39 protein-coding genes, 1 tRNA gene and 1 other RNA gene (1 of these 41 running past the window's edge) are annotated in these 44167 nt (G+C 71.7%); 36 read left to right on the forward strand and 5 right to left on the reverse strand.

The window, feature by feature from the left end:
* The 5 genes from mmuM to RN743_RS11365 form a co-directional block, all read left to right on the forward strand.
* Positions 1-855 carry the 3' portion of a homocysteine S-methyltransferase gene (mmuM, locus tag RN743_RS11345; protein ID WP_310779963.1) on the forward strand. The gene continues 141 nt to the left of window position 1, outside the view, so the window shows 855 of its 996 coding nt (coding positions 142-996); its start codon lies off the left edge, out of view; it ends in the stop codon at positions 853-855.
* A gap of 17 nt (positions 856-872) precedes the next feature.
* On the forward strand, positions 873-3155 hold the full coding sequence (locus tag RN743_RS11350; RefSeq protein ID WP_310779964.1) for a DUF5916 domain-containing protein: 2283 nt from the start codon (positions 873-875) through the stop codon (positions 3153-3155).
* A gap of 40 nt (positions 3156-3195) precedes the next feature.
* Positions 3196-4575 (forward strand): pyridoxal-phosphate dependent enzyme, encoded by a 1380-nt coding sequence (locus tag RN743_RS11355; protein ID WP_310779965.1) that lies wholly within the window; start codon positions 3196-3198, stop codon positions 4573-4575.
* Between the two features lie 83 nt (positions 4576-4658).
* The gene (locus RN743_RS11360; RefSeq protein ID WP_310779966.1) at positions 4659-4895 is read left to right on the forward strand and encodes a hypothetical protein; all 237 of its coding nucleotides are present in this window, start codon (positions 4659-4661) and stop codon (positions 4893-4895) included.
* Positions 4892-5347 carry a type II toxin-antitoxin system VapC family toxin gene (locus RN743_RS11365; protein ID WP_310779967.1) on the forward strand — a complete coding sequence of 152 codons (456 nt, stop codon included), beginning with the start codon at positions 4892-4894 and terminating at the stop codon, positions 5345-5347. Before RN743_RS11360 ends, RN743_RS11365 begins: the two co-directional genes overlap by 4 nt.
* Positions 5348-5357: 10 nt before the next feature.
* Here RN743_RS11365 and RN743_RS11370 read toward each other — a convergent pair whose 3' ends face one another.
* Together RN743_RS11370 and RN743_RS11375 are read right to left on the reverse strand one after the other, a co-directional pair.
* Positions 5358-5834, reverse strand: a complete 477-nt coding sequence (locus RN743_RS11370) for a YbaN family protein (RefSeq protein ID WP_310779968.1) — start codon at positions 5832-5834, stop codon at positions 5358-5360.
* A gap of 56 nt (positions 5835-5890) precedes the next feature.
* Positions 5891-5964: transfer RNA gene (locus tag RN743_RS11375), tRNA-Arg, on the reverse strand.
* Positions 5965-6155: 191 nt separating this feature from the next.
* On the opposite strand from RN743_RS11375, the gene RN743_RS11380 reads away from it, so the two are divergent.
* The 3 genes from RN743_RS11380 to RN743_RS11390 all read left to right on the forward strand — a co-directional run bounded on the left by RN743_RS11380 (position 6156) and on the right by RN743_RS11390 (position 13008).
* Positions 6156-6755 carry a hypothetical protein gene (locus RN743_RS11380; RefSeq protein ID WP_310779969.1) on the forward strand — a complete coding sequence of 200 codons (600 nt, stop codon included), beginning with the start codon at positions 6156-6158 and terminating at the stop codon, positions 6753-6755.
* Positions 6752-9298 carry a S9 family peptidase gene (locus RN743_RS11385; protein WP_310779970.1) on the forward strand — a complete coding sequence of 849 codons (2547 nt, stop codon included), beginning with the start codon at positions 6752-6754 and terminating at the stop codon, positions 9296-9298. Before RN743_RS11380 ends, RN743_RS11385 begins: the two co-directional genes overlap by 4 nt.
* A 98-nt stretch (positions 9299-9396) precedes the next feature.
* Positions 9397-13008, forward strand: a complete 3612-nt coding sequence (locus tag RN743_RS11390) for an FG-GAP-like repeat-containing protein (RefSeq protein WP_310779971.1) — start codon at positions 9397-9399, stop codon at positions 13006-13008.
* 18 nt (positions 13009-13026) lie between these two features.
* Here RN743_RS11390 and RN743_RS11395 read toward each other — a convergent pair whose 3' ends face one another.
* The 3 genes from RN743_RS11395 to RN743_RS11405 are packed head-to-tail and all read right to left on the reverse strand — an operon-like array spanning position 13027 to position 17680.
* Positions 13027-13686 (reverse strand): hypothetical protein, encoded by a 660-nt coding sequence (locus RN743_RS11395; RefSeq protein ID WP_310779972.1) that lies wholly within the window; start codon positions 13684-13686, stop codon positions 13027-13029.
* A complete protein-coding gene (locus tag RN743_RS11400; RefSeq protein WP_310779973.1) occupies positions 13683-16577 on the reverse strand; it encodes a hypothetical protein in 2895 nt (964 codons plus the stop codon). The genes RN743_RS11395 and RN743_RS11400 overlap by 4 nt, the downstream gene beginning before the upstream one ends.
* Positions 16574-17680 carry a YncE family protein gene (locus tag RN743_RS11405; RefSeq protein WP_310779974.1) on the reverse strand — a complete coding sequence of 369 codons (1107 nt, stop codon included), beginning with the start codon at positions 17678-17680 and terminating at the stop codon, positions 16574-16576. The genes RN743_RS11400 and RN743_RS11405 overlap by 4 nt, the downstream gene beginning before the upstream one ends.
* A 161-nt stretch (positions 17681-17841) precedes the next feature.
* Between RN743_RS11405 and rnpB the strand changes: the two genes are divergently transcribed.
* The 28 genes from rnpB to RN743_RS11545 all read left to right on the forward strand — a co-directional run bounded on the left by rnpB (position 17842) and on the right by RN743_RS11545 (position 44122).
* Positions 17842-18236, forward strand: an RNA gene (gene rnpB, locus RN743_RS11410) — RNase P RNA component class A.
* Between the two features lie 39 nt (positions 18237-18275).
* On the forward strand, positions 18276-19541 hold the full coding sequence (locus RN743_RS11415; RefSeq protein WP_310779975.1) for a pitrilysin family protein: 1266 nt from the start codon (positions 18276-18278) through the stop codon (positions 19539-19541).
* Positions 19538-20902, forward strand: coding sequence for a pitrilysin family protein (locus RN743_RS11420; RefSeq protein ID WP_310779976.1), 1365 nt, complete (start codon positions 19538-19540; stop codon positions 20900-20902). Before RN743_RS11415 ends, RN743_RS11420 begins: the two co-directional genes overlap by 4 nt.
* 7 nt (positions 20903-20909) lie before the next feature.
* On the forward strand, positions 20910-21542 hold the full coding sequence (locus RN743_RS11425; protein ID WP_310779977.1) for an NUDIX hydrolase: 633 nt from the start codon (positions 20910-20912) through the stop codon (positions 21540-21542).
* Positions 21543-21591: 49 nt separating this feature from the next.
* Positions 21592-22248 (forward strand): sigma-70 family RNA polymerase sigma factor, encoded by a 657-nt coding sequence (locus tag RN743_RS11430; RefSeq protein ID WP_310779978.1) that lies wholly within the window; start codon positions 21592-21594, stop codon positions 22246-22248.
* A 46-nt stretch (positions 22249-22294) separates the two neighbouring features.
* Positions 22295-22870, forward strand: a complete 576-nt coding sequence (locus tag RN743_RS11435; protein WP_310779979.1) for a zf-HC2 domain-containing protein — start codon at positions 22295-22297, stop codon at positions 22868-22870.
* 40 nt (positions 22871-22910) lie between these two features.
* Complete coding sequence (holA, locus tag RN743_RS11440) at positions 22911-23921, forward strand: DNA polymerase III subunit delta (protein WP_310779980.1); 1011 nt, start codon at positions 22911-22913, stop codon at positions 23919-23921.
* Positions 23918-24730 (forward strand): SPOR domain-containing protein, encoded by an 813-nt coding sequence (locus RN743_RS11445; RefSeq protein WP_310779981.1) that lies wholly within the window; start codon positions 23918-23920, stop codon positions 24728-24730. Before holA ends, RN743_RS11445 begins: the two co-directional genes overlap by 4 nt.
* A 4-nt stretch (positions 24731-24734) precedes the next feature.
* Positions 24735-27389 carry a DNA mismatch repair protein MutS gene (gene mutS / locus RN743_RS11450; protein WP_310779982.1) on the forward strand — a complete coding sequence of 885 codons (2655 nt, stop codon included), beginning with the start codon at positions 24735-24737 and terminating at the stop codon, positions 27387-27389.
* A complete protein-coding gene (locus RN743_RS11455; protein WP_310779983.1) occupies positions 27382-27816 on the forward strand; it encodes an energy transducer TonB in 435 nt (144 codons plus the stop codon). Before mutS ends, RN743_RS11455 begins: the two co-directional genes overlap by 8 nt.
* A complete protein-coding gene (ddlA, locus tag RN743_RS11460; protein WP_310779984.1) occupies positions 27809-29011 on the forward strand; it encodes a D-alanine--D-alanine ligase in 1203 nt (400 codons plus the stop codon). Before RN743_RS11455 ends, ddlA begins: the two co-directional genes overlap by 8 nt.
* Positions 29011-29892: a rhomboid family intramembrane serine protease gene (locus RN743_RS11465; RefSeq protein WP_310779985.1), complete on the forward strand. Its 882-nt coding sequence runs from the start codon at positions 29011-29013 to the stop codon at positions 29890-29892. Before ddlA ends, RN743_RS11465 begins: the two co-directional genes overlap by 1 nt.
* A gap of 220 nt (positions 29893-30112) precedes the next feature.
* Positions 30113-32200: an elongation factor G gene (gene fusA / locus RN743_RS11470; protein ID WP_310779986.1), complete on the forward strand. Its 2088-nt coding sequence runs from the start codon at positions 30113-30115 to the stop codon at positions 32198-32200.
* Positions 32201-32235: 35 nt separating this feature from the next.
* Positions 32236-32988 carry a YebC/PmpR family DNA-binding transcriptional regulator gene (locus tag RN743_RS11475; protein WP_310779987.1) on the forward strand — a complete coding sequence of 251 codons (753 nt, stop codon included), beginning with the start codon at positions 32236-32238 and terminating at the stop codon, positions 32986-32988.
* Positions 32985-33467 (forward strand): crossover junction endodeoxyribonuclease RuvC, encoded by a 483-nt coding sequence (ruvC, locus tag RN743_RS11480; RefSeq protein WP_310779988.1) that lies wholly within the window; start codon positions 32985-32987, stop codon positions 33465-33467. The genes RN743_RS11475 and ruvC overlap by 4 nt, the downstream gene beginning before the upstream one ends.
* The gene (ruvA, locus tag RN743_RS11485; RefSeq protein WP_310779989.1) at positions 33464-34063 is read left to right on the forward strand and encodes a Holliday junction branch migration protein RuvA; all 600 of its coding nucleotides are present in this window, start codon (positions 33464-33466) and stop codon (positions 34061-34063) included. The genes ruvC and ruvA overlap by 4 nt, the downstream gene beginning before the upstream one ends.
* On the forward strand, positions 34060-35202 hold the full coding sequence (gene ruvB, locus RN743_RS11490) for a Holliday junction branch migration DNA helicase RuvB (protein WP_310779990.1): 1143 nt from the start codon (positions 34060-34062) through the stop codon (positions 35200-35202). The genes ruvA and ruvB overlap by 4 nt, the downstream gene beginning before the upstream one ends.
* Entirely contained in the window at positions 35192-36316 is a 1125-nt protein-coding gene (gene queA, locus RN743_RS11495) for a tRNA preQ1(34) S-adenosylmethionine ribosyltransferase-isomerase QueA (protein ID WP_310779991.1), read from the forward strand. The genes ruvB and queA overlap by 11 nt, the downstream gene beginning before the upstream one ends.
* Positions 36317-36326: 10 nt before the next feature.
* Positions 36327-37538: a tRNA guanosine(34) transglycosylase Tgt gene (gene tgt / locus RN743_RS11500; RefSeq protein ID WP_310779992.1), complete on the forward strand. Its 1212-nt coding sequence runs from the start codon at positions 36327-36329 to the stop codon at positions 37536-37538.
* Positions 37532-37825, forward strand: a complete 294-nt coding sequence (gene yajC, locus RN743_RS11505; protein WP_310779993.1) for a preprotein translocase subunit YajC — start codon at positions 37532-37534, stop codon at positions 37823-37825. Before tgt ends, yajC begins: the two co-directional genes overlap by 7 nt.
* A 33-nt stretch (positions 37826-37858) precedes the next feature.
* Positions 37859-38353: a peptide deformylase gene (gene def, locus RN743_RS11510; protein WP_310779994.1), complete on the forward strand. Its 495-nt coding sequence runs from the start codon at positions 37859-37861 to the stop codon at positions 38351-38353.
* A gap of 33 nt (positions 38354-38386) precedes the next feature.
* Positions 38387-39379, forward strand: a complete 993-nt coding sequence (gene fmt / locus RN743_RS11515) for a methionyl-tRNA formyltransferase (protein ID WP_310779995.1) — start codon at positions 38387-38389, stop codon at positions 39377-39379.
* Positions 39354-40058 carry a thiamine phosphate synthase gene (locus RN743_RS11520; RefSeq protein ID WP_310779996.1) on the forward strand — a complete coding sequence of 235 codons (705 nt, stop codon included), beginning with the start codon at positions 39354-39356 and terminating at the stop codon, positions 40056-40058. The genes fmt and RN743_RS11520 overlap by 26 nt, the downstream gene beginning before the upstream one ends.
* A 58-nt stretch (positions 40059-40116) precedes the next feature.
* Positions 40117-40317: a sulfur carrier protein ThiS gene (gene thiS / locus RN743_RS11525; protein ID WP_343219025.1), complete on the forward strand. Its 201-nt coding sequence runs from the start codon at positions 40117-40119 to the stop codon at positions 40315-40317.
* A 1-nt stretch (position 40318) separates the two neighbouring features.
* Positions 40319-41095 (forward strand): thiazole synthase, encoded by a 777-nt coding sequence (locus RN743_RS11530; protein ID WP_310779998.1) that lies wholly within the window; start codon positions 40319-40321, stop codon positions 41093-41095.
* Positions 41092-42366: a transcription antitermination factor NusB gene (locus tag RN743_RS11535; protein WP_310779999.1), complete on the forward strand. Its 1275-nt coding sequence runs from the start codon at positions 41092-41094 to the stop codon at positions 42364-42366. Before RN743_RS11530 ends, RN743_RS11535 begins: the two co-directional genes overlap by 4 nt.
* A gap of 7 nt (positions 42367-42373) precedes the next feature.
* Positions 42374-43174 (forward strand): PASTA domain-containing protein, encoded by an 801-nt coding sequence (locus tag RN743_RS11540; protein WP_310780000.1) that lies wholly within the window; start codon positions 42374-42376, stop codon positions 43172-43174.
* Positions 43175-44122, forward strand: a complete 948-nt coding sequence (locus RN743_RS11545; protein ID WP_310780001.1) for a CdaR family protein — start codon at positions 43175-43177, stop codon at positions 44120-44122. It abuts the gene before it with no gap.
* The last annotated feature ends 45 nt before the right edge of the window (positions 44123-44167 follow it).

The raw sequence follows: 44167 nt of genomic DNA on the forward strand, positions 1-44167 counted from the left end.
GCGATCCGCGCCGCGCACCGCCGCTTCCTCGACGCGGGGGCCGACTGCATCGCCACCGCGACCTACCAGGCGACCTTCGAGGGTTTCGCGGCGCGCGGGCTCGACGCGGCGGCGACCGTGCGCGTCCTGCGCGAGTCCGTCGACGTCGCCCTCTCGGCCCGCGCGGACTTTCTCGGCGGCCGCGGTGCGCCCCCGCTCGACGGCCCGCCGTCCGCGCCCGGTGGGCCGGTGGCCGCGAGCGGCCCGCCCCCGCTCGTCGCGGCGAGCATCGGGCCGTACGGGGCCTACCTGGCCGATGGATCGGAGTACACGGGCGACTACGGGCTCTCCGCGGCCGAGTTGTACGACTTCCACGCCCCGCGCTGGCAGGTCCTCGCCGAGACGGAGGCCGACGTCCTCGCCTGCGAGACGACGCCCTCCGTGGAGGAGACGCGCGCCTACTGCCGGCTCGCCGCCGTGTCCCATCGCCCGACGTGGATCAGCTTCCAGTGCCGCGACGGCGCGCGCCTCGCGGACGGCACCCCGCTCGAGGCCGCCGTCGCCCTGTGCGACGCCGAACCCCACGTCGTCGCGGTCGGCGCGAATTGCACGGATCCGAGCCTCACGGTGTCTCTCATCGGGGCGGCTCGCCGCGCGACCGGGAAACCGATCCTCGTCTACCCGAACTCGGGCGAGACCTGGGACGCCGAGACGAAGTGCTGGACCGGCCCGGCGACCCCCATGGACTGGGCGGGGAGCGCCGCCGAGTGGCGCGCGGCGGGCGCCGACGGCATCGGCGGCTGCTGCCGCGTGGGGCCCGCCGAGGTCGCCGCCATCCGCGGCGGGACCGTGTCGTTTCAGCGGACCGTCACTTGAGAAGGGAACGGGGCTGCATGCGCGCGACTCGCGATCTCCTGGCCAGTATCGTCGGCACCATGCTTGTCGTGCTCCTCGCGCCTGCCCTGCTGCAAAGCCAGCAGGCGCCCCGGGCGCGGGCGTCGGAGATCGCGACGCCTCCGGTCATCGACGGTCGGCTCGACGACGAGGCCTGGTCGGGCCTCGCGCCGCTCGACGGCTTCACCCAGCGCGAGCCCACCGAGGGCCAGCCGGTGTCGCAGCCCACGGAGGTCCGCGTCGGCTACGACGGCGCGGCGCTGTACATCGGCGCGTGGCTCTTCGACGACGATCCGGCGGGCATTGTCACGGGCCAGACGCTGCGGGACGCTTCGCTCGACGATTCCGATGCCTTCGTCGTCGTGCTCGACACCTACCTGGACCGGCAGAACGCCCTCGTCTTCGGCACCACGCCGGCGGGGATCGAGTACGACGGACAGGTGACCGGCGAGGGAGTGGGCGGCGGTCGGGGCGGGGGCCGCCAGCAGCGCGGCTCGGCCGGCGGCTTCAACCTCAACTGGGACGCCTCGTGGGAGGTCGCCACGAGCAGGGACGATCGCGGCTGGTACGCCGAGATGCGGATCCCGTTCTCGACGCTGCGCTACGGCGCCGGGGGACCGCAGGACTGGGGCCTGAACGTCGAGCGCAAGATCCGCCGCAACAGCGAGCAGTCGATGTGGGCGCCCCTGCCCAGGCAGTTCGGCGTCTACCGCGTCTCGCTCGCCGGTATCCTCGCGCTCGAGGCCCCCGCCCGGCGCACGGTATCGATCAGCCCGTACGCGCTCATGGACGGCTTCAGGGACTATGGCGTGCCGTCGCCGGAGACGGAGTTCGGGCGACAGATCGGGGGCGACGCCAAGATCGGCCTCAACCAGAGCCTCACGCTCGACCTCACGGTGAACACCGACTTCGCGCAGGCGGAGGTCGACGACCAGCAGGTAAACCTCACGCGCTTCAGCCTCTTCTTCCCCGAGAAGCGCGCCTTCTTCCTGGAGAACGCGGGCACCTTCGCGGTCGGCGCGAGCCGTTCGGCCGAACTCTTCTTCAGCCGCCGCATCGGGCTTCAGGGCGGCCGGGAGGTGCCGATCACGGCGGGCGCCCGCATGACCGGAAAGGTCGGCGCCTTCCAGGTCGGCATGCTCAACATCCAGACCGAGGAGGCCTTCCACTTCGACGACGACGCGGGCGTCAGCGAGCGGATCGCGCCCGCCAACAACTTCGGCGTGCTGCGGGCGTACCGGGAGTTCGGCAACCGGTCGCAGCTCGGCGCCATCTTCGTGTCGCGCCTCAACACGGCCGACGCGGGAGACCACAACCTCACGTACGGGATCGACGGCCGGCTCGGCATCGGCGACGCCCTGACGTTCGACGGCTGGGCGAGCCTCACCGCCACGCCCGTCCCCGGCGGGGAGGACGCCGCGGGATCGGGGTTCAACGACGGCGAGTACGGCTTCGCCGGCGGCATGCGGTACGTGACGCGGGACTGGCAGGTCACGACCGGATACCGGCAGATCGGCGACGCCTTCAACCCGGAGGTCGGCTTCGTCAACCGGCGCGGCTACCGCCAGTTGAACTGGCGCTTCCTCCGCCACATGCGCACCGACGGCGTGTCATGGTTCCGGGAGTTCCGTCCCCACATTTCCGGGAACAGCTGGTGGACGCTGGGCGGCTTCAACGAGTCGTATCTCGTGCACTTCGACAACCACTTCCAGTTCGAGAACGGCGCCTTCTTCCAGCTTCCCGGCTTCAACTTCACGGGGGAGGGTCTCGAGGCCCCGTTCGCGATCCGGGAAAACATCGTCATCCCGGCCGGCACCTACCACAACATCGACTGGGAGTTCAGGGCGAACACGAACCGGGGCGCCCCCCTGTCGCTGTCCGTCGGCTGGGACCTGGGCGGGTTCTACAGCGGGACCCGCTTCGGCCCGAACGCGACGCTCGCGTACCGCTACGGGGACAGGCTCAGCGCGAGCCTCATCACGAACTATTTCGACGTCCGGCTCGACGAGGGCAGCTTCAAGACCGCCGTCGTGCGCTTCAACGCGTCATATTCGTTCACGCCGCGCGTTTATCTGCAGGCGAACGTCCAGTACAACGACGATACGAAGGACGTCGGGACCAATGTCCGCTTCGCGTGGCTCGATACGGCGGGTACGGGGTTGTACGTGGTGTGGAACGACACGAATCACACCGGCTCGCTCGAGCGTACGGGCATCATGGCCGGTCCGAAGCAGCGCCAGCTCGTCGTCAAGTACAGCCGGCTCTTCAACCTGACCGGGTAGCCCGGCAAGCGGGCGCCGGCGCCAGAGAGGGCAGATCTTCATGTGGCACGAGGACATCCTGGGCACGATCGGCGGCACGCCGCTGGTGCGCGTAAACCGCCTCGCGGCGCACCTGCCCGGCACCGTCCTCGCGAAGCTCGAGTACTTCAACCCCGGCGGCTCCGTCAAGGACCGCATCGGCGTCTCGATGCTCGACGACGCCGAGGCGCGGGGCGAGATCCAGCCTGGCGGAACGATCGTCGAGGGCACGAGCGGCAACACCGGCGTCGGGCTGGCCCTCGCCGCGATCGCCCGCGGCTACAAGTGCATCTTCGCGACCACCGACAAGCAGAGCCCCGAGAAGATCGCCATCCTGCGCGCGCTCGGAGCGGAAGTCATCGTCTGTCCGACGGCGGTGGACCCGGAGGATCCGCGCTCCTACTACCAGGTCTCGCGCCGGCTCGCGGAGGAGACCCCCAACTCCTTCTACATGAACCAGTACGACAACCCCGCCAACACGCTCGCCCACCTGCGGACGACCGGCCCGGAACTGTGGGAGGGGACGGAGGGGAGGATCACGCACCTCTTCGTCGGCTCCGGCACCGGCGGCACGATCTCGGGCTCCGCCGCCTACCTCAAGGAACGGAACCCCGACGTGCGGATCATCGGCGTGGACCCTTACGGCTCCGTCTACTGGAAGTACTTCCACACCGGCGAGTTCGACGAGGACGAGATCCATCCCTACGTCACCGAGGGGGTGGGGGAGGACATCCTCGCGGGCAACATGAACTTCGACATCGTGGACGACTACGTGCGCGTCACGGACCGGGAATCGATGCTCATGACCCGCCGTCTCGCGCGCGAGGAGGGGATGTTCCTCGGCGGCTCGTGCGGCATGGCGATGGCCGGCGCCCTCGGGTGGATGGAGGTGAACCGCGACGCGGTCTCCGACGAGGATGTGCTCGTCGTGATCATGCCGGACGGCGGCTATCGCGCGCTCGGAAAGGTCTACAACGACGTCTGGATGCAGGAGCACGGCTTCCTCGATGAGGGCGAGACCCTCACCGCGGGTGTGCTCGTCACGCGCCGTTCGACCGACCGGCCGCTGGTGTCGGCCCCCGTCGACATGTCGCTCGAGGATGCGATCGCGTCGATGCGGGAACACGCGATCTCCCAGCTTCCAGTGACGGAGGCAGGAGAGGTCGTCGGGAGCCTCATCGAGCAGAACATCCTGCGCTTCCTCATGGGAGACCCCGACGCGCGGGGGCGCCTCGTGCGCGACGTCATGGGCCCGCCCTTCCCGACGGTGGAGGCCTCGAACCCCGTCCACGCCTTCGCCAACGCCCTCAGCGGAGACCAGCCCGCCGTGCTCGTGCGGCAGGAAGGCGGCACGCTCGGCATCCTCACCCGCTCCGACCTCATCTCCGCCCTCGGCGCGTAGATCCGGATCGGCCGTGCCCGGGAGACGTTCCCGCGGGAACGTGGTTGCTTGCGAAACGCTGCTTATGACGTCAAAATGATGTCATGAGCGTTCAAATCACCATTCGAGACGTCCCCGAGGAAGTGCGTGACCGGCTGAAGGCCCGCGCGGCCTCCCGCGGCCAGTCGATGCAGCGGTACCTGCGCGGCGAACTCGAGCGGCTGGTGGCGAAACCCACCGTTGAGGAGTGGATCGAGAAGGTCCGGGCCGACAAGCGGTTGTCGAGCAATCGCGTGACCACGGAGAGCATCCTGCAGGCTATAGATGCCGACCGGAAGTGACGGTTATCGTTGATGCCTCGGTCCTCGCGGCGGCGGTCGCCCACCTCGGGCCTCACGGCATGTGGTCCGAGGCCGCCGTGGTGGACGCTACTCGCGAGGGCCGTTCGCTGGCCGGTCCGCAACTGGTCCTCGCCGAGGCGACCAACGTCCTCCGCCGACTTGAGCTTGCCGAACGGATCGAGAGTTCCGCAGCCAATCTCGCTCGTCGCAGGCTGCTGACGCTCAAGATTCAACTTTTCCCGTTCGAACCCCTCGCCGACCGTGCGTGGGAACTTCGTCACAACCTCACGATCTACGACGGTTGGTACGTGGCCCTCGCCGAGGCGCTCTCGCGCCCACTCCTGACGCTCGATCGCCGGCTCGCGCGCGCTCCCGGGCCCACCTGCCGAATCATCACTCCGCCCGCCTCGCAAGTCGTCCACGAGCGGGCCGTCACGCGCCCCGCGGGGTAGCGTCGCGCGGCTAGCCTTCTCCCGGGAGAGAGTAGAGGTGGGCGGTGACGAGGGCGGCGATGAGCAGGAGGAGGGCGACGAGCCAGAGTTGGCCGGCGGCGAACACGGCGGAGACGAGGATCGCGCTCCACAGGAAGATCGTCGCGCCGCGCCGGACGCGGGTGGAGATCACGCCGCGCTCGCGGTAGGCGGCGAGGTAGCGGCCGAAAAGGCGGTTCTCGTACAGCCAGCGCTCGGCGCGGGGGGAACTGCGCGCGAAGCACCACGCGGCCAGCAGGAGGAAGCAGGTCGTGGGCCAGAGCGGCACCACGATGCCGATGATGCCGGCGCTCACGCTGAGGCTCCCCACGCCCAGGAAGACGGCCCGTCGCACCGGGCCGGGCAGCGCGCGCGCGGCGCGCTCGGCCGCCGCGTGATCGATGGGACACTGGGCGGCCGGCGAAGGGGTCGCGGGCCGGCTGTGTCGCGTGTCTGGACTCGGTTTCATGTCTGCGGAGTCACCGGAGTCGAATGAAGTCGCTGACGTCTTCGGCCGGGGGATCATGCGCCCGGGAGGACTCGAACCCCCAGCCTTCTGATCCGAAGTCAGACGCTCTGTCCAATTGAGCTACGGGCGCGGGTGGCGCAAGCCGAAAACGGTAGAACCGGCCCGCGTCCGATGCAACCGAGCGCTGCGTGCGACGCCGTTTGCCGGCCTCGGTCGCCGGACCGCACCGGGCGCCGGGTCCGGATGCTCGAATGGCCGTGGTATTTCCGGGACACGACGCTAGATTCGGGGACGCCCAACCCCCTCACCCGGAGCTGACCGATGCGACGATTGCGCACACTCTTCCTCCTCGGCGCGCTGGCCGCCGGACCCCTGGCGCTCGCGGCGCCCGCACCCTCCCTCGCCCAGGGCCGCGCGAGCGTGGCCATGGCGGAGAGTTGGCCCGACGCCGATCCCGGCGACGTGGAGTCGGTCGACAGCATCCTGACCGCGCTCTACGACGTGATCTCGGGCCCGGCCGGGCAGGCGCGCGACTGGGACCGCTTCCGCTCGCTGTTCATTCCCGAGGCCCGCCTCATTCCCACGGGCCGGTCCCCGGAGGGCGAGCACGGCTACCAGGTGTGGAGCCCGGGCGAATACGCCGAGCAGGCGGGCGGTTTCCTCGAACAGAACGGGTTCTTCGAGCGGGAGATCGCCCGCAGCGAGGAGCGCTTCGGCCCCGTGGTGCACGCGTTCTCCACCTACGACTCGAAGCGCACCGCGGACGACCCCGAGCCGTTCGCGCGCGGCATCAACTCCATCCAGCTCATGCACGACGGCGGCCGCTGGTACGTCGTCACGATCTACTGGGCCGCGGAACGGCCGGATCTGCCGATCCCGGGACAGTATCTGCCCTCCAGGAACGGAGGAGGTGCCCCGTGAAGTTCTCCCCGAACCTCCGCCCCCCCGCCGCGCGGCCCTCAGTCTCGCGGCGCGTCGCTTCGTGGATCGCCGCGGCCGTGCTCGCGCTCACGGCCGCTCCGGCCCTTCAGGCGCAGGGTCTCGCCAGTTTCGAGCCGGCCCCCGCGCGCGACAACGCCTTCGCGCTCACGCTCGAATCCATCATGCGCGGCCCCGAGCACGTCGGGCAGGCGCCGGTCGGCGTGAGCTGGTCCGACGACGGCGAGTGGATCTACTTCCGCTGGCTGCCGGGCGGCGCCGAGTGGCACGAGCAGCGCGCCCTATACCGCGTCCGTTCGACCGGCGGCACGCCGGAGCGGATCGACGACGAGGACGAACTTCGCCTCGGTCCCATCCTGGCAGCGGGCGATGTCTCCGCGGATGGCCGCTGGCGCGTGACGTCGTCCGACGGAGACCTCTATCTCATCGAGCGGGAGGGCGCCGCGACCCGGCGGCTCACCCACACCCAGGACGCCGAGATGGGTCCCGTCTTCTCCGGCGACGGCGCCTCCATCTTCTTCCGCCGCGGGAACAACCTCTTCGCCTTCGACATCGACGATGGCGAAATCCGGCAGCTCACCGCGGTGGGCGGGCCGGAGCAGCCCGAAGACCCCGAGGCCGAGGGGCACAAGGCCTTCCTCGAGGAACAGCAGCGGGAGCTGTTCGAGCACATCCGCGTGCAGGACATCCGGGAGGAGCGCGCCGAGGAGCGCCGGGAGCTCAGGGAGACCGGCCAGCGCGAGACCCTGCACCTCGCGCAGGGCGAGCGCGCGCAGTCGCTTGTCGCCGATCCCACCGGCACGTGGATCGCGGTCACCGCGACCCGCGGCAGTTTCAACGATGGGGGCCGGCGCACCGATATCCCCCTCTGGATCACGGAGTCCGGCTACACGGAGAACACCGAGATGCGTCCCAAGGTCGGCGACGAACAGGGCGAGTCCAGACTCGCCGTGGTCCATGCCGAAACGGGCGAAGCCACTTGGCTCGACCTCTCGGGGGACGGCTCGGATCCGGAATCCGGGGAGTCCGAAGCCGGGTTGGACGACGGGGACGGAGCTGCCGCGGACGGGCCTGAATCCGACGACCGCCTCGCCGTGGCGAGCTTCGCGGGCTGGAACGACGCGGGCTCCCACGGGCTCGTGTTCGCGGTGGACTACGACTACAAGACGTGGCGCCTCTACGCCTACGAAGCGGCGAGCGGCGAACTCACGCTGCTCGATTCGCACGATGACGAGGCGTGGGTCGGCGGCCCCTGCTTCGGCGCCCAGGGCGCGGGCTGCATCGGCTGGCTCCCGGCGGAGGCGGCGGGCGAGATGCCGCGCGCCTGGTACGTGAGCGAGGAGACGGGCTACTCCCACCTGTACGCGATCGACGCCGATGGCGGCGACAAGGAGGCGCTCACGGCCGGCGAGTGGGAGGTGCTCGGCGCGACGATCCCGGACGGATGGGACGCCTTCCTCCTCCAGACGAGCGAACTCTCCCCCTTCGACCAGCACCCGTGGCGCATGGACTTCGACGGCTCCGGCCGCGTCCAGCTCCTCGAGGGAGAGGGCTCGTTCACCGTCACGCCGTCGCCCGACGGGCGTCGCTTCGCCGTCCTCCATTCGCGCGCGAACCGGCCGCCCGAACTGTACGTCGCCGACGCCGCTCCGGGCGCCGCGATGACACAGGTCACGACCTCCCCCACCGGGACGTGGCTCGGCTTCCCCTGGCTCCGGCCCGAGATCGTGCACTTCGAGGCCCGCGACGGGATGCCGGTGCCCGCGCGCATCTACCGGCCCGCCGACTTCGGCGTCGAACCCAACGGGGCCGGCGTCATCTTCGTCCACGGGGCGGGATACCTGCACAACGTCCACAACTGGTGGTCGAACTACTACCGCGAGTACATGTTCCACCACTTCCTGGCGGCCCAGGGCTACACGGTGCTCGACATCGACTACCGGGGCTCCGCCGGCTACGGGCGCGACTGGCGCACGGCGATCTACCGGCACATGGGCGGCTGGGACCTCTCCGACCAGGTGGACGGCGCCGCCTACCTCGTCCGCGAGGAGGGCGTCGACCCCGACCGCATGGGGATCTACGGCGGGTCCTACGGCGGCTTCATCACGCTGATGGCGCTCTTCACCGCGCCGGAGTCCTTCCAGGCGGGCGGCGCGCTCCGCTCGGTGACCGACTGGGCGCACTACAACCACTGGTACACGAGCCGCATCCTCAACCTCCCCCACGAGGACGAGGAGGCGTACCGCCAGTCCTCCCCCATCTACTTCGCCGAGGGCCTCGAGGGACACCTCCTCATGGCGCACGGGATGTACGACACGAACGTGCATTTCTCCGACGTCGTGCGCCTCGCCCAGCGCCTCATTGAACTGGGGAAGGAGAACTGGGAGATGGCGGTGTACCCGGTGGAGAACCACGGTTTTGCGGAGCCCTCGTCGTGGACCGATGAATACCGGCGCATCTACGAGTTGTTCGAGCGCGTGATCGGCGGCGGCCGCGGGGCGTCGGCGAACGGGGAGGGTGGCTGAACACAAGGACGCTCCTCGCGGCGGTCCTCCTCGTCTCGGCGTGCGGGGCGCCGGACCCGGGACCCTGGGTCGAGGCGGACGGATACCGCTGGCGGGAGTTGCACCTGCGGGGCTCGGGCGGCTTCCGGCCGCTCGACGGCTCCGACCTCGGCGTGTCTTTCCTGTACGACGTCGACGAGGAGACGCGCCTGCGCAACCGGGTGCGCGCGGAAGGGCACGGCGTCGCGATCGGGGATGTCGACGGGGACGGCCTGGCGGATCTCTTCTTCGCCGGCTTCGGGTGCCCGAGCGCGCTCTACCGCAACCTCGGCGGCTGGCGCTTCGAGGAGATCACGCCGCCCGCCATCGCGCTCGAGGACGTGCTCGCGAGAGGCGCCGCGCTCGTCGACGTCGATGGAGACGATGACCTCGATCTCCTGATCGCGGTCCATGGAGGCCGGAACCGGATCTTCCTCGGCGACGGCGCGGGCGGCTTCGCGGAACTCGAGGACGCGGGCCTCGCCGGGGCGTGGGGGAGCACGACGCTCACCCTGGCCGACACCGATGGCGACGGCGACCTCGATCTCTACGTCGCCAACTACAAGACGCGGCAGGTCGACGACCTCTACCCGCCGGACGTTCTCGACATCAACCACCTGCGGCGCGGCGAGGACGGGAATCTCGACACCCTTCCGGAACTGCGGGACCTCTACGACGAGCACTACCGCGTGGAGTTCGACGGCCGCTTCGTGCGCCGCTTCGAGCTTGGCGAGCCGGACGAGTATTACACCGGGCTCGGGGACGGACGGTTCGCGCCCGCGGCTCCCGGAGCGCCCCTCGCGCGTTCCCGCGGGAACGTCTCGACGCCGACCCGCGACTGGGGACTCGCGGCGAGGTTCAGCGACTGGGACGAGGACGGCGACCCGGATCTCTACGTGGCGAACGACTTCAACAGCGAGGACGGCATCTGGATCAACCGCGGCGACGGGACGTTCGCGCCCGCCCCGGCCGTCGCCGTCCGCACGACGAGCCTCTCCTCGATGGCCGTCGATGTGGGCGATCTCGACCGCGACGGGGACCTCGATCTCCTCACCACCGACATGCTCGCCCGCGACGCGGCGGAGCGCCTCGCCCAGACCCCGAGCTACGAGGCCGTTCCTGAACGACCCGGCCTCACGGACACGAGAATCCAGGTGAACCGGAACGCGGTCCAGCTCAACCGGGGGGACGGAACCTTCGCCGAGGCGGCGTGGGAACTCGGGCTCGCCGCCTCCGACTGGACGTGGGGCGCGCTCATCGTGGACGCGGACCTCGACGGCTGGAACGACATCCTCGTCACGACGGGACACGCGTGGGACCAGTTGGACGGCGACGCCAACGCCCGCGTGGCGGCGATTCCCGGGCTGCCGGCGGATCAGGCCCTGCGCATGTTCCCGCCGCTCGCGCAGCCGAACGTCGCCTTCCGCGGCGGGGCGGAGGGCTTTACGGACGTGAGCGAGGGCTGGCGCTGGGGACACGAGGCCGACATCTCGCACGGTCTCGCGGCGGGAGATCTCGACCGCGACGGAGACCTCGACGTCGTCGTGACCCGGCTCGGGGCGGCCCCCCTCCTGTACCGTAACGACGCCCCGGCGCCCCGGATCCTCGTGCGTCTGCGGGGGCCGGGCCCGAACACGCGCGGGATCGGGGCCCGGATCCGCCTCGAGAGTTCCGGAGGGATGCCCGCTCAGGTGCGTGAGATCACCGCGGGCGGCGCCTATCTCTCCTCGTCCGAACCCGCCGCCAGCTTCGCCGCGGAGGCGGACGGCGAGATGGTCCTCACCGTCGACTGGCCGGACCGTCGCCGCACGCGGCTGGAAGGGGTCGTCGCGAACCGCGAATACGAGATCGAAGCCGCCACCGCGGAGTTGGTGGCGCCCGACCCCGACGGCCCCGCCACGGCGGCGACAGCCGAGGCCGGGACGCACTTCGTCGACATTTCGGATCGGCTCGGCCACAGGCATGTCGAGTCGCCCTTCGACGACCGGCTCCGGCAGCCGCTCCTGCCCCATTCGCTCGACCGGCCCGGCCCGGGCGTGTCGTGGATCGACGTGGAAGACGACGGCGACGCGGATCTCATCGTCGGGAGCGGCCGGGGGGGCAGCCCGGTCCTGATTCGCAACGATGGGGACGGCTTCGCCGCCCCGCGGGCTCTCGTGCCCGCGCTGGCGTGGGACGCGACCGCCGCGCTGCCGCACCGCGCGGCCGACGGTCGCGTCGCGCTGCTCATCGGCACGAGCGCGTACGAGGCGGGCTCGCCCGCGGAAGCCGCGGCCGTTCCCGCAGTCATCGCGGCGCCGCTCGGCGCGTCCGCGCCGGCGCCCCCGCTCATCGAAGCGCCCGGCCCCCCGCCCGGTCAGCTCCCCGCGACGACCGGCCCGCTCGCCCAGGCCGACATCGACGGCGACGGCGACCTCGACCTCTTCGTGGGCGGCCGCGTCGCCCCCGGCGCCTACCCCCTCGCGGTCGACTCCCGCCTGCTGATCCACGACGGCGACGCCCTGCGCGTCGATGCCGAGCGTTCCCTCCCCTTCGCGCGCCTGGGGCTCGTCTCCGCCGCCCTCTTCACGGACTACGACCTCGACGGCGACCCCGACCTCGCGCTCGCCCTCGAATGGGGCAGCGTCCGCCTCTTCCGCAACGACGAGGGCCGTTTCACCGATGTGAGCGACGCGCTGGGGCTCACCCGTCTCACGGGGCGCTGGAACGGCCTCGCCGCCGCGGACTTCGACGAGGACGGACGGCCCGACCTCGTCGCGACCGGCTGGGGCGCGAATCTCGACGTACCGTCCGCCTATTCCCTCATCTACGGCGACATGAATCGCGACGGCGTCGTCGATCTCGTCGAGGCCCGGATGGAATCCGGCGCGTGGCGCCCCCTACGGGGCAGGGACGCGCTCGCCGTCCCCGGCGGACTCCCGGCCCTCCTGCGCGTGACGTACGAGCGCTTCGCGCGCGCGCCGCTGACCGACCTCATCGGCGGCATGGACCCCGAGCTCCGGCTGGACGCGAACGAACTCCGCCACACCGTGTGGCTCAACCGCCCTTCCGGCTTCGAGAGCGCCCCGCTGCCCGCGGCGGCCCAGCGCGCGCCCGCGTTCGGCGTCGCCGGCGGCGACCTCGACGGAGACGGCCACGAAGACCTCGTCCTCGCGCAGAACTTCTACGCCGGCCGGGCGGGGGCGCCGCGCTACGACGCGGGGCGAGGGCTCTGGCTGAGAGGGGACGGCCAAGGGGAGTTCGAGCCCGTTACGGCTCCCCCGTCCGGGATCGCCGTCTACGGAGATGCCCGGGCCGTCTCGCTCGCGGACCACGACCGCGACGGGCGGGTGGACGTGGCCTTCGGCGTCAACGGCGGCGAGACCCGGCTCTACCGCAACGTCGGCGCGGCGCCCGGCCTCCGGGTCACGCTCGTGGGCCCGCCCGCGAACCCCCGGGCCATCGGCGCCCGCCTCCGCCTCGAATACGCGGACGGCACGTTCGGCCCGGTGCGGGAGGTCCGGTCGGGGGAGGGTTACCTGGCCCGCCACGAGCCGACGCAGACGCTCGGCCTCGCCGGCGACGCGCCCGCCGGCCCCGCAACGCTGCACGTCGTGTGGCCGAACGGCGGGGAGACGTCCGTGTCGATCTCGCCCGGGACCCTGGAAGTGCGCGTCCCGCCCGCCGGAACGGCAGGTTCGTCCGGCTCCTGACGGAACGCGGAGGCGGCTTTAGCGGGCGCGGTAGCCGAAGCCGATCGTGATGCCGACGTCGTTCTGCAGCTTCGACGCGTCCGTTTGGGCGGAGATGTAGTAGGACGCCATGTCCCGGAGTTCGCCCCGAAACCAGAGCGATGACAGGAGATGGACCCGGACCCCGACCGCCGCCGTCGCCATCGGATCCGTCGCGCTGAGCTTCGGCACCTCGGCGCCGTAGAACTTCAACTGCCGGAGCCCCCCGCCCACCGTGAAGTAGGGTTCGAGCGCGCCGGCCGAGCCGGACGACCGCAGGCGGAACGTCAGGTTCACCGTGCCCGCCAGGTACTCCATTTCGCCGAGCGTTCCGAGACCCCGTCCCGGTCCGCCGCCGACGCCTTCGAGCGTCGCCGGGGAATAGAGCCCCATGACGCCGATTCCCACCGCCCGCGAAGCCCAATAGGTCGCTTCGCCCCCCATCATCACGTCCGGCGGCATCACGATGCCGTACGCGCCGGTGTTGTCCGTGAGGTTGTTGAGGGGTTGGATGACGCCGGCGAGTCCGAAGAATTCCGGGCCGGTATCGTTGCCGAACGGTGCGGAGGGGGTCATCTGGGCCGTCAGCTGCGACGCTCCGGGAGCGAGCCCCCACAGAGAGAGAAAGAGAAAGAGAAGAACGCCGGACGGGCGTCTCATTTAATCCTCACGATCGTGATTAGCGGTTCCGCGGTCTCACCCGCCGGGGTTCCTCCCGCCGTTTCCAGCGACAGCGAAAGGCCCGGCGCGCCGGGAACCGAGGCGAGTGAGAAGTACCGTACGCTCGACGGCCCTACGTCGAGGCTCAGCACCCGGGTTTCAAACCCCAGCGGTTCGGTCCGGAGCGCGATCGCGGTCGGAAGACCCGATCGGGTGTCCGTATCTTGATTCAAGGATCGGAACACATCGGTGGCGTCCCACGTTGCCGCGGCGAGCGGCGGCTCCGCGTCCGGCCCCGCCGCCGGCGCTTCGACGTCCTCTCCCGGGGCATCCTCCGGCTCCTCGTCCAGCGTCCCCGCGCCCAGCGCCAGCGCGACCGACACGTCCGCCAGGATGTTCGCCCACTCCCTTCCGGTGACCCGTTCCAGATTCGCGATCCCGCGCCCGTAGTTCCGTCCGCCCCCGACGACGGACCGGAAGAAGGCCCGTTCGTCGCCCCCCGCCTGGTCCGCGAGCCGTCGCAGCAGGAACCAGCCGAAGCCCCGCATCTGCAACCCGCCGACGCCGTCGAGATCGTCCGTCGAGACGGTGGGGGCCCCGGGGAGTCCGAGCATGTACAGGCCGAGGTTGCGGAAGTTGCCCAGCATGTAGGCATTGAAGGTCTCGAGTTCCTCCGGCGTTCCGGACACGCGGTCGAAGGTCAGGCGCTCGCCCAGGGGGAGTCCGAGCGCGGCGAGCCCCGCCACTTCCTCGGCCAGGCTCGAAAGCGCCTCATCCAGCCATACCTCCTCGGCGGCTCCGAAACCCGCCGAAGAAGCGGGCACGCGGCCCCCCGCGCTCACGATGTGCTGGACTTCGTGCGCCACGAGGGCCTGCGTCTCCCGCAGCAAATCCTCCGTCGCGACGGCGCGGCCGAGCGTCCCGTCGGGGTCCGCGCTCACGCTGTAGATGATCTCGGCCTCGTTGCTCGCCGGGCAGATCCCGCCGTCCGGGTCCGACAGTTCGCCGTCGCCGCGTCCCGAAGCGGCAAGATCCTGGGGGAGGGAGAAGCCGCCGACCCCCGCCTCGCCGTCGCCGAGCCGGTTCACGCCGGGCGTGAACAGGACGACGACGCGTCCGTTCCGGTCGATGTCCTCGGGAAGGCCGAAGTAGGACGTCACGGCCGGAAGCACCGTCCCGTCCAATTCCCCGGCAAGCGCCAGCCACTCCTCCTCCGTCGGCCCGCCCGCGGGCGCGGCGAGATCTTCCACGAGCACCACCCCATCGCCCACGGCCCGCACCGTCCCCCGTACCGTCCTCGTCGGGTCGACGCAGGTCGCCGCCAGTTCCGGACCGACGGCGAAGAAGTACTCGAGCGTGTCTCCCGGGGCCGGCGCGGAAACCGCAGTCGACCCGTCGGGCCGCAGGGGCGAGATGCGGTCCTGAACGAGTCGGGCGAGCGTGCGTGCGCGAATCCCGATGTCCCTGCGCGTACCGGCGAGCGCGGCCTCCGCGACCCGCGCATCGACCCTCCCGATGCCGACCGCCACCGCCGGGCCATCCCCCGACATGTCGGCGGGCGTCCGCGTGGTGAACCGGAGCGGAAGCCGGCTCGAGGCGCCGCGGCCCGTGTTGCCGATCACGATCCGGTACTCCCGCGTCGCCGCTTCGATGTCTTCCGGCGCTCCGGGTTCTCCCGCCTCTCCCGCTTCCACGGGCGCCCCCGGCCGGAACTGCACGCATTCGACCTCGACGGGCCCGCGCAGCGTAAGGGACTCGCCGACATCGAGACTCACGCGCTGGTTGGCCGGTTCGATCGGAACCAGGAGGCCGTTGCTGGCCTCGGAGCCCACGAGCACCCGCACGCCGACCTCGCGCTCGGGCAGGCACGTACGGACGAAGGCCGGCACTTCCACCGTGAGTTCGGTCTCCGTGGCGCTCACCACCGTCGCCGCCGTGCCTTCGATCCAGACCTCGTTGTCGGCCGCGACCGGGCGGAAGCCGCCTCCGTGGAGCAGCGCCCGCGTGCCCGCGGCGAGTCTTCCGTTCCCGACCGAGTCGAGTTGCACGGCGCCGCTCGGCGAGGCGAGCGCCGTGGCCGAGAAGGAGAGCGTGTCCGAGTAAACGCCGTCCGTGGCGAAGACGTGGATCCGGTAGTCGCCCGGCCGCGAGCCCAGCGTGAACACCGCCCCGCCGCGTCCGTCCGCGTCCGTCATCACGACGTCGTGCGTGAGGGCTCCCGCGCTTTCCGGCAATTCCTCCGCCGGCGCGGTCGGCTCCGGCGGTTCCGCCACGGCCGCCGTGTCCCCCGCCTGTGGCAGCTCCGGCGTTACCCCCGCTTCCAGGGCGGCCGAGGCTTCTTCCGGCACCGTCCAGTCGAAGGCGATGCGGACGCCGCCGGCCGGAGCGCCGCTCGTCGTCTCCGCCCGGATGGAGAACGCGAGCGGCAGCTGGCTCCCCGCCTCCGCCCGCTGGCCGTCTCCCTCCACGATGCTGAGACGAACCGTGTCCGCGGACTCCGCGAAGACGAGGAAGCGAAGGGCCGGGACGTTCGCGGCGCTCGGGATGTCCGCCTGGATCTCCGCCTCACCCGGGGTGGGCCCCGCGCGGTAGACCGATTCCGCGACGCCGTTCTGCCCCGCGACCGCGACCCCCGGCGAAAGCTCGCCCTCGCCCCGCACGATGACGAAGCGGACCGGCGCCCCTTCGACCGCGTTCCCGAGCGCATCCTCGACCCGGACCGAGATCGGGGGGTCGGTGGCCTCGCCCGTCACGATCGTGTCCACGACCACGGAAACGGGGACGAGCGTCGTCGGCGGAGAGCCGAGTTCCGTGCTCCCACCGTCTCCGCACGCCGCCGCGAGCACCCCGGCGAGCACCCCTGCGGTCACGGCCAGCCCGCCGCGCCTCACCGCGGCTCCGCCTTCCAGAAGGCGATGCCGCCCGCCTGCTTCCCCACGTCGACGCTGGCCGCCCGGACCCCAGCCTGGAGGTCGATCACGTCCACCGTTCCCGGCTCTCCGCCCACGCCTTCCACGCTCACGAAGGCGTATCGGGAATCCGGGGAGATCGCGATCCCGTGCGGAAGCGTCCGCGTGTTCGGAACCCGGGCCACCTCCGTCCCGTCGGCGAGATCCCAGACGCCGGTCGCCTGCCCGCCCTTGTACGTCACCACGAGGTGGGCGCCGTCCGGAGTCACATCGAGGTTGTACGGACCCTCGCCCGTCTCGAACCGTCGCGTCACCCGCCACGACTCCACGTCGATCTCCAGCACCTCCGCGTTCCGGTTGCACGCGACGTACACATGGCGTCCGCCCACGGCCGGGTGCGCCCACGTCGGGCTGCACGCGGCCGCTCCCACGGGCCGCGTCGGGAGCCAGTCGTGCGGCCACGCCCGCTCCGAGCCCGGCGAGAGGAGAAAGCGCTGAGTGACCTCGAGCCGGTGCGCGTCGACCTCCACGAGCACGTCATCCATCATGCACACGGAGTAGTGCCGCGCCCCGTCCGCCGTGAGCCGCGAGCCGTGCGGCATCGTGCAGGTCGGAATCTGCGCGACCTCGATCATCGCCCCGACGTCGACGACGGACACCGAACTCGGCTCGTGTTCGCCGTGCAGGTTGAAGTTCGCCGCGAAGAGCAGGCCTGCCGGCGTCACCTGCATGGTGGCGGGGAAGAGCCCCAGCTCCGCGCTCCCGAGCGGGTGGTTCGTCTCCGTGGAATAGGCGACGACCGTGCCGAAGGGATTCCCGTGGGCGAGCGTCACGTACCACCGTTCCCCGCTCGGATCGACCGCCAGGCCGTGCGGCCCGTCGATTTCCGTGGGGAAACGGCCCACGAAGACGGAATCCAGCACCGACGCACCGGTGCCGTCGAACCGGACGAGATCGACGCGATCCTCCGATTCGGCCGCTACGTAGACGTAATACGACGACGGGCCGTCAGGGCTGGTTTCCTGGGAGGCCGCGGGCGAAACCGCCGCGGCCGTGCTTCCCAGCGCCCACAGGGCCATCGCCATGCGGGGTATGGCAGACTCAGGTAGCATACGATTTACGCGCGTTCGCGACTCCTTCTTTCTGAAGCCTCCGGGCCCGGAAACCGCTTCCGCCGGACACTTCTCCTCCTACCCTTAGAGTAGACAATTCCTCAAGGGGTTGCCAATCGGTTAGGTTGTCCGCGGCGGAGGGAGAAGAGGTCGCGGACGGGTGCGCGTCACGCCGTTCGAGGAAAGTCCGGGCTCCACAGGGCACGGCGCCGGGTAACGCCCGGGCGTCGCGAGGCGACGGAAAGTGCCACAGAGAGCAGACCGCCGATGGCAGACTGCGACCCGCAAGGGTCCAGACGCACAGGCAAGGGTGAAAGGGTGGGGTAAGGGCCCACCGCGTTTCCTGGTGACAGGGACGGCACGGCAAACCCCGCCGGGAGCAAGGCCAAGCAGGAACGAGCGGCGGCCCGTCGCGTTCGAGTTCCGGGTAGGCCGCACGAGGCCTCGGGCAACCGAGGTCCCAGATAGATGACCTCGCCGCGGGCCTGGCCCGCCGGTGACAGAACCCGGCTTATCTCCCTCCGCCTCACCTCATGCCGCGGCGCCGGGAGCGGCACGGAGAATACCAATGAGATTCGACATCCTTGAGCACACGCTCGACAACGGGCTGCGGGTCGTGCTGCAGCCCGATGCGTCGGCGCCGCTCGTCGCGGTTCACGTCATGTACCACGTGGGATCGAAGAACGAGCGCGCCGGCCGGACCGGCTTCGCGCACCTCTTCGAGCATCTCCTCTTCCAGGGGTCCGAGCACGTGCCGCGCGAGCACCACTTCAAGCTCGTTCAGGATGCCGGCGGCACGCTCAACGGGACGACGTGGTTCGACCGCACGAACTACTTCGAGACCCTGCCCGCGAACGAACTGGACCTTGGCCTGTGGCTGGAGTCCGACCGCATGGGGTTCTTCAAGCCCGGGATCACCCAGGAGAAGCTCGACAACCAGCGCGAGGTCGTGAAGAACGAGCGGCGGCAGGCGTACGAGAACCGCCCCTACGGCCTCGCGTTCGAGACCCTGCTCGAGCGCGCCTACGACGAGGGACACCCCTACCGTCATCCGACCATCGGCTACATGCCCGACATCGACGCGGCCCGGCTCGAGGACGTGCACGAGTTCTTCGACCTCCACTACGGACCCGGCAACGCGACCCTCGTACTCGTCGGCGACTTCGATCCGGCCGCGGCGCTGGAGCGGGTCGAGGCCTGGTTCGGGGAGATTCCCCCGCGACCCGTGGCGCCGCGCCCGGAGGTCCCCGTGCCGGCGCGCGGCGGAGAGCGGCGCGCGCTCCTTCGCGACCGCGTCCAGATGCCCCGCGTGTACCTCATGTACCATTCGCCGCGCTACGCGGACCCCGATTTCGAGGCCGTCGTGATCCTCAACTACCTGCTCGCCGACGGGAACAGTTCCCGCTTCGAGAAGACGCTCGTGTACGAGAAACAGATGGCGGCGGACGCGACGTCCTTCACGTGGCCGACCGAGAGCGCCGGGATGTGCTTCGTCGTCGCCACCGCCCGCCCGGGCGTCGCCGCCGCCGACCTCGAGACGGAGGTGAGGGACGTCATCGACGACCTGCTCCGCGACGGCGTCGAGGAGGAAGAGATCGAGGGGGCGCGCAACCGGGCCCGGCGCGGGCTCCTGAACGGGCGCGCGGGCTTCGGCGACCGGGCGGACGCGATCGCGCACGCGGCCGTGTTGCGGGGCGACGCCGCCTATGTGAACGACGCCTTCACGCGCTACGGAGCCGTCACCCGCCGCGACGTGGAGCGCGCGGCGCGCGACGTGCTCGACCCGCGCGGCCTCACCGTCCTCCACGTCGTGCCCGAGGAGGCGACGCCGTGACGAACCCCCGAGCCGCGACCCTCGACCGTGCCGTGCGCCCGGCGCCGGCCGCCCCGCGCCCGCTCGCGCTCCCGCGCTTCGAGCGCCTCGCGCTCCCCAACGGCCTGCGCATCGAGCACGCCGAGCGGCCCGGTCTGCCCGAAGTATCGCTCCACCTCGTCCTCGAGTGCGGCGCGGGCGCCGAACCGCCGCGACTCGGCGGTCTCGGCGAACTCACCGCCCGGCTCCTCACCGCCGGCACCCCCGGCCGGGATGCCATCGAGATGGCGCGCTGGCTCGACCGCCTCGGCGTCGGCTACCGCGCGACGGCCGGCTACGCCGTCGGGGCCGTCTCGATGCACTTCCTTTCGGAGGTGTTCGAGGAGGCGCTCGAGTTCCTCGCCGCCACCATCCTCGATTCCGAGTTCCCGGAGCACGAAGTCGAACGCATCCGCCGCGAGCGCATCGACGAGATCGAACGCCAGGCGGACGACCCGGCGAACGTCGCGGGTCTCGCCACGATCGCCGAACTCTACGGTGACGGCCTGTACGGCCGGCCGGCGGCCGGAACCGGCCCCACCGTGTCGGAGATCGGCCCGGAAGCGGTGCGGGAATTTCACGCCGCGCGCTATCGCCCCGGCGGCGCCATTCTCATCGCGTGCGGCGACCTCGACCGCGAACGTCTCATGTCCGCGGCGGAGGCGCGTTTCGGCGCCTGGAGCGGCGACACCGCCCCGGTTGCGCCCCCGGAAGCGCCGGAGCCGCGGGCGAACGACCTCATCCTCATCGACCGTCCCGGCAGCCCCCAGAGCGAGATTCGCGTCGCGACGGTGGGCGTGCCCTACAACACCGGGGACCATCACGCGATCATCGTGGCCAACGCGATCCTCGGCGGCCTGTTCAACTCCCGGATCAACCTCAACCTGCGCGAGGACAAAGGGTGGACCTACGGGGCGAGGTCGAGTTTCCGGTTCCGCCGCGGCGCGGGGCCGTTCGTCGCGCGCACGGCCGTCGAGACCGTCCGGACCGGACCCGCGTTCGAGGAGATCCTGGGCGAGATCGAGGCCATGCGCACGACGCCCGTCACCGCCGACGAAATGGAACTGGCCCGCAATGCCCTCACGCTCTCCCTGCCGCTCCAGTTCGAGACCGCGGTGCAGGTCTGCGGAAAGGTGAGCCGCCAGCGCGTATTCGGCCTCCCCGACGACTACTGGGAGACGTACCGCTCCCGCATCGAGGCCGTGACGCCCGAGCAGGTGCGGGAGGTCTGCCGCACGTACCTCGATCCCGACCGCCTCACCCTCCTCGCCGTCGGCGACGCGGCGACGGCCGAGCCCACGCTGAACGGTTTCGGGCGCGTGGACGTCCGTCCCGCCTCGTGAGCGCGCGGTGACCGGCGGGGCGCGCGAGGGCGCCGGGGGCGGCGCTCCGACGGGCCGCGTGGACGGCGAGCGCGTCTACTCCGGCCGCCGGATCCATGTCGACGTGGATCGCGTGCGGTTTCCGGACGGGTCCATCGGCCGGCTCGAACTGATCCGCCACCCCGGCGCCTCCGCCGTCGTCGCGCTGGACCTTCCCGACCCGCCCGACCGGACCGCCGCCGCCGCGCGCGAGCCCATCGTCACGCTGGTGCGCCAATACAGGTACGCCGCGCGCGGGTTCATCTGGGAGGTGCCGGCCGGGAACCTGGAGCCCGGCGAGCCTCCCGAGGCGTGCGCGCTCCGGGAACTGGAAGAGGAGGCGGGACTCCGCGCCGGACGCCTGGAGCGGCTGGCCTCCGTGCGCACGACGCCGGGGTTCACGGACGAGGTCATCCACCTCTTCGCGGCGTGGGATCTGGAGGCGGGAGAGACGAGTCACGAGGCGAGCGAGTTCATGGATGTGCATCGGCTGCCCCTGCGCCGTACCATCGAGATGATCGATGCGGGGGAGATCAGCGACGGCAAGACGATCTGCGCGCTGACCCTCGCGGCGCGCTGGGTCGCCCGCCGGATGGATCGAATCGGCGGGCGTGGGGTTTAACGCGTCGGATCGTCTGCAACGGGAACGGGAAGCCCGCAAAGGGAGCGGCATGGACACGAAGCCGAACCTCGAGGTATCGAGGCAATACGCAGCGCCGGAGGAGGTGGCATCGCTCGGGCGCGCGGAGTTGAAGCGCCTCGAGGACGCCGAACTCGTCACCCACTACCTGGGGGGGCAGCGCTTCGCGTTCAACGAGATCGCCGACCGCTACCAGGACCGCCTGCTGAACTTCATCTACCGCACCATCGGCGACCGGGACCGAGCCGAGGATCTCGTGCAGGAGACCTTCGTGCGCGTCTACCGGCACCTCCACCGGTTCGATCCCGCGCGGAAGTTCTCGACCTGGATCTATACGATCGCCAGCAACCTGGCGAAGAACGAACTGCGGAACCGGGCGCGCAACCCGCTGGTACTCTTCCATACGCTCCGGAAGAGTTGGGACGCCGACCATCGGCCGCTTGAATTCGAGGATACGGCCTACCGGCCCGACGATCTGTTCCGCAAGCGGCGGGTGCGCGAACAGGTCGAGGCCGCGGTCGCGGAACTTCCCGAGCATCACCGTGTCGTATTCGTGCTGCGTGAACTGGAAGGGAAGAGCTACGAGGAGATTTCCGAGATCACGGGCGTAACGCTGGGCACCGTGAAGTCGCGCCTCAATCGTGCGCGGAACCGGTTCGCCCGCATCATCGCCCCGATGCTCGATTGAAGTCCCGGGCCCGCGCGGCCCGGCCAACGGAAGGAACGCTGGTGCAATGATGGTTTGCAAAGAGTTTATCGAGCGACATACCGACTACCTCGACGGTACGCTGGACGCCGACGAGCGCCGTCGTTTCGACGCGCATCTGGAAGATTGCAGGTCGTGTCGGCGCTACCAGCGGGTGATGACTCGCGGGCTCGCCGTCTGGCGCGCCCTCCCCCGCGTCAGCACCTCTCCGGACTTCCTTCCCCGCCTGCAGCATCGCCTCTATCACGTCGACGAGTCTTCGAAGCGGTCCTGGCGGGGCCAGGTCGGCCGGGCCGCCGCCATCGCCGTGGCGTCGGCGGGACTCTTCACGCTCGGCGTGTCGAACGGGAGTCAGCCCGTGCTCGTCGAAGTGCAGCTTCCGCCGGTGATGGCGGACGTGCCCGCGGAAACGGCGGCGGAGAGCCAGGGGACCCTGTTCGCCGACGACCCCTATGTGCCCGACTGGTTCCTCGTACCGTTCGCTCCCGCGCTCGATGACGGGGGCGGGCTGTTCGGCTCCTCGTACGCGGTGCCGATCGCGACGAGCGACTCCATCGTCCTGCCGGTCGAGCGGCGCTCCGGCCAACTCGACGAGTCTCGCTGACCCACCGCCGCGGCCCGCGGCACGGGTCCCTCCCGTCGCCGTGAGCGCGCCCCTCGATCCGCGGCTCTCGCGAGCCCTGGGCCAGGGTCCCCCGACCGGAGCCTGGTTCCTGCACGGAGACGCCATCCGCCTGCGGGACGAAGCCGCGCGGCAACTCGTCGAGGCCGCCGTCGACCCGGCCACGCGCGACTTCAACTACGACCAGTTCCAGGCCGAGGACGTGACGGACGAGCAGCTCGCCGCCACCCTGGCCATGCCCCCCATGATGGCGGAACGCCGCGTGGTCTTCGTGCGCGACGTCGAGCGGCTGGGGTCGAAGGCGCGCGCCGTCCTGCAGCGGGTCGCGGCGGCGCCACCCGCCGACCTCGCCCTCATCGTGACGGCGCGCATCCCCAAGGGGTCGCGTGCGGCCTTCTACCGCGACCTCCGGAAGGTCTGCCGCACGCTGGAGTGGACCGCGCCGCGGGCGGCGGAGATCCCCGGCTGGATCCACGACCGGGCGCGGCGGCGCTGGAAGCTCGACCTCTCGCCGGCGGCGGCCCAGTGGATCGCGGGGGCCGTCGGGTCGGACCTCTCGACGCTGGACGCCGAACTCGAGAAGCTCGCTTCGCTTCCCGCCGACCGCCGGACCGACGCGGACATCCGCGACATCGTTCCCCGGACCCACCGGATCGATCGCTGGAGCTGGCTCGACCTCGTGGCCTCGCGCGACTACCGGCGCGCCTTGCGCGAGTTGGAAAACGTGCTCACTTCGGAACGGGGGGTCGGGCTGGTCGCCGGACTTGTGGAACAGCACCTTCTGCTTGGTCTGGCCCTCGACGCGGGGCCCGCCGGCTTGCGAGCCGCCCTGTCGGAGACGGGGCGCGGCTATCTCTCCTGGAAGGCGAACGCCTACGCGAAGCAGGCGAGGGCATGGACCGTACACGAACTCGATCACGCGCTGCGGGCGCTCCACCGCGCCGACCGGCACCTCAAGTCGGGGCGGGGAGACCACGCGGTGCTCGCCGGGATGCTCCTGGAACTGGGGCGGACGGAGAACGCCCGGAGATGACGCCGCGCGGCCGCGGGTGGGCGCTCGCGCTTCTCGCCGGCGCGCTGTCGTGGGCGTTTTCCATCCCCTCCGCCGCGCAAGCCGCGCAAGCCGCCGCTCCCGTGGATCTGGACCTCCTCGAGGCACGGATCGAGGCCGGGAGGGTCGAGGGCGCCGCGGAGGCGATCGAGCGCTGGTTCGACACGGAGGCGCGCGACGCGGCTCGCGGGGACGCGCTGCGTGCGCGGTACCTGCGGGCGCGTCTCCTGGCCGATCCGGACTCCGCCCGCACGGAACTCCTCTCCGTCGCCATGGACGGCGGGTCGCGCTACGGATCCCGGGCCTGGCTGCGGCTCGCGCAGCTGGACCTGGCGCTCGACGAACCCTCCCGAGCGGCGGCCGACCTCGAACGCCTGCGGTCGGACCATCCCCGTAGCGCCGAGGCCATCGAGTCCTGGTACTGGACGGCGCGGACGTTCGAGGCCCGGGGCCTGATCGATCGGGCGTGCGAGGCGTGGCAAAGGGGGGCTGCGGAGGGCCGGCGCGTCGGCGCTGCGGAGGCTGTTCGCCTCGCGGAGGCCGCTTCGCCCGGCTGCGCGCCGGGCGCCCCGCGCTTCGCGATACAGGCGGGGGCGTTCTCGCGCCGGGATCCGGCGGAGGAGACGCGGGGGCGGCTGGAAGCCGCCGGCTTCTTCTCGCGCATCGTCGAGTACGACGGATTGCACCGCGTCCAGCTGGGCCGCTTCGCCCGGCGGGAAGCGGCGGAGAGCCTCGTGCGCCGACTCCGGGATGCGGGCTTCGAACCCGCCGTCATCCCCGTCGTCTCGTGAGGCGATGATGGCCGCGGCCACCCCGGACCCGGCTGGGCACTCGCCGCTCATCCGGCAGTACCTCGACATCAAGTCGCGCCATCCCGATTCACTCCTCTTCTTCCGGGTCGGCGATTTCTACGAGATGTTCTTCGAGGACGCGGAGGAGGGGAGCGGCCTGCTGGGCCTCACCCTCACCGCGCGCAACAACGGCGGAAAGCGGGACGTCCCCCTCGCGGGCGTCCCCGTCAAGGCCGTGAACGAGTACGTCTCCCGCCTGCTCGAAATGGGACGCCGCGTGGCGATCTGCGAACAACTCGAGGATCCGGCGGAGGCCAAGGGGATCGTGAAGCGGGATGTCGTCGAGATCATCACCCCGGGCACCGTGCTCGAGGACAAGCTCCTCGCGGCGCGCCGCAACAACTACGTGGTCGCGATCGCCGGCGACGCCCCGTTCGGGCTCGCCGCCGTCGACCTCTCGACCGGCGAGTTCGAGCTTCGCGAGGTGGCGGCGCCGGATCTCGACGACGAACTCGGGCGGCTCGAGCCGGCCGAGATCGTGATCCCCGAGGAGACGGAGGCGCCGGCCGGACCCTGGCACCTGACCGAACGGCCCGCCTGGCGCTTCGACGCTTCGCTCGGCGACGAGCGGCTCCGGGAGTGGTTCGGCGTCGCCTCCACCACCGGCTTCGGCCTCGACCTCGCGCGCGACCCGCTCCTCCTCGCGGCGAGCGGCGCCCTCCTCGGCTACCTGGACGAGGTACGGCCGGCCGGCCTCGACCACCTGCGGCCGCCGCGCGTGGACCGGGCCGGGCGCCTCATGTACCTCGACGAGATGACCCGGAGGAACCTCGAACTCGTCGAGCCGCTGCGTCCCGGCGCGGGGGCGTCGCTGCTCGCCCTCGTCGACCGCACGCGGACGCCGATGGGCGCGCGCCTGCTCCGCCGCCGCCTGCTGCGCCCGCTCGTCGTCCGCGACGAGATCGCGGTCCGCCTCGACGCCGTGCAGGAACTCGTCGAGCGGGGGGAGGAGCGCGAGGGCGTTCGGGCCGCGCTCCGCCCGATCCGCGACCTGGAGCGGCTCGCCGCCCGCGTCTCCACCGGACGGGCGGCGCCCCGCGAACTCCTCGGCCTCGGCCTCTCGCTCGACGCGCTGCCCGGGCTGGCGGCCGCCCTCTCGCCGCTGGAGGCCGGTCGCCTGGCCGAGCTTCGCAGCGGCTTCGACCCGCTCCGGGACGTGGCGGCCCGCATCGAAGAAGCCATCGACCCCGATGCCCCTCACGCCCTCAAGGACGGCGGCGTGATCCGGAAGGGCTTCTCCGCCGAACTCGACGAAGTGCGCGGCGTGCGCGGCGGCGCGGTCGAATTCATCGCCGGCATGCAGGTGCGGGAGCGCGAGCGCACCGGCATCGACACGCTGAAGATCGGGTTCAACAAGGTGTTCGGGTACTATCTCGAGGTCACGCGCTCGAAGCTCGACCGCGTGCCGGAGGAGTGGAGCCGCCGGCAGACACTCACCAACGCCGAGCGCTATCTCACGCCGGAACTCAAGGAGTGGGAGGCGAAGGTGCTCGGGGCCGACGATGAGATCGCCCGGCTCGAGGCGCGGCTCTTCCACTCGCTGCGGGACGCCGTCGCCGCCGAGGTCGGGCGGATCCAGGCGACGGCCGCCCTCGTCGCCGAGATCGACGTCCTCGCCTGCCTCGCCGAGGTCGCCGCCGCCGAGGACTACGTGCGCCCGCGGCTGAGCGACGATGTCGTCTTCGACATCGAAGAGGGCCGGCACCCCGTCGTCGAGGCCGCGGTCGAAAGGGACACCTTCATCCCGAACGACATGCGGCTGGACGGGGAGCGCCGGACCCTCATCGTCACCGGGCCGAACATGGCGGGGAAATCCACCGTCCTGCGCCAGGCGGGACTCATCGCGCTCATGGCGCACATCGGCTCCTTCGTCCCGGCTCGCCGGGCCCGCATCGGGGTCTGCGACCGCGTGTTCACGCGCGTGGGCGCGAGCGACAACCTCGCGGCGGGGCAGAGCACCTTCATGGTGGAGATGACGGAAACCGCGACCATCCTGCACGGGGCCACCGAGCGCTCGCTCGTACTCCTCGACGAGATCGGGCGGGGCACGTCGACGTACGACGGTCTCTCGATCGCGTGGGCGGTGACCGAGCGGCTGCACGAACTCGGAGCGCGCACCGTGTTCGCCACGCACTACCACGAACTCGTCGGCCTCGCGGAGTCGCTTCCGCGCGCGGCCGCGTTCAACGTCGCGGTGCGCGAGACCGGCCAGGACATCGTCTTCCTCTACCGGCTGCAGCCGGGGGGCTCCGACCGGTCCTACGGCGTGCACGTCGCCCGGCTGGCCGGACTGCCACCCGACGTCGTGGGGCGCGCCGCCCGCATCCTCGCCGTGCTCGAGAGCGGGCCGTGGGGCGCGGGCGGCCGCGGCGCCGCGCTCGCCGAGGCGGGGCTGGGGCAGCTCTCCCTGTTCGAGGCCGCGGCGGCCGGCCCGCGGGGCGGCGCGGGGCCGTCCGGCGCGTCCGGGGAAAGTGAAAGCGCGGACGTCGCGGCCGCCCGCGCGCTGTTCGAGAAGCTCGCCGCGCTCGACCTCGACGGGATGACGCCGCTCGAAGCGCTGAACACGCTCGCCGAGTGGAAGGCGTTCGGCGATGCGTAGCGGGCGTTCGCCGCGGGCCGCCAGGTCCGGCGTCCTTTCGATTCTCGCCGCCCTCGCCGGCGCCGCGTCCACCGGGTGCGCGGACGATCCGGGCTCCGAGGTCGGCGCGCTGCGCGTGGACCAGCTCCGCGACGGCGGCCTCGTCATGCCCGTGCTCGAGTCCGCGCCGTCCCGCGCCTTCCCCTACCCGGCCGAGGCCCTGGAGGAGGGGGCGGGCGGCGAGATCCTCCTCCGCATACGGATCACCGCCGCCGGCCGCGTCGACTCGGTCGCGGTCGCGACCTCGTCGGGACATGCGGTCCTCGACTCGGCCGCGGTGGAAGGTGCCCGCGATCTCCGGTACCGGCCGGCGCGGCACGGCGGCGCCCCCACCGCCATCTGGGCCACGCTCCCCGTCAGCTATCCCGTGCCGGCGTCTCGTGGCTGACCGCCGCCTGCGCGTCGGCGTGCTCTTCGGCGGCGAGTCCCCGGAGCACGAGGTCTCGCTCCGCTCGGCGAAGAACGTCATCGAAGCGATCGACCGCGAGCGCTGCGACATCGTGCTCATCGGCATCGACCGCCGCGGCCGCTGGCACCTCGCCGACGAATCGCGCTTCCTCCGGCACGCCTCGGACCCGCGGCGCATCCGCCTCCCGGAGGCGCCGGTCAGGCTCGCCCTTACGCCCGGCCGCCGCCCCCGGATCGTCCCCGTCGCCCCCCACGAGCCCTCCGCCCCCGGCGAGCGCGAGGGCCCCGGCGGGGAAGCTCCGGAGCCGGCCGAGGTGCCGGAACTCGACGTCATCTTTCCCGTCCTGCACGGTCCCTTCGGCGAGGACGGCACCGTACAGGGACTCCTGCGGCTCGCGCACTTCCCCTTCGTCGGGCCCGGGGTCCTCGGCTCGGCCGTGTGCATGGACAAGGACGTGGCCAAGCGGCTGCTGCGCGACGCCGGCGTCCCCGTCGCGCCCTTTATCACCGTCCTCTCCCGGGAAGAGGCCCCCTCGTGGGACGAGGCCGTGGCCGCCCTCGACGCCCCGATCTTCGTCAAGCCGGCGAACATGGGCTCGTCCGTCGGCGTTTCGAAGGTCGAGACGGACCCCGAATACCGGCGGGCGCTCGACGAGGCCTTCTCCTTCGACACCAAGGTGCTCCTCGAGCGGACGATCCGGGGCCGTGAGATCGAACTCTCCGTACTCGGGAACGAGGCCCCCGAAGCCTCGGTCCCGGGGGAGATCGCCCCCACGCACGCCTTCTACTCCTACGAGGCGAAATACCTGGATCACGACGGCGCGGACCTGCTCATCCCCGCGGACCTCGACGCCGAGACCACGGCGCGGGCGCGCGAGATCGCCGTCCGCGCCTTCCGCGTGCTATGCTGCGAGGGGATGGCGCGGGTCGACCTCTTCCTCGCGACGGAGGCTTGCGGCCCGCTCCCGGCGGGTTCACTGGTGGTGAACGAGATCAACACGCTCCCGGGCTTCACCCGGATCAGCATGTACCCCAAGCTCTGGGAGGCGAGCGGCGTGTCCTATCCGGAACTCATCGACCGTCTGCTGCGGCTGGCGATCGAGCGCGCGGAGCGCGAGGCGCGGCTGGCCTCCGCCATCGACCTCCAGGGCGGCGGCGAGGCGGGGGAGGGATGATGAGACGGCCCGCGTACCAGACCGGCGGGGTCCGCTTCGGCCACGGCTTCCCGATGAGCCGCTGGGTGCTGCGCCTCATGATCGCGAACTTCGCGATCTTCCTCCTCATGGCGATGCGGATCGTGCCCGCCGGAGCGGTCGAGTGGCTCGGCTTCGCCGTCCCCGGCTTCCTCATGCGCCCGTGGACCATCGTCACCTACATGTTCGTGCACGGCGGCTTCATGCACGTGTTCATGAACATGCTCGCCCTCTTCTTCTTCGGACCGCCGCTCGAGCAGAAGTGGGGCAGCCGTTTCTTCCTCCGCTTCTATCTCGTGACCGGACTCGGGGCGGCGGCCTTCTCCGTCCTGCTCTACTCGCTGACGGGGCCGACGATCATGGTCGGGGCTTCGGGCGCCATCTTCGGCATCCTCGTGGCCTTCGCCCTCAACTGGCCGGACGCGAAGATCTACCTCTACTTCGTCTTTCCCGTGCCGGCGAAGTGGTTCGTGGCCGCGCTCGGGGCCTTCACCCTCCTCTCGACCGTACAGGGGTCGGCGGACGGGGTGGCGCACTGGGCGCACCTCGGCGGACTCGTGACCGGGTTCGTCTATCTGCGGTACGGAGACCGCATCGGCCGCCGCGCGCACAGCCTCCTCTACAAGGAACGGCCGGCGGCCCCGCGCGGGAGGACGCGCCGCCCAGCGCCACCGCCGGACCCCACCCCGCGCCGGCGCCGCAGGGCGGACGGGGATTCCCTCGACGAGGTGGACCGGATCCTCGACAAGATCCGGGCGAGCGGCATGGACTCGCTCTCGGCCCGCGAGCGCGCCTTCCTCGACGAGGTGAGCCGGCAGTACCAGCAGACGAAGGGCCCGCGCAAGAAGACCCGCACGCACTAGACGCTGCCGGCCCGCACACGCCGGGCCGTCCGCGCTGGCGCCCCGTCTGGAGTTTTTTGCCGCCGGTTTCTACAATGTCCGCCCCGCGCGACCCCCCGGCCGGGGGGCGTCACGCAACGGAGCGGCCCGTGGCCGTAGCAAAGCGCCTGTCGCGGGCCGCCAGCCCCGGTGTCATCCCACGCAGGGTGTCATCCCAGGCAGAAGAGTACGGGAGGTGTACATGGCGTCTGCCGCCTCGGAATATGAAACGCGGAACCTTCGCAACGTCGTCTTCTTCGGGCACGGAGGGGCCGGGAAGACGACGCTCGTGGACGCGATGTGCTACATCGCCGGCGGGACCACCCGGAAGGGCGATGTCCAGAAGGGGAACGCGCTCACCGACTTCACGCCGGAAGAGACCGGCCACAAGATCTCGATCAACCTCGCCGTCGCCCACGCCGTCCGGAACGGCGTGCGGATCAACCTCATCGACACCCCCGGCTACCTCGACTTCCTGGGCGAAGTCGTGTCGGGGGTTCGCGTGGCGGACGCCGGCATCTGCGTCATCGATGCGATCTCCGGCGTCGAAGTGGGGACGGAGAAGACGTGGGCCGCCGCGGACGCCGCGAGCCTGCCGCGGGCCGTCTTCGTCTCGATGATGGACCGGGACAACGCGGACTTCCGCAGCACGCTCGCACAGATCCGCGAAGAACTCACCTCCACGGCGATGCCGGTCCACGTCCCCATCGGGGCGGGCGCCGACTTCAGCGGCTTCGTCGATCTCCTCACGATGAAGGCCCACAGCTTCAAGGGAGGCGACGAGGGGGCCGCCGCCGTGGCCGACGCGCCCGCCGACGTCGCGTCGGAGGTGGAGGACCTCAGGGAGGAACTCATCGAGGCAATCGTATCGGGGGACGACGACCTGCTCGAAGCCTATTTCGAGGGAGAGGAGCTCGACCCCGGCCGGCTCGGCGAGGTGTTCGCGGCGGCGATCCGCTCCGGCGACATCGTTCCCGTGTTCTGCGGCTCGTGCCAGACGAGCGCGGGCGTGCCGGCCCTCATGGACCGCATCGTGGAACTCTTCCCCTCGCCCGACCGCGCCGCGCCCCGGACGGCGCGCGACGGAGACGGCGAAGTGTCGCTGGATCCGGGAGCCGCGTCTCCCACGGCGGCGCTCGTCTTCAAGACGACGTCCGAACCCCACGTCGGCGACCTGAGCTATTTCCGCGTCTTCTCCGGCCGCATCGCGAACGGCGTCACGCTCGCGAACCCCGACCGCTCCGCGAGCGAGCGCATCGCGCACCTCGCGATCCCGCACGGGTCGCGCCGCATCGACGTGGAGGCGCTGAACCCCGGCGACATCGGGGTCGTGACCAAGCTCAAGAACACGCACACCGGCGACACCCTCTGCGACGGCGGGAGCCGGCTCTCCTTCGGGGGGATCGAGTGGCCCCGGCCCGACCTCTCCCTCGCCGTCACGGCCCGCACACGGGCCGACGAGGACAAGATCGGCGCCGGCCTCGCGAAGCTGCACGAGGAGGACCCGACCTTCTCCTCCGGCTACGACCCCGAGCGCGGGCAGACGATCATCCGCGGGCTGGGAGAGATCCACCTCAACATCTCGCTGGAGAAGATGACCCGGAAGTACGGGGTCAACGTGGACACGCACCAGCCGAACATCGCCTACCGCGAGACGATCACGAGGACGGCGGAGGGGCAGGGGCGCCACAAGAAGCAGTCGGGCGGGCGCGGCCAGTTCGGCGACTGCTACATCCGGATCAGCCCGCTGCCGCGCGGGGAAGGGTACAAGTTCGTCGATTCGATCAAGGGCGGCGTGATCCCGACCAAGTTCGTCCCGGCCGTGGGGAAGGGGATCGGGGAGGCCTCGAACCGGGGCGTTCTCGCCGGCTACCCGCTCGTCGACTTCCAGGCCGAGTGCTACGACGGATCGCACCACTCCGTCGACAGCTCGGACATCGCCTTTCAGATCGCGGGATCGATCGCCTTCCAGAAGGTGGCGCGGGACGCGAACCCCGTGATCCTCGAGCCGATCATGGAGGTCGAGGTCGAGACGCCCGAGGAGTACATGGGCGAGGTGATGGGCGATCTGAACCAGCGGCGGGGCCGCGTGCTCGGCATGGACTCGAAGGGGCGGCGGCAGGTCGTGAAGGCCCACGTCCCCCAGGCCGAACTCTACAAGTACTCCGCCGCGCTGCGCTCGCTGACGCACGGAAAGGCGACGCACACGCGCAGCCTGGCTGCGTACGAGCAGGTTCCTCCGCATGTTCAGGAGAAGGTGATCGCCGAGTCGCAGCGCGACGACGACTAGAGGACGAGGACCAGGACACGAGCGGGCGGTAGCCGGTGGCGGGCCATTCGAAGTGGTCGAAGATCAAGCGCCAGAAGGCGGTGACCGACCAGGCGAAGGGGAAGCTCTTCTCCAAGCTCGGTCGCGAAATCGCCGTGGCGGCGCGGGAAGGCGGGGGAGACCCGGACTTCAATCCGCGCCTGCGGACCGCGATCGACAATGCGAAGAGCCAGCGCATGCCGGCCGACAACATCGATCGCGCGGTGCGCCGCGGGACGGGGGACCTGCCGGGCGCGAGCTTCGAGGAGGTCACGCACGAGGGCTACGCGCCGGGCGGGGCGGCGCTTTTCCTCGAGTGCCTGACGGACAACCCCCGCCGCACGCTGGCCGAACTCCGGCATCTGCTCGACAAGCGGGGCGGCAACCTGGGCCAGAGCGGCTCCGTGGCGTGGATGTTCGAGCGCAAGGGCCAGATCCTCGTGTCCGCCGACGAGTGCGACGAGGACGAGGCGCTCGACGCGGCGCTCGAGGCGGGGGCGGAGAACTTCGAGTCCGAGGACGGGATGTACGTGGTGACGACGACCGCGCCCGACTTCCACGACGTCCTGGGCGCGATGCGCGACGCCGGCCTTCCGGTCGAGGAGGCGGAACTCGCGATGGTGCCCAGCAACACGGTGAAACTGGAGGGGCGCGACGCGGAGAAGGTGCTCGCCGTGCTGCACGCGCTCGACGAGCACGACGACGTGCTGAAGGTGAACACGAACGTGGATCTGGAGGAGGCGGAGGGGGCGGGCCGAGCGGCCCCATGAAGGTCCTGGGCGTCGACCCGGGCACGCGGGCGACCGGATACGGCCTCGTCGAAGGGCGCCGCCCCGGAGGGCCCGCGCATCGCCTCATCGAGTGCGGCGTCGTGCGGCCGCGGGGAGAGGACCTCCCCCAGCGCCTCGTGGACATCCACACCGCGGCGCTCGAACTCATCGACCGGCTCGAGCCGACGTGCGTCGCGGTCGAGAGCGCCTTTCACGGGCGGAACGCGCGCACGGCGCTCGTCCTCGGGCACGCGCGGGGCGTCCTCGTGCTCGCGGCGGCGCTGCGGGGCCTGCCGGTGCATGAGTACGCGCCGCGCGAGGTGAAGAAGCGCGTCGTGGGGACGGGCGCCGCGAGCAAGGAGCAGGTCGGCTTCATGGTCAAGCACCATCTGCGGCTCGGCGAGCCGCCGCGTCCGGCGGATGCGGCGGACGGCTGCGCGGTCGCGCTCTGTCACCTCCTCGGCGGGCCGATCCGGTGATCCGGCGCCTCCGGGGCGAACTCGTCGGGCGTGCCGAGGGCCTCATCGAGGTCCTCACGGGCGACGGCGTCGGCTACGAGGTCGGCGTGCCGCTCGGGCTCGCCAGCCGGCTGCCGCCCGAGGGCTCCGAGGTCGAACTGCACACCGTCCTCGTCGTGCGCGACGACGCCTTCGAGCTGTTCGGCTTCGAGACCGCCCGCGACCGCGAACTCTTCCAGCGGCTCCGCGTCCCGAGCGGGGTGGGCCCCCGGCTCGCGCTCGCGATCCTCGGGGCGCTGCGGCCCGAACGCGTCGTGCGCGCGATCCGGGCCAAGGACCACCGCACGCTCCAGACGGTGAGCGGCGTGGGCAAGAAGACCGCCGAGCGCATCGTGATCGAACTCACGGACAAGCTCGACGACCTCGGCGACATGGGAGACGACCCCGTGTCCGGCGATGGCGTCGCGGCGGCGGCCGTGCAGGCGCTGCGCGGCCTCGGCTACCCGCGCTCCCAGAGCGAGAAGGCCGTGAGCCGCGCTCTGCAGGGACTGGCGGAGGCCGGCGACCCCGACATCGGCGCCGAGGCCCTCGTGCGCCGCGCGCTCAGGCACGTATGACGGCGCCGGGGCCGCCGGGCCGGTCCGGCGACACGCGGAACGCGGGCGACGCGGGCGAAGCGGGCGGCCCCGGCGGCGCGGCCCGTCCGCGCACGGAGATCACGACGCCCGAGGCGGTCGACAGCGACGAGCGTCCGGACGCCTCGCTGCGCCCGCAGCGGCTCGACGAGTTCATCGGCCAGGCGCGGGTCAAGGAGAGCCTCTCCGTCTTCGTGGAGGCGGCGCTCGGCCGCGAGGAGGCGCTCGACCACACCCTCTTCTACGGCCCGCCGGGCCTCGGCAAGACGACGCTCGCCCTCCTCCTCGCCGGGGAGCTCGGCGTCGGGATCAAGCTCACGTCCGGCCCCGTGCTCGAGAAGCCGGGCGATCTCGCCGGCCTGCTCACGAACCTCCCGCCGCGCGGGATCCTCTTCATCGACGAGATCCACCGCCTCCGGCCCGTCATCGAGGAGTTCCTCTATCCGGCGATGGAGGACTACCGCATCGAGATCCGGCTCGGCGACGGACCGCGCGTGGAGACCTTCTCGATGAAGCTCGAGCGCTTCACGCTCGTGGGCGCGACGACCCGTTTCGGGCTCCTGACCGCCCCCATGCGCGCGCGTTTCGGCGTCGTCGAGCGCCTCGGCTACTACCCGCCGGAGGAACTCGCGCGCATCGTCACCCGCTCCGCGAGTCTCCTCGACATCCCGATCACGCCCGGCGGGGCGGAGGAGATCGCCCGCCGCGCGCGCGGCACCCCCCGGATCGCGAACCGCCTCCTGCGCCGCGTCCGCGACTACGCGCAGGTGCGGAGCGAGGGCACGATCGACTCCGCGACGGCGGAGAAGGGGCTCACGCTGCTCAACGTCGACGAGTACGGCCTCGACGAGATGGACGCGCGCGTCCTGAAGGCGATCATCGAGACCTTCGAGGGCGGGCCGGTGGGGCTCGCCTCGCTGGCGGTCGCGGTGGGCGAGGACGCGGGGACGCTCGAGGAGGTCTACGAGCCGTATCTGATCCAGAACGGGTACATGCAGCGCACGGCGCGCGGCCGCGTGGCCACCCGGAAGGCGTACGAGCGCTTCGGTTACGCCCTCCCGAGCGACCGGGAAGGGTCGGAGGGCGGGGCACAGGGTGCGCTGTTCGGCGATGACGGATGAGTGGGCGGGCCGGACGGAGGCGTACGACTATGAGCTGCCCGACGAGCTGATCGCGGCCCGCCCGGCCGCGCGGCGCGACGGCAGCCGCCTCCTCGTGCTCGACCGCGCGCGTGGCCGCTTCGCGGACGCGGCCTTTCCCGCGCTGCTCGAGCGGCTCTCCGCCGGCGATGCCGTCGTCGTCAACGACAGCCGCGTCTTCCCGGCCCGGCTGCTCGGCCGCAAGCCGACCGGCGCCCGGGCCGAGATCCTCCTCGTCCGCCCCGAGTCCGGGGCGCTCGCGTCATTCGCCCCCTTTGACGAGGCGGACACCCGCCTCTGGCGCGCCATGGTCCGCCCCGGCGGCAAGCTCAAGCCCGGCCGCACCGTGGATATCGCCGACGGGTTCGCGGTCGAGATCCTCGACTCCGCCGCCGACGGCACCCGCCTCGTGCGGCTGGCCGGCGACGACGACCCGTGGCGCCTGATCCAGCGCCACGGCCGCGTCCCCCTGCCTCCGTACATCGTCCGCGATGCACCGGGCGGCGAGCGGGCGGGGGCCGACGACGCCGAGGACCGGGAGCGCTACCAGACCGTGTACGCGGCCCCGGCCGGGAGCGTCGCCGCGCCGACGGCGGGCCTCCACCTCACCCGGAAGATGCTCGCGGGCATCGAGGCCATGGGCGTTCGTCTCGTGTCCCTCACGCTCCACGTCGGGTTCGGCACCTTTCGTCCCGTGACCGCGGACCGCATCGACGAGCACGAGGTCGCCCCCGAGGTGTACAGCTTCTCCTCCACGGCGGCGGAGGCGCTCAACGCGACGCGGGCGGAGGGCGGGCGCGTGTTCGCCGTCGGCACGACCTCCTGCCGCGTGCTGGAGACCGTCGCCGCGGGCGGCGGCGTCTCGGCGGGCGGGCCCTTCGCGCCGGGGCGGGGGTGGACGGACCTCTTCATCCGTCCTCCGTACACCTTCCGCGCGGTGGACGCGCTCGTGACGAACTTCCACCTTCCACGCTCCAGCCTGCTCATGCTCGTCGCGGCGTTCGCGGGCCGGGAACTCACGCTCGAGGCCTACGCGCACGCGATCCGCCAGCGCTACCGCTTCTACTCCTACGGCGACGCGATGCTCATCGCATGAAAACCATTCCGTGACCGGACCCGCGGACGGCGGGCGCTTTCGCGTCGAGGGGACGAGCGGGCGGGCGCGCGCCGGGACGCTCCGCCTTGCGCGCGGCACGATCCACACCCCGTGCTTCATGCCGGTCGGTACGCTGGGGACCGTGAAGTCGCTCACCCCCGGGGAACTCCGCGGCGCCGGGGTCGAGGTCCTGCTGGGGAACGCCTATCACCTCTACCTGAGGCCGGGCACGCGCGTCCTCGAGGAACTCGGCGGACTCCACCGGTTCATGGGATGGGACGGTCCCATCCTCACCGATTCGGGCGGGTTCCAGGTCTTCTCGCTCGCCCGCATCAACCGGATCGACGACGAGGGCGTCACCTTCCGCAGCCATCTCGATGGGAGCCTGCACCGGCTCACGCCGGAACTCTCGATGGAGATCCAGGCCGCGATCGGCTCCGATATCCGCATGGCGTTCGACGAGTGTCCACCCGGGGAGTCCTCTCCCGAGGCCGCGCGGAAGGCGGTCGAACGCACGCTCGCGTGGCTGGCGCGCTGCCGGGAGAGGCACGAGGCGCTTCGGGACGCGCATCGGGACGCGCACCCCGCAGGAGACGGGCTCCTCTTCCCCATCGTCCAGGGCGCCTCCTACGAGGACCTTCGCCTCGAATCCGTCGAACGCACCCTCGCCCTGGGCGACTGGCCCGGGATCGGGATCGGCGGACTCTCGGTGGGAGAGGAGAAGGAGGTGACGCACCGGGTGCTCGACGCGATCGAACCCGCCCTTCCCGCCGACCGGCCCCGCTACCTCATGGGCGTCGGCTATCCCGACGACGTCATCGAAGCGGTGCGGCGCGGCGTGGACATGTTCGACTGCGTGGCGCCGACCCGGAACGGGCGCAACGGCACCGCGTTCACGGCCGAGGGCCGGCTCAACGTCAAGGGCGCGCGCTTCGCGTCCGACCCCGCGCCGCTCGACGAGACGTGCGATGCCCCCTGCTGCACCGACTACAGCCGCGCCTACCTGCGGCACCTCTTCGTGAGCAACGAACTGCTCGGCCTGCGCCTCCTCTCGCTGCACAACGTGCGCTTCCTGATCCGATTGACTTCACAGGCGCGCGCGGCGATCCTCCGGGGCGAATACGACCGCTGGGCCGACGACTGGCTCTCCACCTACCGGCGCGGCTCCCCGCGCCCCGCGACCGAACAGACCGAACAGGAAGGTGAGGACGGATCATGCTGATGTTGAACCTCATGGCGTCCCCCGAGGGAGGGACGGCGAATCCGGCCGCCACCATGATGATGATGTTCGGATTCATCGCCATCTTCTACTTCATCTTCTTCCGTCCGCAGCGGAAGCAGCAGAAGGAGCACGCGGAACTGGTGAAGAACCTGAAGCGGGGGGACAAGGTCTCGACGATCGGCGGCATCGTGGGCGAGATCGTCCACCTCACGAACGACATCGTCACGATCAAGAGCGGCGACACCCGGATCGAGGTCGAGCGCTCCAAGATCGGAAGAGTCACGTAGCAGTCCCTCCCTCCGTGCTCGCGTGACCCGGCCGTGATCCTCGACATCCGCCTCTTCGGAGACCCCGTCCTGCGGGAGAAGTGCGCCCCCGTGGCGGAGATCGACGATGAGGTGCGCCGGCTCGCCGCCGACATGCAGGAGACGATGTACGACGCGGACGGCATCGGCCTCGCGGCGCCGCAGGTGGGGGTGCCGATCCGCCTCTTCGTGTACGACGTGCGCCAGGAGGGGATCTCGCCCGGCGTTCTCGTGAACCCCGAGATCGTCGAGGAGGAGGGCGCGGTGAAGGAGGAGGAGGGGTGCCTCAGCATCCCCGGGCTGTCGGAGACCGTCGAGCGCAGCGAGTCCATCGTCGCGCGCGGCCTCGGGCTCGACGGCGAGCCGGTGGAGATCCGCGCCGACGGCATCCTGAGCCGCTGCATTCAGCACGAGAGGGACCACCTGGACGGGATCCTCTTCCTGGACCGCGTGAGTCCGCTCAAGCGCAAGATCCTGCTCGCGAAGTGGCGGAAACAGGAGCGGGACTGAAGCGGCCGCGGGCGGCATGAGGGTGCTCTTCCCATGAGGGTTCTGTTCTGGGGTACGCCGGAGTTCGGACTCCCGTCGCTGGAAGCGATGCGGGGGGCGGGGCACGACATCGTCGGCGTCGTCACGAACCCGGACCGGCCCGCCGGCCGGGGGAGGCGTCCGCGGACGAGTCCGGTGAAGGCGTGGGCGCTCGAGGCCGGCGTGCCCGTGCTGCAGCCCGAGCGTCCCGGCGACGAAGGCTTCCTCGCCGCCGCCCGCCGCCTGCGCCCCGACATCTCCGTCGTCGCGGCGTACGGCCGTCTCCTCCCGCCGGCGGCGCTGGACCTGCCGCCGCTCGGGTCGCTGAACGTGCACGCGTCGCTCCTGCCCGCGCTGCGCGGCGCGGCCCCCATCAACTGGGCCATCATCCGGGGGCACCGCGAGTCCGGGGTGAGCATCCAGCGCATGGTCCAGGCGCTCGACGCCGGCCCCGTGCTCGGGCGGACCCGCATCCCGATCCCGGCGGCGATGACGGCCGGTGAGCTGTACGCGGAGGCTGCGGAGGCGGGGGGAATGCGGCTCGTCGCCGTGCTCGACGACCTGGCGTCCGGGCGGGCGGTGGAGAGGCCGCAGGACGACGCGCGCGCGACGTGGGCGCCGAAGCTCGACCGCGAGACCGCGCGCATCGACTGGTCGCTCCCCGCGGCCGAGGTCGCGAACTGGCTGCGCGGGTGCGACCCGTGGCCCGCCGCGTGGACCTCGCTGGCCGCGCCCGCCGCCCTCGCCGGGCTGACGCTGCAGTGCTTCGAGCCGGGCGTCGGCGGTCCCGGCGCGGACGGCGGCGAGGCCGGAGGCGTGCACCCGGGCACGGAGCCGGGCGCAACGCCGGGCACGGTCGTTCGGGCCGATCCCGCGCGGGGACTGCGCGTCGCGACGGGGGAGGGGACGATCGTCGTGGGCGCCGTGAAGCCGGCCGGCCGCCGCCGCATGAGCGCGGCCGAGTGGGTGCGGGGCCTCCCGGATGCGAAGGAGGTGCGCTTCGCCTGAATCGCGACTCCCGCGCCTGCACGTCCTCGTCTCGGAGGGGGAGCTGGGCGGCCTGGCGGCGGTCGAACGCGTGCTCGAGCGCGCGGCCCCCGTCGCGGTCCATCTGCGGGCCCCGATCGAGGCCCGCCGCCTGTTCGAAATCGCGGCCCGGCTCGCCCCCATCGCCTCCCGCGCCGGGAGTTGGCTCGTCGTGAACGGGCGGCCCGATGTGGCGCTGGCGGCGGGTGCCAGGGCCGTACAACTTGGGCGCACGGCGCTCGGGGTGGAGGAGACGCGCCGGGTGATCCGGGCGTGCGCGGGACGGCTCGCGGTCGGGGCTTCCGTGCACGATGCGGAGGGCGCGCTGCGCGCCGCCCGCGAGGGCGCCGACTACCTCGTGCTCGGCACGATCTACGCGACGCCCTCGCACCCGGGGGTCGAGGGCAGCGGCCCCGCCGCCGTGTCCGCGGTCCGCCGCCGACTCGCCGCCCACCGGCTCGCCGCCCACCGGCCGCCCGCCCGGCGTCCGCCCCCGATCCTCGCGATCGGAGGCATGAACGCGGATCGGGTCGGGGAGGTGACGGAGGCGGGGGCGCACGGCATCGTGGTGGGGCGGGCCGTGTGGTCGGCGCCCGACCCGGCGCACGCCGCGCACGGCCTCGGCCGACAGCTCGCCCGGCTGCACCGGCGGGCTCGCTGACCTGGCGGCGACGCGCCGCCGGGAGGATCGCGGACCGGAAGCGGATTTCATGGATATCATGCAGATACAGGTGAACGGACGGGAGCGGGACGTTCCCGCGGGAACGTCGGTCGCGGCATTGCTCCGGGATCTCGGACTCGATGGCCGCACCCTCGTCGTCGAACTGAACCGGCGGATCGTCCGTCCGCCCGAGATCGAGAGCGCGCGGCTGGAAGCGGGGGACCGCGTCGAACTCGTCCATTTCGTGGGAGGCGGCTGAGATGGCTCCGCTCGAAATCGCCGGCCGCACCTTCGCTTCCCGGCTCATCGTCGGAACGGGGAAGTACCCGAGTCCCGGGATCATGCTCGAAGCGATCCGGGCCTCCGGCGCCGACATGGTCACCGTCGCGGTGCGCCGGGTCGACATCGAGAACCCGGACCGCGACGACATCCTCCGCACGCTGAGCCCGGACGAGTTCAGCCTCCTGCCGAACACCGCCGCCTGCTACAGCGCCGAGGAGGCGATCCGCGCGGCGCGGCTGGGGCGGGCGGCGGGCATGAGCGACTGGGTGAAGCTCGAAGTCATCGGCGACCCCGACACGCTCCTCCCGCACACCGAGGAGCTGATCGAGGCCACGCGCGTGCTCGTGGCCGAGGGCTTCGTCGTGCTCCCGTACACGAACGACGACCTCATCACGGCGCTGCGGCTCGAAGAGGCCGGGGCCGCCGCGGTGATGCCGCTCGCCTCGCCGATCGGGAGCGGCCTCGGGCTCCTCAACCCCCTCAACATCCGCATTATCAAGTCGCGCCTGTCCGTGCCGGTCATCGTCGACGCCGGCGTGGGCACCGCTTCGGACGCCTGCGCGACGATGGAGCAGGGGGTGGACGGGATTCTCATGAACACGGCGATCGCCGAGGCGGAGGATCCGGTGGAGATGGCCCGCGCCATGCGGTTGGCGGTGGAGGCCGGCCGGCGCGCATACGTGGCGGGCCGCATGCCCCGACGCGAATGGGCGGTGCCTTCGAGCCCGCTCGAGGGCGTGCCGCCGCCGGCTTGAACCCGCGCGCGGCGGCCCACCGGATCCTGGGCGAGGTGCGGCGGGGGACGCGTTCCGACCGAGCGGCGTCGCGCATCCTCCCGGCCGTGGACCCGGCCGACCGCGGACTCGCGCTGGACATCGCCTTCGGCTGCCTCCGACTGCGCGCCCGCCTCGACGCCTGGATCCGGGCCTGCGCGGACCGGCCGCCGGCCCGCATGGACCGCGCGGTGCGCGACTGGCTGCGCATCGGCGCGTACCAGTTGACGGAGTTGCGGACGCCGGACCACGCGGCGGTGGGCGAAACCGTCGGCGCGGCGCGGTCGGCGCTGGGGCGCGGCCGGGCTGGGTACGTGAACGCTGTGCTCCGCGCGCTCGCGAGGCGCCGCGACGCCGACCCCTTCCCCGATCCGGACGTGGATCCGGTGGGGCACCTGTGCTCCTGGGGCTCGCATCCGGAGTGGCTCGTCCGGCGGTGGCTGGCGCGCTGGGAGCCGGCGGACGTGCGGCGGCTCATCGAGCACCAGAACCGCCCGCCGGACGTCGTCGTGCGCATGCTGACGGGGGAAGAGCCGGCGCCGCCCGCCGGCGTGGAACTCGAGCCCATGCCCGGCTGGCCGCGCTCCTTCCGGCTCGAGAAGGGACTGCCGACGGCGGCGCTCTCCGGCCTGCGGGCCGTGATTCAGGACCCTGCGGCCTCCGCCGTGGTAGATTATGTGGGCGGCCCGCTCGGGGAGCCGGTGCTCGACGTGTGCGCGGCCCCGGGCACGAAGACCCTGGGGCTCGCCGCGGCGTACGGCGTGCCGGTCGTGGCGCTCGACATCTCGCACCGACGGCTGGCCCGCCTCGGCGCGCCGGCCCGCCGGCTCGAGCTGCCGGTGAGCGCGGCCGTCGCCGACGCGCGGCGGCTTCCGGTCGCCGAGGCCGGGACCGTGCTGGCCGACGTGCCCTGCACCGGCACCGGCGTACTGCGGCGGCGGGCCGACGCCCGCTGGCGGCTCGGAGAGCGCGGCCTCGACGACCTCGTGGCCCTGCAGCGCGAGATCGTGGACGCGTGCGCCGCGGCCGTGAGACCGGGCGGGCTGCTCGTGTACAGCACGTGCTCGCTCGAACGCGAGGAGAACGAGGAACAGGTGGACGCCTTCCTGGACCGCAGGCCCGACTACCGGCGCGAGCCGCCCGCCGAGGGCGCGCGCGGCGATTGCACGACGCCGCGCGGCGACCTCTTCGTGCGGCCGTGGCTCACCGGCACGGACGGCGCCTACGCGGCGCGTCTGCGGCGGATCGCGTGACCGGCCCGTGAGACTCCTGCGCCTGGTCCTCCTCTTCGCCGCCATGTTCGGCATCGGCTACGCCTTCGCCGCGATCCGGCTCTTCCCGGCGGCGGAAGATCCGACCGATGTGGATTTCACCGAGATCCCGGACCTCACCGGCGCCTCCCTGGCCGAGGCCGGCGCACGCCTCTCCGCGCTGGGGCTCGTCTCCACCGATCAGGGCCGTCTCCACCACGGCGAGATTCCCGCCGGCGCCGTCGTCGCCCAGCGGCCGCTCCCCGGCCAGTTCGCCCGTGCCGGGGACACGATCGTGCTCACGACGAGCGCCGGCATCGAAACGCGCCGCGTGCCCGATCTCGCCGGCCTTCCGGGCCGCGAAGCCGCGACCCTCCTGACCCGTCTCGGCTTCGACATCGATATCGAGGAAACCGACGAGAGCACCGTCGCCGGCGCGATCCGCACCGAGCCGCCCGCCGGCACGAGCCTCCCTCTACCCGCCCGCGTCCGGCTCTTCGTCAGCCAGGGGAAGGCGATCGTCTCCGTTCCCGACCTTCACGGGCGCCACGTCGACGACCTCGCGCTCATCCTCGAGGAGGTCGACCTTCAGTTGGGCGCCATCCGCTACCAGGCCGAGGCCCCCGGGGTGCAGGGACGCGTCATCTTTCAGAGCCCGGACCCCGGCGCCGCCCTCCGGGGAGAGGGGTTCGTCTCCGTGATCGTGGCCGGGACGCCGCCCGACTCGGCCACCGCGGATCTCACCAGGGACGCCGTCCGCGACACGGTTCCCCCGACCCCCGGCAACGGGCAGGCGCCAGGAGACGGCTGAATGGATTTCAAGAGCGCGTTCACGAAGAACTGGCCCTACAAGGTCGCGGCGATCGTGCTGTCGGTGCTGCTCTGGCTCAGCGTGTCGGCCGACGCCGAGATCGCCGAGCAGCCGGTGTCGACGCTGCTCGAGATCCAGGTGAGCGATTCCGCGTGGAGTCTGCGGGAGGTGCGGCCCGCCGAGATCACGACGACCTTCCGCGGCCGCTGGAACCAGATGTTCGCCGCCCGCTTCGAGCGGCCCGTGATCCGGAAGGTTCTCGACCAGGTCGAGGACACCGTGGTCCAGGTCCCGCTCTCGGCCTCGGAGGTCATCTACGACCGCCAGCTCGGACTCGATCCCGTGGGCGTCTCTCCGGGAGCCGTGACCGCGTATCTGGAGGAGCGGGTGGGGAAGTGGGTCGCGGTCTCCGGACGGACGGACGCGAGGGCGGCGGCGGGCGTGCTGGTCGTCGGCATGCAGGTCGCCCCCGACAGCGTGTGGCTCCAGGGGCCGGCGTCCTTCGTCAACCAGGTCTCCGAGGTGACGACCGCCACGCTCGAGGTGGGCGCGGTCTCCTCGCGCGTGACCCAGCAACTCGAGATCGCCCTGCCGCCGGATCTCGCGGGGCTCTCGGTCGAGCCCGCCACCGTGATCGCGACCGTCGATGTGGACTCTCTCCGCACCCGCCTGTTCGCGGTCGAAGTCGTCACCACGGGCCCGCGCGCCCTCATGGCCGCGGTGGATCCGCCCTCCATCACCGTGGCCGTCACCGGACCCGCGGCCGTCGTGGACGGACTCGATCCGGGCGACGTGCGCGTGACGGTCGACATCCCGAATTCCTTCGAGACGACGGGTTCCTATCCCGTGCGCGCCGAGTTGCCCGAAGCCCTGGCCGGCACGGTGACGATCGACCTCGTGCCCGAGCGGGTGAGCGCGGGCATCGCCCCCGACCCGCCCGACCGATAGACACGCCGCCCGCCGCCGACTTCCGGGGCGGCCCGGTCCTCGGCA

Origin of the sequence: Candidatus Palauibacter scopulicola, assembly GCF_947581915.1 — a bacterium.
In the GTDB taxonomy this organism is placed as follows: Bacteria; Gemmatimonadota; Gemmatimonadetes; order Palauibacterales; family Palauibacteraceae; genus Palauibacter; species Palauibacter scopulicola.

Bases quoted from the DNA above. Each gene is read 5' to 3' on its own strand.
- queA (WP_310779991.1), top strand. From the start codon at position 35,192: ATGACGGATGAGTGGGCGGGCCGGACGGAGGCGTACGACTATGAGCTG.
- ruvB (WP_310779990.1), top strand. From the start codon at position 34,060: ATGACGGCGCCGGGGCCGCCGGGCCGGTCCGGCGACACGCGGAACGCG.
- RN743_RS11415 (WP_310779975.1), top strand. From the start codon at position 18,276: ATGAGATTCGACATCCTTGAGCACACGCTCGACAACGGGCTGCGGGTC.
- RN743_RS11465 (WP_310779985.1), top strand. From the start codon at position 29,011: ATGAGACGGCCCGCGTACCAGACCGGCGGGGTCCGCTTCGGCCACGGC.
- RN743_RS11395 (WP_310779972.1), bottom strand. From the start codon at position 13,686: ATGAGACGCCCGTCCGGCGTTCTTCTCTTTCTCTTTCTCTCTCTGTGG.
- mutS (WP_310779982.1), top strand. From the start codon at position 24,735: ATGATGGCCGCGGCCACCCCGGACCCGGCTGGGCACTCGCCGCTCATC.
- ruvC (WP_310779988.1), top strand. From the start codon at position 32,985: ATGAAGGTCCTGGGCGTCGACCCGGGCACGCGGGCGACCGGATACGGC.
- RN743_RS11405 (WP_310779974.1), bottom strand. From the start codon at position 17,680: ATGGCGATGGCCCTGTGGGCGCTGGGAAGCACGGCCGCGGCGGTTTCG.
- yajC (WP_310779993.1), top strand. From the start codon at position 37,532: ATGCTGATGTTGAACCTCATGGCGTCCCCCGAGGGAGGGACGGCGAAT.
- fmt (WP_310779995.1), top strand. From the start codon at position 38,387: ATGAGGGTTCTGTTCTGGGGTACGCCGGAGTTCGGACTCCCGTCGCTG.
- RN743_RS11370 (WP_310779968.1), bottom strand. From the start codon at position 5,834: ATGAAACCGAGTCCAGACACGCGACACAGCCGGCCCGCGACCCCTTCG.
- RN743_RS11430 (WP_310779978.1), top strand. From the start codon at position 21,592: ATGGACACGAAGCCGAACCTCGAGGTATCGAGGCAATACGCAGCGCCG.
- RN743_RS11360 (WP_310779966.1), top strand. From the start codon at position 4,659: ATGAGCGTTCAAATCACCATTCGAGACGTCCCCGAGGAAGTGCGTGAC.
- RN743_RS11355 (WP_310779965.1), top strand. From the start codon at position 3,196: ATGTGGCACGAGGACATCCTGGGCACGATCGGCGGCACGCCGCTGGTG.
- thiS (WP_343219025.1), top strand. From the start codon at position 40,117: ATGCAGATACAGGTGAACGGACGGGAGCGGGACGTTCCCGCGGGAACG.
- RN743_RS11520 (WP_310779996.1), top strand. From the start codon at position 39,354: ATGCGAAGGAGGTGCGCTTCGCCTGAATCGCGACTCCCGCGCCTGCAC.
- RN743_RS11350 (WP_310779964.1), top strand. From the start codon at position 873: ATGCGCGCGACTCGCGATCTCCTGGCCAGTATCGTCGGCACCATGCTT.
- fusA (WP_310779986.1), top strand. From the start codon at position 30,113: ATGGCGTCTGCCGCCTCGGAATATGAAACGCGGAACCTTCGCAACGTC.
- RN743_RS11445 (WP_310779981.1), top strand. From the start codon at position 23,918: ATGACGCCGCGCGGCCGCGGGTGGGCGCTCGCGCTTCTCGCCGGCGCG.
- RN743_RS11435 (WP_310779979.1), top strand. From the start codon at position 22,295: ATGATGGTTTGCAAAGAGTTTATCGAGCGACATACCGACTACCTCGAC.
- RN743_RS11530 (WP_310779998.1), top strand. From the start codon at position 40,319: ATGGCTCCGCTCGAAATCGCCGGCCGCACCTTCGCTTCCCGGCTCATC.
- RN743_RS11545 (WP_310780001.1), top strand. From the start codon at position 43,175: ATGGATTTCAAGAGCGCGTTCACGAAGAACTGGCCCTACAAGGTCGCG.
- RN743_RS11455 (WP_310779983.1), top strand. From the start codon at position 27,382: ATGCGTAGCGGGCGTTCGCCGCGGGCCGCCAGGTCCGGCGTCCTTTCG.
- RN743_RS11380 (WP_310779969.1), top strand. From the start codon at position 6,156: ATGCGACGATTGCGCACACTCTTCCTCCTCGGCGCGCTGGCCGCCGGA.